The following is a 55,984-nucleotide window of genomic DNA, read 5'->3' as shown; positions in this document are numbered from 1 at the left end:
CGCGGGTGACGCCGGAGACGCGGCCCTGGAAGCTGGCGCCGATGCGGTCGGCGAGGTGATGGGCGATCAGGCGGTCGACGGTCTCGCGCTCCGCCTTCATGGCGCGCCGCTCGGTCAGCGAGATATGCGCGGCGACTTCGCTCAAGCTTTCCGGCGTCTCGCTGTCGGGCAGGGCGCCTTCGCCAAGGCCAAGCGCACGCACCAGCGCGCGGTGCACGACGAGGTCGGCATAGCGGCGGATCGGCGAGGTGAAATGCGCATAGCGGCGCAGGTTCAGGCCGAAGTGACCGTAATTCTCCGAGGAATATTCGGCCTGCGCCTGCGCGCGCAGCACGACCTCGCTCACCAGCGGGTAATAGTCGTGGCCTTCAAGCTGAGCCAGCACACGGTTGAACGTGGTCGGGCGGAGCGCGCCGGACTTGGCGAAGGGAACGTCCAGCGTCTCCAGGAATTCCGCGAGCGCGTGAACCTTCTCCAAGGTCGGCTCGTCGTGCACGCGGTAGATCAGCGGCAGAGATTTCTTCTCCAATGTCTCCGCTGCGGCGACGTTGGCGAGGATCATGAACTCCTCGATCAGCTTGTGCGCATCGAGACGCTCGGGGACCACGACGCGATCCACGGTGCCGTCGCTCTTCAGGAGGATCTTGCGCTCGGGCAGATCGAGATTGAGCGGATCACGCTCGTCACGCGCGCGCTTGGCGCAGGCATAGGCGGCATAGAGCGGCCTCAGGATCGGATCGAGCAGGGGGCCGGTGGTGTCATCAGGCCGGCCGTCGATCGCGGCCTGCGCTTGCGCGTAAGCGAGCTTGGCGGCCGACCGCATCAGGATGCGATGAAAACTGTTCGAGCGCTTGCGGCCGTCGGGGCCGAGCACCATGCGCACCGCCAGCGCGCCGCGCGGCTCGCCGGGCACCAGCGAGCAGAGATTGTTGGAGATGCGCTCGGGCAGCATCGGTACGACGCGGTCCGGGAAATAGACCGAGTTGCCGCGCTCGAGCGCGTCGCGGTCGAGCGCCGTGCCCGGCCGCACGTAGAAGCTGACATCGGCGATGGCGACGTTGACGATGAAGCCGCCCTTGTTGTTGGGATCCGGATCGGGCTCGGCATGCACCGCGTCGTCGTGATCCTTGGCGTCGGGCGGATCGATGGTGACGAGCGGGACGTCGCGCCAGTCCTCGCGGCCTTTCAGATTGGCGGGCTCTGCCGCTTCCGCCTCGCGCTCGGCGGCGGAGGAGAATTGCAAGGGGATGTCGTGGGCGTAGATCGCGATCAGGCTGATCGCCTTTTCCGACTTGACCGAGCCGAGCTTCTCTTTCACCCGGCCGGAGGCGAGGCCAAAGCCGCGGGTGCGGACGATGTCGACGCTGACGAGGTCGCCATCCTCAGCGCCGCCCGTATCGGTCCTCGCGATGTTCAGCTCGCGGTCGGCGAACTTCTTGTCGACGGGGACGAGCCGTCCGCCGCCCTCGGGCAGGCTGCGGAAGACGCCGAGGATGCGGCTCTTGGCCTTGTCGATGACCTTGATGATGCGGCCGCGATAGGCGGGACCTTCATCGTCATCGCTGCGTTCGACGCGCAGCAGCGCGCGGTCGCCGACGCCGGCGGCGGTGCCGGGCCTCGGCCGGCGCGGCATCTCGATGAGGATCGTTGGCGGCTCGCCGTTCTCGACCTCGTCCCATTCGGCGGGGGAGGCGATCAATTCGCCATCGGAGTCGCGGCCGGTGATGTCGGCGAGCAGCGTCGGCGGCAGCGCGTCCGGCTCGGAGACCTTGTGGCGCTTCTTCTTGATGATGCCGTCGTCGGCGAGCTCGCGCAGCATGCGCCTGAGCTCGGCGCGATCGGCGTTCTTCAGGCCGAACTCGCGCGCGATGTCGCGAGTCCCGACCTTTCCTGGATTTGCCTTGATGAAGGCGACGATGGCTTGCCTGTCGGGAAAGCCACGGTCTTTCTTTGGTTTCACTTAACCTCTAATTCTTGATCTCAGGTCTTGCCGGCACTCTTCTTGGCCGGAGTATTTGCCGGATTCTTGGTGGCGGCTGCCTTGGTCGGCGACGTCTTTGCGGTCGACGGCACGGCGGCGCGCGCCTTGCTGGTGGATTCGGATTTGGATTTGGCCGCGGCTTTCTTCGCAGCCGGCTTCTTCGGCTTCGGTGCGGCGTCCTCGCCGTCCGCAGCCTTCTCTGACGCTTTCTTGGCCTTGGCCGGCTTAGCCGCCTTCTTGGCCTTGCCGCCGCCCTTGCCGCCACCCTTGGCGGCGCGCTCGTCGATCAGCGCGATCGCCTGCGGCAGCGTGATGGTGTCCTTCTCGAACTCGGCCGGGATGGTCGCGTTGACGCCGCCCGCGGTGACATAGGCGCCGTAACGGCCGCTCTTCACGGTGACGGTGCCAAGCGTCGGATGATCGCCCAGCGCCTTGCCGGGATCGGCGCCGAAGCGGCGGCTCGGGCCCTTGGCAACCTTCTCCGCGATCAGCGTCACCGCACGATTGAGGCCGATGTCGAACACCTCGTCGCCGGCCTCTAAGCTCGCATAGGTCTTCTCGTGCTTCACGAACGGTCCGAAGCGGCCGAGGCCCGCGGTGATCGGCTGGCCGGTCTCCGGATGCTTGCCGATCTCGCGCGGCAGCGACAGCAGCTTCAGCGCAAGCTCGAGATCGACGTCGCTGGGCGAGGTGCCCTTCGGAATGCCGGCGCGCTTGGGCTTCTCGCCTTCCTCATAATCCTTCTGCTCGCCGAGCTGGATATAGGGGCCGAAGCGGCCGGCCTTGACCCAGACATCGCGACCCGTGTCGGGATCCTGGCCGAGCGAACGGTCAGCAGTCGCCTCGCCATCGGCGGCGAGCTGACGGGTGTAGCGGCATTCCGGATAGTTCGAGCAGCCGACGAAGGCGCCGAACTTGCCGGCCTTGAGGTTCAGCCGGCCGGTGCCGCAGTTCGGGCACTGCCTGATATCGCCGCCATCGGCGCGGGGCGGATAGATGTGCTGGCCCAGCATGTCATCGAGCACGTCGAGCACCTGGGCGACGCGCAGCTCCTTGATGTCGTCGACGGCGCCGATGAAGCCGGTCCAAAAGTCCTTCAGAACCTGCTGCCAGGAGATCTCGTTGTTGGAGATACGGTCGAGCTGTTCTTCGAGGCTCGCCGTAAAGTCGTACTCGACATAGCGGGCAAAAAAGCTTTCGAGGAAGGCGACCACGACGCGGCCCTTGTCCTCGCCGTGCAAACGCTTCTTCTCCAGCTTGACGTAGCCGCGGTCCTTCAGGACCTGGAGGATCGAGGCATAGGTCGAGGGCCGGCCGATGCCGAGCTCTTCCATGCGCTTCACGAGCGATGCTTCCGAGAAGCGCGGCGGCGGCTCGGTGAAATGCTGTGTGACGGACAGGCTCTGTCGCTTCACGGCCTCGCCCTGGCTCATCGCGGGCAGGCGGCGGGAATCCTCGTCCTCCTCGTCGTCGCGGCCTTCCTGGTAGAGCGCGAGGAAGCCGTCGAACTTGACGACCTGGCCGGTGGCGCGCAGCTCCAATGTGCGGGAGCCTGCCTTCGCCGTGATGTCGACGGTGGTCCGCTCGAGCTCGGCGGATTCCATCTGGCTCGCGATGGTGCGCTTCCAGATCAGCTCATACAGCTTGGCCTGATCGGCATCGAGCTTGCGGCTCATGCTGTCGGGGCGGCGCGAGAGGTCGGTCGGGCGGATCGCTTCGTGCGCTTCCTGGGCGTTCTTGGCCTTGGCCTGGTACTGGCGCGGGCTATCCGGCACGTAGGCGTTGCCGTAATCCTCGCCGATCACCTTGCGCGCCTGGGTGATCGCCTCGGGGGCGATCTGTACGCCGTCGGTACGCATATAAGTAATGAGTCCGGTGGTCTCGCCACCGATGTCGATGCCCTCATAAAGACGCTGGGCGATGCGCATCGTATGCGCCGGCGCAAAGCCGTATTTGCGGCTGGCTTCCTGCTGCAGCGTCGAGGTGGTGAAGGGCGCCTGCGGATTGCGACGGGCCGGCTTGGCATCGACCGCGGTGACGGCGTAAGTCGCCAGTTCCAGCGCCTTCTTGAAGTCTTCGGCTTCCGCGCCGGTGCCGATGTCGAGGCGCTGGATCTTCTTGCCGTCGGCGCCGACGAGGCGGGCCTCGAAGGCATCGCCCCGCGGGGTGAGCAGGGTCGCGATCAGCGACCAATATTCGCGGGCTACGAACTTCTCGATCTCGAGCTCGCGGTCGCAGACGAGGCGCAGCGCCACCGACTGCACGCGGCCGGCCGAGCGGGCGCCCGGCAGCTTGCGCCACAGCACGGGGGAGAGGGTGAAGCCGACCAGATAGTCGAGTGCACGGCGCGCCATGTAGGCGTCGACCAGAGCGCCGTCGATCTCGCGCGGATGCTTCATCGCCTCCGAGACGGCCTGCTTGGTGATGGCGTTGAACACCACGCGCTCGATCTTCTGATCCTTCAGCGCGCGCTTCTCCTTCATTACCTCGAGCACGTGCCAGGAGATGGCTTCGCCCTCGCGATCGGGGTCGGTGGCGAGAATCAGGCGGTCGGCGCCCTTCAGCGACTTCGCGATATCGTTGAGCCGGCCGGCCGCCTTGGGATCGACCTCCCAGATCATCTTGAAATTGGCGTCGGGATCGACGGAACCGTTCTTCGCCGGGAGATCGCGGACATGGCCGAACGAGGCCAGAACCTCATAGGACGAGCCCAGATATTTGTTGATCGTCTTGGCTTTCGCCGGCGACTCCACAATGACGATATTCATTTAGTTCCAGTGGCTTACGGGAAAATCTTGGGCCGAAAACGAAAGGACTCGGGTCGGCCGTTTCGACCCGAACATGGGTGGTGAGCGGCCCCCTGTCAAATCGTGGGGTGTTGAAAGGCGCCGCAATGGGAAAAGTTTCATATCGAAAAAGTTGCAGAATACCACCTTGGAGTTGCGGTTGATGTGGGCGTAATGTCCTGTCGGGGCATGGATTCGGGTGGGGTACTGGTGACCAAGCCAGGAAAAAAACGGGCGCGCGCCGGATCCGGCGCGCCGGGGGGCACGCGTCACGAGGAACCGGGGGAGGGCGGTGCCGACGAGGCCGTGGCCTTCATCGCCGAGCAGACCGGGGCCTTACGCAAGCTGGCCGAGCGCCACAAGCTGGACGTGCTGCATTATCTCTTAGGCATGACCAAGCTCGAGGCCGACGAGCACCTGCGGCTACGGACCAAGCGCAAGCTGTCGTGAGGGTGGCTCCCCGGTGATCGTGAAAGACTTGAGCGCCGCTCTCTCCCCGTCATTGCGAGCGAAGCGAAGCAATCCAGAGTCTTGCCGCGGTGGGATTCTGGATTGCTTTGTCGCAAGGGCTCCTCGCAATGACGTCGTGGGGGCGGTGCGCCACAATCACGCCGACCGACGTCGCGACGACGGTCGTGGCTTCAGCGCGGTCTCCGCCGGCGTGAGCAGGCGGCCATCCTCGGCGCGCATTTCCAGCTTCTTCACCGGACGGCCCTTCTCGCGATCGACCAGCATCGTCGCAATCTCCTCGGGACGGTCGTCGAACTCCTCGCTCCACTGCCGCAGCGCGACCAGGATCGGGAAAGTGCCGCGGCCCTTCGGCGTCAGCACATATTCCTGATAGGCACTGCCGTCGGAGGCGGGGGCGGTTTCCAAAATGCCATGGTCGACCAGCGATCGTAGCCGCGCCGCCAGGATGTTCTTGGCCATGCCGAGCTTGTTCTGAAACTCGCCGAAGCGGCGGACGCCGAACAGCGCTTCGCGGATGATCAAGAGCGACCACCAGTCGCCGAGCGCCTCCAGCGACCGCGCGATCGGGCAGGCATCACCCTCGAAGCTCGTCCGTTTCACCATCGTTCGTCCCTTCGCATTCACACGCCGCCAGCGCCGATCACGCGCTTGTGTGGTTGCATCATAAAACCAAATGGCCTAGATGGCAACTTAGTTTCATTATGCAACTACTGGAGGCGAGCGTGAGACTGAAGGACAAGACGGCGCTGATCACCGGCGGCAATAGCGGCATCGGGCTGGCAACGGCAAAACTGTTCGTGGCCGAAGGCGCCAAGGTGGTGATCACCGGGCGCAACAAGGAGACGCTGGCGGCGGCCGCGAAGGAGCTCGGGCCGAACGCGCTCGCGCTGCCAGCCGACGCGACGGACATCGCGGCGACGGAAGCTGCAATCAAGCAGGGCGCGGAGAAATTCGGCAAGTTCGATATCGTGTTCGCCAATGCCGGCATCGCCGGCGGCACACCGCTGGGATCGGCGATACCAGAGGTGTTCGAGAAGGTGATCAGCACGAACCTCACCGGCGTGTTCTTCACCGTTCAATCCGCGCTGCCCCATCTCAACGACAACGCCTCGATCATCCTCAACGGCTCGGTAATCTCGGTGCTCGGCATTCCCGGCTACTCGGCCTATGGCGCGGCGAAGGCCGGCGTGCGGGCGATGGCGCGGATCATGGCTTCAGAACTGTCGCCGCGCGGCATCCGCGTCAACGTGGTCGCGCCGGGTGCGATCCGCACCCCGATCTGGGGGCCTGCGACCGCGACGCCGGAAGCCGAGAAGGCGTTCGAGAAGCGGATCGCACTGTCGACGCCGCTCGGCCGCATCGGTGAAACGGATCACGTGGCGAAGACGGTGCTGTTCCTCGCCTCCGACGATTCCGCGCATGTGCAGGGCCAGGAGATTTTCGTCGATGGCGGCGCGGTGGCCTCGCCGAGCGGCGCGCCGATCTATCGCGGCTGATCAAATCAAGCGAATTTGCTCGGGCGCAACATTCGCGTTGCGCCCGACGCGTTAGCCGCGGCGAGGGTTAGGCCGCGCGCAGGCTTGTTGCCGATTGGAGCGCACCAGCGATCGCCTTCTCGCGGTGCTCCGGCCCGAGTTGGATACCGTCGGCCGGGATGAATTCGAGGTTGGTGATACCCATGAAGCCGAACACCCAGCGCAGGTAGGTTTCGAGATGCTCGCCGGCTGCGTAAGGCGTCCCTGCTCCGTAGTGGCCGCCGCGCGAGATGGCCACGATCACCCGCTTGCCGCCGGCGAGCCCCTCCGGCCCGGCCGCGCCGTACTTGAAAGTCTTCCCCGCCACCAGGATGCGGTCGATCCAGGCCTTGAGCTGGCTCGGAATGGTGAAATTGTACATGGGCGCGCCGATCACGACGATGTCGGCGGCCAGGAACTCCTCCAGCGCCGCCGCGCTTGCGGCAAGGTCGGGCCCGAGTTCCGCCGGCGCGGGGGCGCCTTGCGCGGCGGCGAGGTGCGAGCCGGAGAGATGGGCTAGCGGCGTCTCGGTCAGGTCGCGGTAGACGACTTGAAGCGAGGGCGCCGCCTGCCGGAGCCGGTCGACGATGGCGGCGGAAACCTGCCGGCTGACGGAGTGGGGGCCGAGCACGCTGGAGTCGACATGGAGGAGTTTCATGTGGGGTCACCCTGGTATAAGTTTGTAACCAGCGCTACATGTGTGACTATCGAAATCCCCGCAAGAACGCACTTTTTTGAGCCATGGGCACATCATTGAAACCTGCGCACACCGAATTGCCCGCAATGCTGCGGCCAAATCCGAGACTGGATACCAGGCCCATGCCGGATCCCAACCATGCGGATTGCCGTGGGGTCGCCTCCGTGCTGTCCCGCGTCGGCGACAAATGGAGCGTGTTCGTCATCATGATGCTGAGCGACGGGCCAAAGCGCTTCAACGAGCTCAAGCGCATGATCAACGGCATCTCGCAGCGGATGTTGACCCTGACGCTGCGCGGCCTCGAGCGCGACGGCCTCGTTACGCGCACGATCTTTCCGACCATCCCGCCGCGGGTGGACTATGAGCTGACCGATCTCGGCCGCGGCCTGTCGCGCCCCGTCGAGGCGCTCGGCAAATGGGCGAAGGACCATCTGGATCAGATCGAGGCCGCGCGCACGAAGTTCGACCAGCGCAACGGCGGCTAGCGTTGCGCCTCGATAGTTCATCCCGTCATTCCGGGGCCTGAGCGAAGCGAGGGAGCCCGGAATCCATTTGGCCACAGATCAAGTGGATGAATGGATTCCGGGCTCGCGACTTCGTCGCGCCCCGGAATGACACCTGGGGAGGCTAAACCAGCGACACCAATCCGCCGCCGTGACGTTCGAGCTTGCCGGCGAGCTCGAGCTCCAGCAGCACGGTGCGCACGATCGCGGGCGAGGCGCCGGACATCCGGACGAGGTCGTCGATCGTAACAGGGGCAGGGCCGAGCAGGGCGGTGATCTGGTCGCGATCATGGCTTTGCGGATCGCTCTCGAACGGCTCGCTGTCGGGCTCGCCCGCCGGATGCATCAGCGGCCGCTCCATGATCGGCTGAACCGCGTTGACGATGTCGGCGGCTTCGGTGACGAGCGTTGCGCCCTGCTTGATCAGGTCGTTGGTGCCGGCGGCGCGCGGATCGAGCGGCGAGCCCGGGACGGCGAACACTTCGCGGCCCTGTTCGGCCGCCATGCGTGCCGTGATCAGCGAGCCCGAGCGGTGCGCCGCCTCGACCACGACGACGCCGAGCGAAGCGCCCGAGATCAATCGGTTGCGCCGGGGAAAGTCGCGGGCGCGCGGCTCATGGCCGAGCGGCATTTCGGAGATCGCAGCGCCGGCGTGGTCGAGGATCGCGGCGAGCAGGTCGCCATGCTCGGGCGGATAGATGCAATCGTGGCCGCCGGCGAGCACCGCGATCGTGCCGCTCTCGACGCTGGTGCGATGCGCGGCCTGGTCGACGCCGCGGGCGAGCCCGGAGATGACCACGAAGCCGGCTTCGCCGAGCTCGCGCGCGAGCTGGCCGGCAAATTTGAGGCCGGCGCCGGAGGCGTTGCGTGAGCCGACGATCGCGATCATCGGCCGCATCAGGGATTTGGTGTCGCCGCGCACCGCGAGCAGCGGCGGCGCATCGTCGATCATCGCCAGCCGCGCCGGATAGCCGTCCTCGCCGGGCGCGCGCCAGGCGATGCCGAACTTGCGGCTCGCGGCGAGCTCGGCCTTTGCTTCATCCGCGCTGCAGATGCGCGCCGATCGCGCCGCGCCGCCGCGGCGGGCGAGATCGGGCAGCCGCTCCAGCGCGGCGCGCGGGCTGCCGAAATGATCGACCAGCGAGCGGAAGGTGCGCGGCCCGACATTGTCGGAACGGATCAGCCGCAGGCAGTCGATCCGCTCGGCCTCGGTCAGCTCCACGCTTCTGTTGATGGCGTCCACGGTGTCTCCTTGCAGCGACAGCATGGAACAACCTGAGGGCGTTGCGCAACAGGGACGTGCGCTTGCACGACCTTGCTGCGATGCTAAAAGCGATGCCAATAAGAAGGATGTTGTCATGATCTCACTCGCCGACCTCCAGCGCCGCATTGAAGCGGGGGAGCTTTCGCCCGACGCCGCCATCGCCCAGTCGCATGCGGCGATCGAAGCCAAGGAGAAGGACGTTCAGGCTTTCGTCCGGCACGATAAATCCGCGAGGGCGCAAGCCGCGGGCCCGCTGCGCGGCATTGCCGTCGGCATCAAGGACATCATCGACACCGCTGACATGCCGACCGAGATGGGCTCGGAGATCTACCGCGGTTGGCAGCCGCGCAGCGATGCGCCTGTGGTGATGATGCTGAAGCGGGCCGGGGCCACCATCATCGGCAAGACCACGACCACCGCATTCGCCTCGCGCGATCCGACGCCGACGCGCAATCCGCACAATACGGCGCATTCGCCGGGCGGCTCGTCCTCGGGCTCGGCGGCGGCCGTCGGCGCCGGCATGATCCCGCTGGCGCTGGGTACTCAGACCGGCGGCTCGGTCATCCGGCCGGCGGCCTATTGCGGGACGGCGGCGATCAAGCCGTCGTTCCGGATGCTGCCGACCGTCGGCGTCAAGTGCTATTCGTGGGCGCTCGACACGGTCGGCCTGTTCGGCGCGCGCGCGGAGGATCTTGCGCGCGGTCTCCTGGCGATGACGGGGCGCACGGAATTCTCCGGCATCAGCCCGGCGAAGTCGCCGCGCATCGGCGTGGTCAGGCAGGAGTTCGCAGGCGCCGTGGAGCCGGCGGCTGAAGAGGGACTGCAGGCTGCGATCAAGGCGGCTATGCGCGTCGGTGCCAGCGTGCAGACCATCGATCTGCCCAAGGCGGTGCAGGAGGCCTGGCGCCTCCACCCGATCATCCAGGACTATGAGGCGCATCGCGCGCTCGCCTGGGAATTTTCGGAACGTCACGACGAGATCGCGCCGATGCTGCGCACCAGTCTCGATGCGACGGTCGGGCTGACGCCGAAAGACTATGACGAGGCGCGCCGCATCAGCCGTCGCGGCCGCCGCGAGCTCAGTGAATTGTTCGAAGGCTTCGACGTGCTGCTGACCTATTCCGCGCCCGGCACCGCGCCGGCCAAGGAGCTCGCGACCACCGGCGATCCCCGCTACAACCGGCTGTGGACGCTGATGGGCAATCCTTGCGTCAACGTGCCGGTGCTCAAGGTCGGTGGCCTGCCTGTTGGCGTGCAGGTGATCGCACGCTTCGGCAACGATCCGCTGGCGCTCGCGGCGGCTTGGTTCCTGGAGGACGCGCTGGCGAAATCAGGCTAGCACAGGTTCGGAAGGAGCGAGGGCCTGAGCGGGCGCTGAGGGCGCTGCGCCGGCTCCTGCACCTTGCCCGAGCCATTGCTCGGCGGCTGCGCGGCCGCTCCGGTGCAGCAGGCGAATGAAGCCGCGGCCGAGATCGGTGGATGAGCGCTGCGCCAGGCCGTCAAGGGAGTCTTCCGCCGCGATCCTGGTGAGCCGCAGCGGAGAGGCCATGTGCGACTGCGCCCATTCGATCGCGGAGATCTCGGCATTGAGCGCGGCGTTCGCCGCGATCTGGTCGAGCCGGCGGTCGATCGCGGCGAGCGTGATCGGCACATAGCTGTCGCGCGTCGGCGTGACCTGGACCAGCAGCAGATCCGTTGCCGCCGTGTCCTGCACCAGGCGCAGCAGCGGCGGATTGCCGCCGAAGCCGCCGTCCCAATAGGCCTCGCCATCGATCTCGACCGCACAATGGACCAGCGGAGGGCAGGTCGAGGCCAGCGCGACGTCGGCGGTGATGGCCTCGTTGCCGAAAATCTGCTGCTGCCCGTCGCGGATCCGCGTCGCCGCGATCAGCAGTTTTGGGCACCGCGCATGGCGCAGGACGGAAAAATTGATGTCGCGGGAGACCGCCTGCCGCAGCGGATCGAGATCGAACGGATCGAACTGCCCGGAGCGCAGGGTCGGGCCGAACGCGACCGAGCTTCCCGCCGGCGAAAAGCCGCCGATCAGCATCAGTGAGCGGAACGAGGCCTCGTGCATCAGCCGGACCCAGAACCGGTTCAGCCGGGAGCGTGCGCCTTCACGGCCGCCTTCGGCCAGGCCGCAAGCGAGGAGCAGCGCATTGATGGCGCCGGCGCTGGCGCCGCTGACGGTGTCGATCTCGATGGAGGTCTCTTCGAGCAGGCGCTCCAGCACGCCCCAGGTGAAGGCCGCAAAGGTGCCGCCGCCCTGCAGCGCCAGCGAAAGCTTTCGCGGCGGCCATTGCTCGGAACGCGCCCGCGCGGGCGCGACCGGTGCAGCCTTGGCGACGGCGACATCGAGCGGAGCGTCAGGCTTGACTGCAGGCTCCGGCTGCGGCGCTGGCCGTGCAGCGGGCGCGGGCAGCGGCGCGTCGGACCAGATATTGGTCGCCGAGAGCAGCCGGCTTGCTGCAGTGCCGGAAGCACCGAGCGAGCCGATCCCGTCATTCACGCCGACAATCTTCTCGCTCATTCTGAGCAACCGCCTAACGCCGTTTCCCGTATCAGGATGACAGGCATGGAACCAGTTCGCTACAGCCTGCCGTGACTCGCAGGAGAATTGCGAACAGGATTTGGCATATAATGCGGAAGGGGTGCGGCGGTATCCGTACTTTTTCCGACCTCAAATTCTTGTTTGAGGCGTTGTCGCGACGCGAACCGGAATCCAATTCGCTCGAAAACGCTCTAAGCGCGATGCGATTAGGAATCGTCATCACGCTTTAGGTTATTGTATGAGCATGATCTTTTCGGAAAACCGCTTCGCACTTTTCCGGATCATGCTCTAGGCCTTCTCGCCGATCCGGCTTTCCTTGCCCGCTTGCAGGCGCTTGATGTTCTCGCGATGCGCGTAGAACAACAGCAGGGTCAGCACGGCGGCGAGCGCCGACAATGCGAGATGACCGAACCACCAGAGGAACATCGGTGTGATGAACGCCGCCACCAGCGCCGAGAGCGAGGAATAGCGGGTGGTGAAGGCGGTCGCCAGCCAGAGCAGGCAGAACACGACGGCGCCCGGCCAGAACAGCCCCAGCAGGATGCCGATATACACCGCGACGCCCTTGCCGCCTTTGAACTTCAGCCAGACCGGGAAGAGGTGGCCGAGGAAAGCGCCGAGCCCGGCTACCATTGCGGCGTAGGGGCCTGCGATGTAGCCGGCGATCACCACCGCCACGGTGCCCTTGAGCGCGTCGAACAGCAGGGTTCCCGCGGCGAGGCTCTTGCGTCCGGTGCGCAGCACGTTGGTGGCGCCGATGCTGCCGGAGCCGATCGAGCGGATATCCTGGGTGCCCGCGAGCCTGGTCAGGATCAGCCCGAACGGAATCGAGCCGAGGAGATAGCCGATGACGAAAGCCACCGGCAGAAACGGTTCAAGCGCCATGGCGGCATCTCCAAAGGCCCATTCTCCACGTCGAACGAAGCCGCACGTCAGACATGCTCATATACCGTTCGTCCGCCGACAATGGTGCGCACCACCCGGCCTGTAAAGCGGGCCTCGTCGAACGGGGTGTTCTTGCAGGGCGACTTGAGGTCGGCGGGATCGACCACCCAGGGCACGTCGGGGTCGATCACGATGACATCCGCGGGGCTGCCGGCGCGCAGGGTTCCGCCCGACAGGCCGAGCAGCTCGGCCGGGCGGGTCGACATCGCGCGGATCAGCGTCTTCAGCTCGATCTCGCCGTTGTGGACCAGCCGCAGGCCGGCCGGCAGCATGGTCTCGAGCCCGACGGCGCCGGGCGCGGCTTCCGCGAACGGCAGGCGCTTGCCCTCGACGTCCTGCGGATTGTGGTCGGACATGATGACATCGAGCAGACCGGAGCCGATCGCCGCCACCAGGGCGCGGCGGTCGTCCTCGGTGCGCAGCGGCGGCGACAGCTTCAGGAACGAACGGTAAGGACCGATGTCGTTCTCGTTCAGCGCCAGATGATTGATCGAGACCGAGGCGCTGACGGCGAGCCCGGCATCGCGCGCGCGCTGAAGGATGTCGAGGGAATCGATGCAGGTCAGCGACGCCGCGTGGTAGCGGCCGCCGGTGAGGGCGACGAGGCGCAGATCGCGCTCCAGCATCACGGCTTCGGCGGCATTCGGGATGCCCATCAGGCCGAGCCGCGAGGCGAACTCGCCCTCGTTCATCACGCCTTCGCCGACAAGATCGGGGTCCTCGGTGTAATGCACGATCAGCGCGTCGAAATCGCGCGCATAGGTCAGCGCGCGGCGCATCACCTGCGCATTGGTCACGCTTCTGGCGCCATCGCTGAAGGCGACGGCGCCAGCGGCTTTGAGCAGGCCGAACTCGGTCATCTCCTGGCCGTGCATGCCCTTGGTGAGGGCGGCCATCGGCTGGATGTTGACGATCGCGGTGTCGCGGGCGCGGCGCATCACGAAGTCGACCGTTGCCGAATTGTCGATCACCGGCGAGGTGTCAGGCTGGCAGATGATGGTGGTGATGCCGCCGGTCGCGGCCGCCTGGCTCGCGGTGGCAAAGGTCTCGCGGTGGCTGAAGCCGGGTTCGCCGACGAAGGCGCGCATGTCGATCAGGCCGGGTGCGACGATCTTGCCGGAGCAATTGACGATGTCGGTGCCCTCGGGGACGCCGGCAGCGCCGATGCCGCGGCGGGTCTCGCGAATGCTGCCGTCGGCGATCAGGACGTCGCCTACCCCGTCGAAATCCCTGGAGGGATCGACGACGCGGGCATTGGCCAGCAGGATGGGGCGGCGATCGGTCAGCATCGGCATCACGCGTTCGGCAGGTTACGGGCGAGCGCTTCCAGCACCGCCATGCGCACGGCGACGCCCATCTCCACCTGCTCGCGGATCAGGGATTGCGCACCGTCGGCGACGGCCGTGTCGATTTCGACGCCGCGGTTCATGGGGCCGGGATGCATCACGAGCGCGTCCGGCTTGGCGTAAGCGAGCTTCTTCTGGTCGAGCCCGAAATAGTGGAAGTATTCGCTCGACGAGGGCACGAAGGAGCCGTTCATGCGCTCGCGCTGCAGCCGCAGCATCATGACGATGTCGGCGCCGTTGAGACCCTCGCGCATGTCGCGCGCGACCTCGACGCCCATGCGCTCGATGCCCGGCGGCAGCAGCGTGGAGGGCCCGACGACGCGGACGCGGGCGCCCATGGTGTTAAGCAGGATGATGTTGGAGCGGGCGACGCGCGAATGCATCACGTCGCCGCAGATCGCGACCACGAGCCCCTCGATCCGACCCTTGTTGCGGCGGATGGTGAGCGCGTCGAGCAGCGCCTGGGTCGGATGCTCGTGCGCGCCGTCGCCGGCATTGATCACGGAACCGTCGACCTTACGGGCCAGCAGTTCCACGGCGCCGGAGGCGTGATGGCGCATCACCAGGATGTCCGGGTGCATCGCATTGAGCGTCATCGCGGTGTCGATCAGTGTCTCGCCCTTCTTGATGGACGAGGAGGCGACCGACATGTTCATGACGTCGGCGCCCAGCCGCTTTCCCGCAAGCTCGAACGAGGATTGGGTCCGGGTGGAGGCCTCGAAGAACAGGTTCACCTGCGTCCGTCCGCGCAAGACGGTGCGCTTCTTGTCAACCTGGCGGTTGAGCTCGACATATTCTTCGGACAGGTCGAGGAGGCCGCTGATGTCGGCCGCGGAAAGGCCCTCGATGCCCAGCAAATGCCGGTGGCCGAGGACGAAGGTCGATTTCGATGTCATTAAAAGCAGAGCTATAGGGGCGGACGGCGGGGGGAGCAAGCTTCAAATCCCGCCGCCGGACTTATCCACGGCGCTTTGCGGCGGAGGCGGCGCCGCCAGCCGGTGTTCGGGGCAGCCGCTTTGCGCTAGACTCGCAACATTGGTTGCGTCACGGGCTGGATCATGACGGGCACGCGGTATTTTAATCGACTGGCGCGCAATGTTGCTGCGCTCGCGACCGCGTGCATGGCTGGCCTTGCGACACCGGCTTGGGCCGAAAAACGCGTCGCACTCGTGATCGGCAACGATCTCTATCCGAACCTGCCGGCCGACCGGCAATTGAAGAAGGCCGCCAATGACGCAACGACCGTCGCCGACGCGCTGAGGTCGCTCGGGTTCGACATCGTGCTCGGGACCAATCTTGGCCGCCAGGGCATGATCGACCGGCTTGCGGATTTCACGTCGCGGCTCGTGCCGGGCGATACCGCCGCCGTGTTCTATGCCGGACACGGCGTTGCGATCGCAGGCGTGAACTACCTCGTGCCGAGCGACGTTCCCACCGTGAACGAGGGCGCCGAGGCGCGGGTGCGCGGGGCCTCGATCGCCGAGACCGACGTGATCGCGGAGCTTCAGGCCAAGGCAGTGCGGGTCGCCTTCGTCGTCATCGATGCCTGCCGTGACAATCCGTTTCCACGCGCCGCGGGACGTTCGATCGGGAACACGCGGGGGCTTGCTGACGCCCGGCCCGCGCGCGGGATCTTCACGCTCTATTCCGCAGGCATCGGCCAGACCGCGCTCGACCAGCTCGGCAGCAACGATACGGCGCACAATTCGGTGTTCACGCGGACATTCGTCGAGCAGCTCAAGCGGCCCGAGCTGCATCTCGGCGACCTCGCGGTCGAGGTGCGCGAGCGCGTGGCGGCGCTGGCGCTGACGGCGACGGATGCCGGAGGACAAGCAGCACCGCACGAGCAGACGCCCGCTTATTACGACCAGACGCTCGGCGGGCGCATCTTTCTCTGGAATGCGGAATCGTCGAACGGGGCGCCGAAAGTGGCGGGCATGCTGGCGAAGCCGCCGGCAAGGCCTGCTGTCGCGGAGCGCGCCACCATGCGTCCGCCGCGTCCCTCCGCGGCAGGCGAAAGCTGCGCCCGCAGCGGCTTCGAGACCTATTGCGTCAGCTCGATGCTGAAGCCGCAATTCGGCAATTCGTACGGCGCAGCGAATTTGTTCGACGCCTCGACGGGGACGGCCTGGGTGGAGGGCGCATCCGGCAACGGCATCGGCGAATGGATCACCATCGAGTTCGAAACCGTGCGGCGGGTCAAGTCGATCCACGTGCACAACGGCTACCAGAAAAGCCCCGACATCTTCGCCAAGAACAACAGGGTTCGCCAGATCCGCGTGCTGTTCTCGGGCGGCGAGTCGCAGACCTTCATTCTCGACGACAAGCTGTCGGCGCAATTGCTGACATTGCGGCCGCCGGTGTCGGCCCATTGGATGCAGTTCATCATCGACGATGTCTGGGCCGGCAACAAATATACGGACACGGCGATCACGAAGCTTCTGGTCAACTCGGATCCGATGCAATGACCGCAAGGACCGGAACCGCGGCGCGCGTCGCGCTTGTCGTGCTGCTCGCACTATCGTTTCTCGTTCCCGTGCGGGCGCAGAGCTTGCCCGGTGACTTCGTCTATCTGCGCGATATCGATCCCAGCATCATCCAGGATGTCCGTTACGCCACGTCGAACAATTTCGTCGGCCGTCCGCTCGCCGGCTACCAAGCAGGCGAATGCGTGGTGAAGCGCGAGGTGGGGCTGCGGCTGAAAGCGGTGCAGCAGGAGCTGGCGGCGCAAAATCTCTCGCTCAAGATGTTCGACTGCTACCGGCCGGCGCGGGCCTCGCTCGACATGGTCAAGTGGTCGCAGAACGGCCGCGAGACGGCGTCGGAGCGGCGCTACAATCCGAAGATCCCCAAGACCGAGCTGTTCCGCCTCGGCTACATTGCGAGCCGCTCGCAGCATTCGACCGGTGCGGCACTCGATCTCACGCTGGTCGATCTCAGGGCGGACAATTCTGCCAAATATGATCCAGCCAAGACCTATGCGGATTGCACGGCGCCGGTCGAGGCGCGGGCGCCCGAGGGCAGCGTCGACATGGGCACAGGCTACGACTGTACCGACCCGAAGGGGCACACTGCGGCACCATCGATCACTCCGGAGCAGCGCGCCTGGCGCAAGCGGCTGGTGGCTGTGATGGCCAGGCAAGGCTTTGTGAACTATTCGAAGGAGTGGTGGCATTTTTCGCTGCCGGGGGCAGGCGGGGCGGCCTATGATTTCCCGATCCAGCCGCGACGGAACTGATTCCGCGCCGAGGACGCAAAATGACCCAGCCCACATTTGCGACCCACGAGGTCTTCAACCAGTCGCCGCCGTTCGAGGACGTCGATCTTTTCGCCGTGGACCGACCGCTGGTCGGGGCGGTCAGGGCCAATGGCGGCGCGGCGGCGGAGCGTGAGCTCTCCGAGTTCGGTCGGCATTGGGGCTCGGCGGCGATGGCCGATCGCGGGCGCCTCGCGAACGAGAACACGCCGAAGCTGCGCAGCTTTGATGCCAAGGGCAATCGCCGCGACCAGGTCGAGTTTCATCCCGCCTATCACGAGCTGATGGCGCACAGTGCGCATGCCGGCGTGCACAATTCGACGTGGATGGCGGACGGAAAACCTGCGGGCGATGCCACTGAGGTCATTCGTGCCGCAAAGTTCTACATGGCTGCGCAAGTCGAGACCGGCCACCTTTGCCCGATCACGATGACGCGCGCCTCCGTCGGTGCGCTGGCGATGCAGCCTGAGTTGCTCGCGCGCGTGATGCCGGTGTTGTCGACCAAGAGCTACGATCCGAGCTTTGCGCCGTGGTGGCAGAAACGCGGCATGACGCTCGGCATGGGCATGACCGAGAAGCAGGGCGGCACCGACGTGCGCGCTAACATGACGCGTGCGGTGCGCGACGGGGACGGCTATCGCATCACCGGCCACAAATGGTTCATGTCGGCGCCGATGTGCGATGCGTTCCTGGTGCTGGCGCAGGCCGAAGGCGGGCTGACCTGCTTCTTCATGCCGCGCTTCGCGCCGGACGGATCGGTCAACGCCATTCAGTTCCAGCGGCTGAAGGACAAGCTCGGCAACCGCTCCAATGCCTCATCCGAGGTCGAATTCACGGGCGCCTATGCCGAAAGGGTCGGCGAGGAGGGCAAGGGCATCCGTACCATCATCCAGATGGTGCAGCTGACGCGCCAGGATTGCGCGATCGCCTCCGTCGGCCTGATGCGCTCGGGGCTTGCGCATGCGCTGCACCACGCCCGGCATCGCAGCGTGTTCCAGAAGCATCTGGCCGATCAGCCCCTGATGCAGGCCGTGCTGTCGGACATGGCGCTGCATGTGGAGGCGAGCACGGCGCTGGTGATGCGGCTCTGCCGCGCCTTCGACCGCACGCCGCACGATGCGGCGGAGGCGGCCTATATGCGGCTGCTCACGCCCGCGATCAAATACTGGACCTGCAAGAGCGCGCCGCCGTTCCTGTTTGAGGCGATGGAGTGCCTCGGCGGCAACGGTTATGTCGAGGACGGCATTCTGGCGCGCCACTATCGGGAGTCGCCGGTCAACGCGATCTGGGAGGGCTCGGGCAACGTGATGTGCCTCGACGTGCTCCGCGCGCTCTCGCGCGAGGGCGAGGCGGCGACGGCGGTGCTGCAAGCGCTGGCGGCCGAGACCAAGGGGCTGCCGGGGGCGGGCGAGGCGGCCAGCTTCATCGGCAAGACGTTTCGGCGCGCCGACGGCGAGCGCGTCGCGCGGCTTGCGGTCGAGAAGCTGGCATTGCTGGCCGCGACGGCCGCGCTCAATGGCGTGTCGCCGCGCCAGGCCGAATTGTTTGCCGCGACCCGCCTCGCGACGAACCATGCCGGTATGTACGGCGCGGTCGAGCTCGACAGCGCCGCCGTGCGCGCGCTGCTGGAGCGGGCGCTGCCGTGAATCTCCAAAACGAAAGCCAGCTGATGGACTCCCTCAATCCCGATCATCCGACGCTGACCGCGACGCCGGCGGCGCCGCGTGTCTGGAAGTTCTGGGGCACGGCGGTGTGGGGCCTCTTCATCTTCGTTGCGATGTTCGTCGGGCAGATCGGCGCCGTCCTTCTGCTGGCGGCGCAGCGTGGTCTACCCATGGACCTCGCTTCGCTGCAGGTCGTCGGCCGCGAGCCCCAGACGCTTGCGCTCTCGGTCATCATGGGCTTGCCGGCGACACTGGCCGCGGTCTGGCTCGCCATTCGCATCAAGAAAGCTTCGTTCATCGATTATCTCGCGCTGCATTGGCCGTCCTGGAAGCAGCTGCTGTTCGGCGCCGTCGGCCTCATCCTGATCGTGCTGCTCTGGGAGACGATGTCGCGCGCCCTCGGCCGCGAGGCGACGCCGGGCTTCATGACCGATCTGTTGAAAACGGGCCGCGACAAGGGCGCCGCGCTGCTGCTGCTGGCCGCATTCGCGGTGGCGGCGCCGATGTCGGAAGAGGTTCTGGCGCGAGGCTTCCTCTATCGTGGCTGGTCGGCGAGCTTCCTGCGCGCACCCGGCGCGATCCTGATGTCGTCGCTGGTGTGGACAATCGTCCATCTGCAGTACGACATGTACTTCCTCGCCGAAGTCTTTGCCATCGGCCTGTGGTTCGGCTACATGCGCTACCGCTCCGGCTCGCTGTGGCTCACCATCGTGCTGCACGCGCTGAACAATCTCACCGCGGTGGTGCTGACGATGTGGCTGGGGAGCTAGGCCGCAACTTCGTCATTGCGAGCGCAGCGAAGCAATCCAGAATCTCTCCGCCGCGGCAGTCTGGATTGCTTCGTCGCAAGAGCTCCTCGCAATGACGAGGTCAGAGAGGTGCGCTCGAATTGACGAGTGCTAGGCCGCCAGCCCGATCGCGATCGGCATTGTAATGGCTGCAAAGATCGTCTGCAGCGTGATGATCTGCGCCAGCAGCGGGGCGTCGCCGCCCATCTGGCGGGCGAGGACATAGGCGCTGGACGATGTCGGCACAGCCGAACAGATCGCCACGATCGCCAGGCTGTTGCCGGAAAGCCCGAACCAGAGACCGAGCCCCATCGCGAGCGCGGGCATCAGCAAGAGCTTGAACACGACGCCGACAGCTGCGCCGAGGCTTGGACGGAAGAGCCCTTCGAGATGCAATCCCGCGCCTGTGACGAGCAGGCCGATGGCGAGGGAGGAACTGCCGAGCGCGTCTGCAACCTCATGCCAGAGCCTTGGCAACGGCACGTGGGTGACATTGACAGTAAGGCCGATGACGCAGGCCCAGATCAAGGGATTGCGCACCAACGTCATGAAGATGGCGCGGCCGGATTGCTTTTCCGGCGATGCGTAACGAGCGAGCACCGACACGCTGAACACGTTGACGAGCGGGATGATCGCCACCATCGCAACGGAGGCGAGCGCCAGCCCGACATCGCCGAACAGATTGGCGGCGATCGACAGCGCAACGAAGGTCTGCCAGCGCGTCGCCCCCTGGAAGATCGAGGTGAAGGCGGGGCCGTCGATGCCGAGCCGCGACAGGGCGGGGCGCAGCGCGAGGCACAACAGCGACATCGCCAGTGCCGACAGCAGCAGCGCGCCGCCGACGCCGGCGACCGGCACCTTGGAGAGGTCGGCTTTTACCAGGGTCTGGATCAGCAGCATCGGAAACAACACGAAATAGGTCAGCTGCTCCAACCCGTGCCATTGCGTGTCGAGTCGCATCAGGCTGCGCTTCAGCACGATGCCGAGCACGATCAGGATGAAGACCGGCAGCAGCGCCGCGATGACGACGGCCATGGATCAGTCCGGTCCCGGGCTCGTGCGAAGATTGGCAAGGCGATCGAGTGCGCCTTGCAGGATGAAGATCGCGGCGTGCTCGTCGATCACCTCGGCCCGCTTGGCGCGGCTGACGTCCATGCCAATCAGCTCGCGCTCGACCGCCGCGGTCGAAAGACGTTCGTCCCAGAGACCGATGGGCAGCGCGGTCAATCCGGCCAGATTGCGCGCGAAGGCGCGGGTCGATTGCGCGCGCGGCCCTTCGCTGCCGTCCATGTTGATGGGCAGGCCCAGCACGAAGCCGACCACCTTGCGCTCGGTGGCGATGGCCAGCAGCCTGGCGGCATCCTGCTTGAACTGCTTGCGCTGGATCGTCTCGACTCCGGTCGCCAGCCGCCGGTCCGGGTCGGATACGGCAACACCGATGGTCTTGGTGCCCAAATCGAGTCCGACCAGCGCGCCGCGCGCGGGCCAGTGGGTTGCAGCATCGATGAGAGGCAGGATAGGAGCCGGCATGGCTTTAGCGCATATCATGCGTCGCGCTGCGGGGTGAACTGATAACCATGGATGCACTGACACTATTCGGCCTGTTTGCCGTGACGGCGATGCTGGTCTGCTATGCCCTGGAGGATCGCAGCCACTGGTTCGTGCTGCTGTTCGCGGCGTCCTGCGCGCTGGGGTCGGCCTATGGCTTCCTGCAAGGCGCCTGGCCGCTCGGCCTGGTCGAGGCGATCTGGGCCATCGTGGCATTGCGGCGGTGGCAGGTGAGGCCGCGGTGACGGAGGGGTGGGCGAGGGGCCTGCCGCGCGGCAAGCGGCTCCTCGCCCGGTTTTCAGCTCAGCGGATCGCGATCGGGTTGATCATGGCCTGCACGGCGCCGGTCCAGCGCGGCTGGCCCAGCACGAACAGGAATTCGTAGCCCTTGTCCCGGGCGAGCGCGGCGGTGTCCATGTTCTCGAGGATATAGGTCCCGTTCATCGCGAGCAGAATCTGGTGGACCTCGAACACGGTCTTGCCTTCGAACGGCAACACCTCGAGCCCCCAGGTGTCGGCGCCGACCGCGACGACGCCCTTGCCGGCGAGGTACTTCGCGCCTTCGACGCCGAGGCCGGGCTCGCCGGCCGAGTAGCGCTTGTCGTCCTTGCCGATCAGGCTGAGCCAGCCGGTGTGGAAGATGACGACATCGCCCTGGCGGATCTCGACGTTCTGCTGCTTGGCGGCTTCCTCGATCTCCTTGACGTTGAAGGCGGTGCCTTCCTTCACCACGTCGGTCTTGAAATAGGCGGCCATGTCGAGCAGCACGCCGCGGGCGACCATCGGCGGCACCTTCTCGATGCCGAGCTTCTTCAAGCCATTGGGATCGGCGAAATCGGCCAGCTTGTTGCCGTTGTAGTAGACGTGCTCGACGCCGAGATGGCCGAGCCCGTCGAGCTGGCTGCCGATGCCGACCCAGCTGTCGAGGATGTCGTCGTTGTAAGTGGCCTTGTTCGGACCGAGACCCGGGGTGCCGGCCTGTCCGGGCTGCACAATGGTGAGCTTGAAGGTGCGCGGCGGGTAGGCGGGCGTCTGCGGCGTGACGGGGATGCCGAGGGCGTAGGTCTTGCCGGTCTTCACCAGCGATGCCGCCTTCACCACGAGCTCGGGCGTCATGTAGTTGGCGGCGCCGATCTCGTCGTTCGGCCCCCATTTCGATTTGGTCCAGTCCTGTGCGCTTGAAGTTCCTGAAATCGCCGACAACGCGGCGACGCAGCACAACACGAGCGTATTGCGCATCAATAGTCCTCCCGATGTTTTCTGCCGATGTTTTGGCTTCGTTTATGGTTTCGCGCTGGCCAGTCACTTATCCTAACGTAGAAGAAGCGCGGGCTTCAAAGCTTTTCGAAGTGCTGCGCTGCGATGGCAGCACGCAGCGCGGATCGATTCAAACGCGATGGATTTGTGACGAATTTCGTGGCGTGGAACGTTGGCGCTCCGTCATGCCGCGATGACGTCCTCGTCCTTCTTCAGGCAATCGGCAAAACCGCTCAGCGCGCTGTATTGATGTCCGGCGCGGCGCTGGATGAAGAGTGTTTCGACACGTGCATGTGACGGGCTCAGCGTGTGGACGGCGACGGCGCCGTTCATCGCGCTGCGTTCCACGACGGCGCGCGGCAGCAGGGTCACGCCCATGTCGGCGGCGACGCAGCCGATCATGCCGTCGAGCGTGCCGAGCTCGAAGCGCGCCGCCGATGGCCAGCCGAATTCGACGAAGATCTGTTCGAGCCGCTGGCGATAGGTGCAGCCGGTGCGGAACACCAGCGCGGTCGGACCCGACTCCGGCGTGCCGGCGCGCAGCTCGGCGAGCGAGGCCCAGCGGCGCGCGCTGACCAGCACCAGCTCTTCGCGGAACGCGCTCGTCGCGGTGAGGTCGTCATGCGTGATGGGTCCAGCGACGAAGGCGCCGTCAAGCGTGCCGTCGAGCACGAGGGCGACGAGGTCGGCGGTCGGCGCGGTGCGCAAGGAAAGACGCACGGCCGGGAAGCGGCGGTGGAAATCGGCGAGCAGCGGCGGCAATCGCACGGCTGCCGTGGTCTCCATCGAGCCGATCGCGAGCGGTCCTTTCGGCTCGCCATCGTCGCGCGCGGCGAGCAAGGCTTCGCGCGACAGCGCCGCCATCTTTTGCGCATAGGGGAGGAGGCGCTTGCCGGCACCGGTCAGCGTCATGCCGCGCGAGTGCCGCTCGAACAGCGGCGTGCCGATCTCCGCCTCCAGCGCCTTCACGCGCTGGGTGACGTTCGACTGCACGGTGTTGAGCTCCTCGGCGGCGCGGGTGATGCCGCCGGTGCGGGCGACCGCGGCGAAGGTCTTGATATCGCTGAGTTCCATGGTGTCGTTTTGCTTTTGAGATGGCAGCGTTCGCAACAATTCAATTTTCGAGAATGCTAGTCGCGCCTAGTCTCGCTGTCCAGATCGGGGAGGAGCCGTATGCCGATGACGACGTCGCTGACCACGCTGCTGGGGATCGAGCATCCGATCCTGCTGGCGCCGATGGATGTCATTGCCGGCAGCCGCCTGGTCGCGGCGGTGAGCCGCGCCGGCGGGTTCGGCATTCTTGGCGGCGGCTATGGCGAACGGATCTGGCTGGAGCAGGAGACGGCGAAGCTCGCCGACCTCAGTGCACCGTTCGGGATCGGCTTCATCACCTGGAGCCTCGCCAAGCGGCCCGAGCTTCTCGATGTCGCGCTCGCTGCAAAACCAGTTGCGATCATGTTGTCGTTCGGCGATCCCGCGCCGTTCGCGCCCAAGATCAAGTCCGCCGGCGCGCGCCTGATTTGCCAGGTGCAGGACGAAGCGATGGCGCGGCAGGCGCTCGATGCCGGTGCTGACATCCTGATTGCGCAAGGCACGGAGGCGGGCGGTCATGGCGCTTCGCGCACCACTGTCGATCTCGTGCCCGCCATCGTCGATCTCGTCGCGGGGCGCGTTCCAGTGGTAGCGGCTGGCGGCATCGCGGATGGGCGCGGCCTCGCGGCCATGATGATGCTGGGCGCGAGCGGCGTGCTGCTCGGCACGCGCTTCTATGCCAGCCAGGAGGCCGACGGTGCGGAGGAGGCCAAGCGCCGCATCTGCGCGGCGAACTCCGGTTCGACCGTGCGCGGCATCCTCTTCGATCTCTCCCGCAACAATGTCTGGCCGGCGCCGTTTACCGGGCGGTGCCTGGTCAACGATCATGCCAAGCGCTGGATCGGCCGCGAGGTCGAGCTGATGCAGAATGTTGCCGCAGTCGCTTCCGAGTATGCGGCAGCAAGGGCGGCGGGCAATTTCGATGTCGCGGCCGTGATCGCCGGCGAGGCGGTTGGGTTGATTCATGATATCCCACCGGCGGCGGAGATCGTCGAGCGGATTGCGGCGGAGGCGGAGCAGTTGCTGGCAGGACGCCGGAATTCAGCGAGAGGTGTTCTTCCTTCTCCCCTTGTGGGAGAAGGTGGCGCGCAGCGCCGGATGAGGGGTTCTTTCCGCGGAGAGTGAAGTCAAATCTGAGAGGTCTGCTTCCGCGGATGCAAACCCCTCACCCGTCTCGCCGCTATCGCGGCGATCCACCCTCTCCCACAAGGGGAGAGGGAAGAGCGAATGCGAGGCAAGCATCATGTGGCCTGACCGTCGACTGATCGATCTTTTCAAGACCGAATTTCCGATCGTGCTGGCGCCGATGGCTGGCGTGATGGATGCGGACCTGGTGATTGCGGCTGCGCAGGGCGGGGCGCTGGGGTCGCTGCCGTGTGCGATGATCTCGCCGGAGAAGGCGCGCGAGCAGGTTGGTCTCATCCGCCAGCGCGTCAAGGCGCCGGTCAACATGAACTTCTTCTGCCACACGCCGGTCGAGTTGACGCGCGAAGCCGAGGCGCGGTGGAAGCAGCGGCTCGCGGGGTACTATTCCGAGCACAGTCTCGATCCCTCCGCGCCGATCGCGGCTGCGAACCGCGCGCCGTTCGATGCAGCGTTCTGCGAAGTGGTCGAGGAGCTGAAGCCGGAGGTCGTCAGCTTCCATTTCGGCCTGCCGGAGCAAGCGCTGCTGCGGCGCGTCAAGGCGGCGGGTTGCCTCGTCATCTCGTCCGCGACGACGGTGAAGGAGGCGGTCTGGCTGGAAGAACACGGCGTCGATGCCGTGATTGCGCAAGGTGCCGAGGCGGGCGGCCATCGCGGCATGTTCCTGACCGACAAGATCGCCGAGCAGCCCGGCACCTTCGCGCTGGTGCCGCAGGTCGTCGATGCCGTGAAGGTGCCGGTGATCGCGGCGGGCGGCATCGCCGACGGACGCGGCATTGCCGCGGCCTTCGCGCTCGGTGCCGCCGGCGTGCAGATCGGCAGCGCCTATCTGCGCTGCCCGGAATCCAAGCTCAGCGCGGGCGGCCGCAAGGCGCTGGCCGAGGCGCGGGACGATTCCACCGTCATCACCAATGTCATGACCGGCCGGCCTGCGCGCGGGGTGCAGAACCGGCTGATGCGCGAGGCCGGTCCGATCTCGCCGGATGCGCCGCCGTTTCCCCACGCCGCGACGGCGCTGGGGCCGCTGAAAGCGGCTGCCGAAAAGCAGGGCAGGGTGGATTTCACCAATCTCTGGGCAGGGCAGGCCGTTGCGCTGGGCCGCGAGCTTCCCGCCGCCGAATTGACCCGGGATCTCGCCAAATCGGCGCTGGGGCGCATGAAGACCCTCGCCGGATAGGGGGAAGCGCCGGTTGCGGCGCAAAACCGGCCTCTGCTATACGGCACATAGGTTTTGCCGTAAGAGGCCTTATATAATGTCCGTCGACGCCGCTACCGTCCGCCGCATCGCGCATCTGGCGCGCATTGCGGTTTCCGAGGGCGAGGTTCCGCATCTGCAGGGCGAGCTCAACGCCATGCTCGCTTTCGTCGAGCAGCTCTCGGAGGTCAATGTCGAGGGCGTGGAGCCGATGACCTCGGTCACCCCGATGCAGATGAAGAAGCGGCAGGACGTGGTCGACGACGGCGGGATCGCCGACGATATCGTTGCCAACGCGCCCGCGACCGAAGGTCACTTCTTCCTGGTGCCGAAGGTCGTTGAATAAACAGGTTAGGTCCGATGTGCCTGCTTTGCGACGATGAGAAGGCCTATCAGGCCTACATGAACTACCTCGACAAGATGGAGCGGCAGGGCAAGGCTGCCGACCCCAATGTCGCCGTCAATGCCGTGCTCGACGAGCTCGAGGCGGCCGCGAAAGCCGCCGCCAAAAAGGACGACCCGGCCGACGACAAGACCCTGTCTCCGTTCTTCTGCAGCCCGATCAATAAATGACCGATTTGATATCGCTGACGCTCGCCGAGGCCCGCAAGGGTCTCGCGGCAAAAACTTTCACGTCGCTCGAGCTGACCGATGCGCATCTTTCCGCGATCGAGAAAGCGCGCGTGCTCAACGCCTTCGTGATGGAGACGCCGGATCAGGCGCGCGCCATGGCGCGCGAGGCGGACAGCAAGATCGCCAAGGGCGATGCGGGCCCGCTCGCCGGCATCCCGCTCGGCATCAAGGACCTGTTCGCGACCAAGGGCGTGCGCACCACGGCGTGCTCGAAGATCCTCGGCAATTTCGTGCCGACCTACGAGTCCACCGTCACCTCGCAGCTCTGGCGCGACGGCGCGGTGATGCTCGGCAAGCTCAACAATGACGAGTTCGCGATGGGCTCGGCGAACGAGACCTCGTGCTTCGGCCCCGTCGGCAATCCCTGGCGGCGCGAGGGCAGCAACACCACGCTGGTGCCGGGCGGCTCGTCCGGCGGCTCGGCCTCGGCCGTGGCGGCGCTGCTCTGCATGGGCGCTACCGCGACTGATACCGGCGGCTCGATCCGCCAGCCGGCCGCGTTCACCGCGACCGTCGGCATCAAGCCGACCTATGGCCGCTGCTCGCGTTGGGGCATCGTCGCCTTTGCCTCCTCGCTCGACCAGGCGGGCCCTATCGCGCGCAGCGTACGCGATGCCGCGATGCTGCTGCGCTCGATGGCCGGCCACGATCCCAAGGACACGACGTCGGTCGATATCCCCGTGCCGGACTACGAGGCGGCGATCGGCAAGTCCGTGAAGGGCATGAAGATCGGCATCCCCCGGGAGTATCGCCTCGACGGCATGCCGGCCGAGATCGAGAAACTGTGGAGTGAGGGCGCGGCGTGGCTGAAGGCGGCCGGTGCCGAGCTGGTCGAGGTGTCGCTGCCGCACACCAAATACGCGCTGCCGGCCTATTACATCGTGGCGCCGGCAGAGGCCTCGTCCAACCTGGCGCGCTATGACGGCGTGCGCTACGGCCTGCGCGAGCAGGGTAAGAACATCATCGAGCTCTACGAGAACACCCGTGCGGAGGGATTTGGCGCCGAGGTGCGCCGCCGCGTCATGATCGGCACTTACGTGCTCTCGGCCGGCTATTACGATGCCTATTACCTGCGCGCGCAGAAGGTGCGCACGCTGATCAAGAAGGATTTTGAGGACTGCTTCGCCAAAGGCGTCGACGCCATCCTCACCCCGGCGACGCCGTCGGCGGCCTTCGGCATCGGCGAGAAGGGCGGCGCCGACCCGGTCGAGATGTATCTCAACGACATCTTCACGGTGACCGTGAACATGGCGGGCCTGCCCGGCATCGCGGTGCCCGCCGGCAAGGACGTGCAGGGCCTGCCGCTCGGGCTGCAACTGATCGGCCGTCCGTTTGACGAGGAGACGCTGTTCTCGCTCGGCGAGGTGATCGAGCAGGCCGCCGGCCGCTTCACGCCCGCGAGGTGGTGGTGAATGTCGCCGATTTCATCGCGAGCATCGGTGGCGCGGCGCCCGCGCCGGACCTGAACGCGCCGCTCGCCGGCCTGTGGTGGGCGGCGAAGGGCGACTGGGACCGCGCGCACAAGATCGTCCAGGACGAGAGCAGCCGCGAGGCCGCCTGGGTGCATGCCTATTTGCACCGCGTCGAAGGCGATCTCGGCAATGCCGGCTATTGGTACCGCCAGGCCGGCCAGCCGGCGGCAAAGGATTCATTGGAAGCGGAGTGGGAGCGGATCGCTGCCACGCTGCTCGGGAGCAGGACATGAGCACGGCCACGCACAAGCTTCTCAAGGGCTCAACTGGTGACTGGGAGATGGTCATCGGCATGGAGATCCATGCCCAGGTGACCTCGAACGCCAAACTGTTCTCGGGCGCATCTACCGCTTTCGGCGGCGAGCCGAACAGCCACGTCTCGCTGGTCGACGTCGCGATGCCGGGCATGCTGCCGGTCATCAACGAGGAATGCGTCAGGCAGGCTGTCCGGACCGGGCTCGGCCTCAACGCGCAGATCAACCTGCGCTCGGTGTTCGACCGCAAGAACTATTTCTATCCGGACCTGCCGCAGGGCTACCAGATCAGCCAATACAAATCGCCCATCGTGGGCGAGGGTGAGGTAATCATCGATCTCGACGGCGGCAAGACGGCCACCATCGGTATCGAGCGGCTGCATCTGGAGCAGGATCCCGGCAAAATGCTGCACGACCGGTCGCCGTCGCTGTCCTACATCGATTTCAACCGATCTGGCGTGGCGCTGATGGAGATCGTCTCGAAGCCTGATATCCGCGATGCCGAGCAGGCCAAGGCCTATGTGACCAAGTTGCGCTCGATCATGCGCTACCTCGGCACCTGCGACGGTGACATGGAGAAGGGATCCTTGCGCGCCGACGTCAACGTCTCCGTGCGCAGGCCCGGCGCGCCGCTCGGCACCCGCTGCGAGATCAAGAACATGAACTCGATCGCCTTCATCGGCCAGGCGATCGAGTATGAAGCGCGACGCCAGATTGAGATCCTGGAGGACGGGGGCGAGATCGAGCAGGAGACGCGCCGGTTCGATCCCAACAAGGGTGAGACGCGCTCGATGCGGTCGAAGGAGGAGGCGCACGACTATCGCTACTTCCCCGACCCCGACCTGTTGCCGCTGGAGTTCAGCCAGGACTTCGTCGACGCGCTGAAGGCGAAGCTGCCGGAGCTGCCGGACCAGAAGAAGGCGCGCTTCGTCGCCGATTTCGGCCTCTCGGCCTATGATGCGAGCGTGCTGGTCGCCGAGCGCGAGAGCGCGCTGTTCTACGAGACGGTGCTCGACAAGCTCGCCAACCGCGCGCGCGACGGCAAGATGGCGGCGAACTGGGTGATCAACGAGCTGTTCGGCCGTCTCAACAAAGAAGGCCGGGATATTACGGCCTCGCCCGTCAATGCCGGGCAACTGGCTGCGATCATCGACCTGATCGGCGAGGGTACTATCTCGGGCAAGATCGCCAAGGATCTGTTCGAAATCGTCTGGCAGGAGGGTGGCGATCCCCGCGCGCTGGTCGAAAGCCGTGGCATGAAGCAGGTCACGGATCTCTCAGCGATCGAAAAGGTGGTCGACGACATCATCGCGGCCAATCCCGACAAGGCGGCGCAGGTGAAGGACAAGCCGCAATCGCTCGGCTGGTTCGTCGGCCAGGTCATGAAGGCATCCGGCGGCAAGGCCAACCCGCAGAGCGTCAACGACCTGCTCAAGTCCAAGCTCGGCGTCTAAGCCTGACCCATTCGAACGAGGTGACGGACGCGTTTCGTCACCTCGCTTTTGGTTCTCGCTGCGACGCTCGCGCGCATCCTCGACGGCAAACTTCATCCTGATCGACGGCGATGCGGCGGGGCGAATCGCCGCCGCGCGATTCGCCCGAAACGGCGGCTTGAACGCGCTCCGGCGAGCGCCCGCGCCGTTAAGCATGAAAATATTTTCGTTGCCAAAAATCGCGACTCAGAGTCCGCGAAACGCCTTTGCGAGGCGACCGCACGATTGTCGATGCGCATCGCTGCGTTGGTCGCGCGCGATACGCGCGTGCGAAAAAATACTTGCTGCATAGTGTTTTCGTGCAATCGCATCGTTCGCGAACGTCGGCGATGCGAGCGCTCTGCATGATCGCAAGTGCACGTCGTACGAAGCGCCTGCGTCGCGCCCGCCAAGCGCAGGCGCCTTGCTGCGTCAACACTTCTTTAAGCGAGAAGCTGTTTTTTTCTTCGTGTTGGTGTATTCGGGATGAGTGCATTCGATCCCCGAGTGCACGCAGCGATTAAAGCCATCTCACACATCGGAGGGCAACATGGCCAAGAAAGCGAAGAAGGCGAAGAAGGCGAAGAGCGCAGTGAAGAAGACTGCGAAGAAGACCCGCAAGGTCGCGAAGAAGAAGAAGTAACTTCGCTTCTGAAGTTGCCGGCTCCAGATAGCCGGCACGTCATCAGCGCCTCCTAGAGGTTCTGGTCGACGATAGAGGGTGTCGGCGAGACATCAGGTCAACGGTCGGACCGTTCTCTTTCGCGGTCCGGCAGAAGAAACGAGTTTTCTTCGTTCGGTGCGGTTCTCCTCAAACGGGCTCCGCAATTTCACGACAGGCCTTCGGGCCAAAGTGGAATCTGGTCCTGACGTGTTCGCCGACGCCCTCGTTCCCTTGAAGCCGGGGCATTGCCGGCATTCCTCCCCCTCACATCGTTGATTTGATCGCGTCGCGTCCGAGCGCGCTTCTGTCGTGCCGGCTTGATCGCTTGGCTTGGAGAGGCAAGGCGGCCCGTGGCGTGATCGCGCGCCGTTTCGCCCAGCGGTGTCGCCGCCCGGCTCCGACGGGCCGATCCAGCACGCGCGGCTTGTCGTGGAACGATTGCGGCCGCTGGAATACTCGGTCACCCGCCTGCCACCTTCGCCGCTTCGGCGGCCCGAGACCGCATACCGTGGAAGCCTTGGCGTAGCGAGGGCGCGGGTGACGCCAGTTGAAGAAAAGCAACCACATGACCTGCGCCACCGCGCGCGATGGTTATCGATGTCCTGAAATCCCAAGGTAAACCGAATCTGACGAATGACAGAAGTCCCTGCGAATCATGGACTTCTTGAATTCTCGGCGCAGGAGGCGCGCGCCCGCGTTTACGTCTGCTTCATCGCGATGCTTAAACTGCCATTCAAATTTGCCCGCCATCATCGCCTCCAACAAGCCGGCAAACGGCGATGGGGAAGAGTTGAACAGTGCACCGTCCCGGGACGGGTCATGCACATCAGAGGTTGGACGGGAGCCGCGCTCGGGGGACGAGGCGGCATAAGAACAAAGGGGATGCGTGATGTTTCAGGGTACTTTCGATCTGGAGACGGCGACGCCGGTCGATGCGAGCGCGCTGTCGGACGTGCTGTTCGAGCGCGGGATCTATTGGGCGAGCGGCCGCTCCGGCATCGTCGATCTCGTCGCCGCGCACAAATGGTTCAATCTCGCCGCGCTGAAGGGCCGCAAGGACGCTGTGGCGCTGCGCCAGGAAATCGCCGGGCAGATGTCGGAGACCGAGATCTCCATCGCGCAGCGTGAGGCGAGAGCCTGGGTCTGCGCGCACTGAGCGTCACTTCGGTTGGGAACCGGACCTTGACCGGGCGGCGCCATCGCGCCGCGGCGGCTTCAGGTCGAGGTTTGCACGGCAAACGAGGCCGGCGCTTCGCCGGCGCAATGCCTGCGCCAGATTTCGTCGAATGCCTTTTCGATATCCCGCGTCATGCGGACAGTATCGAAAAGCGGCCAAGTGGTCCGGCGCGCCGCCAGCTTGCTCCTGAGCGCGACGCGAAGTTCGGAATCGTGCGCGATTCGAAGTGCCAAAGCCTCATATTCCTCCAGCGATCGCGTCACCAGCTCGGGAAGGCCTACGGCGTTCAGGAGACTGGCTGCAACGCGTCCGGCAAAAGTGGTCCCAAGGCACGTCAGGACCGGCAAGCCGGCCCACAGGGCGTCGCTGGCCCCGGTGTGGGCGTTGTAAGGCAATGTGTCCAGGAACAGATCGGCAACCTGGTGGCGCGCCAAATGCTCCTCAGCAGGGACGCGCGGAGCGAACACGATTCTCTCGGCGACAATCCCCCGCGCAACGGCTTCGCGCTTGAGATTCTCCATGGCGACCGGGTCACCATCTAGCAGCCAAAGGACGCTTCCGGGGGTCTTGTCGAGCAGCCGCATCCAGACGCCGAACAACGGGGGCGTGATCTTGGGGCTTCTGTTGAACGCGCAGTAGACGAACGCATCGTCCGCCAGTCCGAGCTGGCTCCGGCTCGGTGGATTTGACGGGAGCGGTCGCTTCGCGTCGGTCGCCTGGTAGCTATTGGGAAGATAGATCACCTTCTCGGCGTAATAAGGCTGCTCTGCTTCGGGGATGACGATCCGGTCGGCCATGAGATAGTCGACATAGGGGGCGCCCATCGTGCCGGGAAAGCCGAGATAGCTGACCTGGATAGGAGCCGGCCGGCGCGCAATGATTTTCGGCCGCGCACCGGCGGTGAAGCCGCCGAGATCGACGAGAACCTCGATCCCGAGCTGGCCGATCAGCTTGACGACGTCCTCGTCGGCGAGATCGCTGACATCTTCAAAACGTTCGAATGCGGCCCTCAGGCGGTTGCGCATCTGGCTGTCGTCGTCGGGCCCGTGGGAGATAGCGGTGACGTCGAAGCGCTCGCGGTCGTGCGCCTCGAAGATTCCGGCCATCAAATACGCGGTGGCATGACTGCGAAAATCGGCCGACATGTACGCGATCCGGAGCCGGGACGCCGGTCTCGGCGTTCCGGGCCTGGCGGCACCCCCGTCGGGGGTCACCTTGGCGACATAGGCCTTCGCGCAGGTCAATTGGCGTGCAGGCGATGAGGAGACATGAAAGAAGGTGAAGGGGTCGACCGGCACGCCTGCCTCGGCAGCGTCTTCCATAGTGGCCTGTTCACGTTCGAAGCTGCTCCAGTCGGCGCGCTTCCGCTTGCAAGCAACGAGGTTGCTCAGCGCAAACGGGAACGTCTTATCAAGTGCGACCGTTCGTTCCAGAGCCACGATCGCTTCGTCGTCTCGCCCCAGCTGGCCAAGAACCTCAGACAACGCGAAATGGTTCTGTGGGTCGGCCGGTGCAAGCTCGATGGCGCGGGCGTAGCTGTCACGCGCTTCCTCGAGTCGACCAAGCTGCTGCAACGCGCTGCCTCGGTTGGCGAACGCGGCGCTCGACGGTGCGATCGCAATGGCGCGATCAAACTCGGCTATGGCGTCGCGAAGCTGCTGCCGTGCAATGAGGATCGCTCCGCGATTGAGATGCGCGTCCGCGAAGTTCGGAGCCAGGGCGATTACTTTCGCAAGCCAGACGAGCGCATCGTCCGGCTTGTCCAGCGCGCGCAGCACGTTGGCATAGTTGAAAAGAACGTCGGGATTGCCGGGGTCGACGCGTGCAGCCTTCTTCAGCAAAGGCTCGGCATCCGCAAAATGGCCGCGCTGGGCGTGCAACAGCCCCAGCATATGGAGCGCGACGGCATGCGTTCTGCTTCCCTTCAGAATGGTCGTGTAGGCCCGTTCCGCTTCCGACAGATTGCCCGAACGGTGCGCCGCAATTGCCTGGTCCAGAATAGCTGACGGATGGAGTGAGGAGGGGGCCGAGGCTCCCTTGTTGCGGCCTTGTTGCGACATGCAATGGGTTCTCGACCCGACGTAGGGGGGTCTGTGCTCGGGCGAAATGGTGCAAAAACTCTAGTCACCTTTGCCGGCGAGAACAACGGCCGCGCCGCCTGCGCTCATTCGCACGGGCGGACGCGCTTGCGCTGGAGCAAGTTTCCTCTTCATGGCGTCGCCTAGAATCCGACGGCATGAGCAACCAGGCTACGAATGGACGATGGCTGCCGATTCAGATCGCTCCCGACGAGTGCGACCTGGAACTCGGGCGTCTGCACAAAACAGGTATTGTGCCATGGTCCTTTCCATGCCGGCGTAAGGGCGGCATCTGGTTCAATGTTTGGGCCGATGAGGCCGTGCTGATAGCGCCCTCGCATTGGCGGGTCTGGCGATCCGGCATTTAGGTGGGGGCTCACATATATAAGGAGCGCGCGAATCGCGCGGGCTCGCCGCCCTCATCCTTGTGCGGAACTTTCGTACCGGCGTCGCCCATCGCCTTCCGCTGGACGCGCGCAGCGACCTTGATTCTGCTTCCGGGATTCTGGGGTAGCGGAGAGGGAGGGATTCGAACCCTCGATACAGCTTGAGACCGTATGACGCTTTAGCAAAGCGTTGCCTTCAGCCACTCGGCCACCTCTCCGGTGCGAGCCTTATGCATCTATTTGCTCGGGCTGGTCAATTTGGAAGCGCGTGTTTTCGCTCGAATATTCCCAGTGATTTGCGAAACCAGACGGGTTTGCGCTCGGATCAGGGCGTGGCGCTGAATTTTCGAGGAAATTCAAAGGTGCAAAGAAGGACTAGCACCTCTGCGTCCTCGCTCGCCGAGCTGTCCGGCCCGATTATCCCGCCAGCCGTGACTTCCATATAGAGAGTGATGGCGAGCCCCGGCCGGCGGAGGTATTTGCAGGCTGCCTGGGTCAGTTTGCGCGGCGGGGAGGCGGGTCGATGCCTGCCCACTGAGTCTCCTTCTGATTCCACGATTCGAGCGCCTCAAAGCTGGCTCAAGCCGAGCTCTCGCGCGCGGCGCCTCATGTGCGGAACTTTGAGGGCATTTGGAACCGCTCCGAAAACTTCAATGTAAACAATGCGTTACGAGAGCGGTTTGATCACATCTGCGTGTTATTTGTGCAACACCCGTTGGAAAACACGCTGCACCGGCCCGTTTCGGAGCGTTCTCTTGTTGTGTGTGCAAGGACGTTCGGTAATTGTGACTGAGCGACGGAGGGGGGCATCCCGAGGTCGTCCCGTTTAGGTCATTCGCTTAAGTCCCTCGCGTTCATGCGGGTGTGTCCGAAGACGCGAAGGGGCCGAAAGCGGTGATTTAGAGGGGGTTGGGGAATTGGCCGTCCGGTCAGTGACCTTCCCTGAAGAGCAACTTGGAGGTTTAACATGAAGTTGGTTAAGAGCCTTTTGCTCGGCTCAGCGGCGGGTCTGATCGCCGTGGGCGGAGCTCAGGCAGCCGATCTCCCCGTGAAGGCCAAGGCGGTCGAGTACGTGAAGATCTGCTCCCTGTACGGTGCTGGATTCTACTACATCCCGGGCACCGACACCTGCATCAAGTTCGGCGGTTATCTGCGTGCCGACATGCTGTTTAACACGAACAGCGACTACGGCATTGGCCAGGGTGCTCCCGGCGGCGCCAACAACCGTCTGGACAACTACTACCAGACCCGCGCTCGTTTGGACTTCACCATCGATACCCGTACGGCAACCGAGTACGGCGTGGTCCGCACCTATGCCGATACGGTCTTCAGCTGGGATTCGACTTCCACGACCTTCAGCAGTCCCTCGACCATCTCGACCGGTTCGGCTTCGCTCGGCCTCTACCATGCGTTCATCCAGTTCGCTGGTTTCACCTTCGGCCGCACCGTCTCGATCTTCGACGCACCGTGGCAGAGCTATCCGGCTGGCGGTCCCGACTTCCTTCCGGGCGGCAGCAACAACGTCACCGGTGTGAACCAGGTCGCCTACACGGCTGATTTCGGCCAGGGCATCACGGGTTCGGTCGCGTTGCAGGATATGACGACCGCCGCTGGCGGCCAGTCCAACCTCTGGAACGCGAGCGTGACGGGCGTTGCCGGTGCAGTGGGTGGCTTCGCCACGACTGCAGCTGCGGGCGCTGCCTTCATCCAGGGCATCTACGGTGTCAACGATTGGGGTGGCACGCGCATGCCCGACATCGTCGGTCAGGTTCGTGTCGATCAGGCTTGGGGTCTGTTCCAGATCTCGGCGGCGGCGCACGAACTCCACTCGGCTTATTACGGTACGACGGAGCTCACGGGTCATCCGTCTGACAAGTGGGGCTGGGCGGTGCAGGGTGCCTTGTCGATCAAGAACATCCCGACCGGCGCGGGTGACTCGATCAACTTGCAGGCGGTCTACACCGACGGTGCTTCGCGGTACAACTTCCAGAGCCTGTTCCCGCAGACCATCTTCATCTACGGCGGCAGCGGCATCGCTTATCAGAGCATCGGCTTTGCCGGTATCGCTGATGGCGTGTTCGGTTCCGGTCTCGGTATCGAGACCGTCAAGACTTGGGGCTTCCGCGGTGGTTATACCCACAACTGGTCCCCGAACTGGGCGTCGGGCATCTATGGTGCTTATGCTTCGCTCCGCTACGGCGATCAAAGCAAGGCTCTGATCTGCGCCAACTTCGCTGCTGCTCTGGCCCCCGCCGCTGGCTCGACCTGTAACCCCGACTTCAACCTTGCGGTTATCGGCGGCAACTTGGTCTGGACTCCGGTCAAGGGTCTCGCCTTCACGGCTGACGTGAGCTACGTCTGGCTCGACCAGAAGCACTCTGGCGTTGTCACGGGCGCCAACACGGCCAACCTGGCTGTTGCCAAGCCCGCAGCCACCTACGAGCTGAAGGATCAGGGCAACCTGCAGATGCTCCTGCGCGCTCAGCGCAACTTCTAAGATCGACCCTAGGTTGATCCATGAACCCCGGCAGGAAACTGCCGGGGTTTTTCTTTGGAGCGTAGCGCTTCGCCTAACGTGCGGACCTTGTTGGCTCGCAAGCTGGAATGTCGGCAAAGTGCTATCAAACTACCATCTCATGCCCTTCCACTCCTTGAAGGCATAGGTCGGGTTGAGACCGCAGGCATCGATTGTGCCCGACGCGGTCGCCATGCACTGGCTGTAATTGGACAACTGGCAGTTGCCAGGATTCTCCCAACGCCGTTCTTGCAGGCAATAGCGATCCTGGATGCCGGTTACCTGTGGCTGGGCAGGATGGCGGTTCTTGCCGAAGGGGGGAGCCGCCGGTCGCGAGGCCCGACGAGATCACGGCTGCGAACAGGAACGCACCGACCACGCGCAGCGTGACACGTTCCCAGCCTTGTGAGGCATAAGCTAACCGGCGCGTGGAAACGCTTGGCGCAATTCTATCGTCAGGTCGCTGGTGCCGTCGACGAATCCTGCCGAGCCCTGCCCAGCAACCAGGCTCTGATTCTAACGGACCATCGACGCCCGTTACTGCACGCTGACCGCGCCGCGGCGCAGATCGGCTTCGATCTGCAAGCGGGTGCCGCCGCCGAAACGGGCGCGGTAGACTTGAAGGTTTTCCATGATCCGCTGCACATAGTTGCGCGTCTCGGAGAACGGAATCAGCTCGACCCAGTCGACCGCGTCGACCTTGGGGTCGCGCGGATCGCCGTAACGCTCGACCCACTTCTTCACGCTGCCGCGGCCGGCATTGTAGGCGGCGAAGGTCATGATGTAGGAGCCGCGATAATCCTCGAGTAGTCCACCGAGCTCGGCCGAGCCGAGCGTGGCGTTGTAGACGGAGTCGTTCTTCAGCCGCCCCAGGTCGTAGGTTGCGCCGTGGCGCCTGCAGACGTAGCGGGCGGCATCCGGCGTCACCTGCATCAGCCCGTAGGCCTGCGCCGGCGAGACCACCGACGGGTTGAACGCGCTCTCCTGCCGCGCAATCGCATAGATGATGCTGCGTTCGACCTCGGGGCCGATCGGCGTGAACTGAGGGATGCCGTTGACGGGGTAGGCGTAGAAGTCGAACGGGAGGCCGCGGTTGAGCGCGGCCTTGCCGAGCAGCAGCATGCCGCGCGCGTCGCTGTAGCGCTGGGTGAGCTCGCCGAGGCCCGCGAGCGCCTCGGGATCGCCGTTCTCGCCCATGTCGGCGAGCAGCGGTATCGCGAACTCGCGCTCGTCCAGCTCGTAGAGCAGTTGCGCGGCGCGCACGATCTCGAGCCGCTCGGCGCCGCGACCGCGCGGCTGGCTGTTGAGCTCGATCTGCGGCAGGCCGAGCTTTGCGCGCGCGAGCTGGCCGTAATAGCTGGTCGATTGCTCGGCCGCCCGCGCATAGGCGTTGCGTGCCTCCTGCTGGCGGCCCATCGCCTCGGCAGCGCGGCCCTGCCAATAGCCGGCACGCGCCAGAGCGGTGGGATTGACGCTGCCGACGCCGATGCGAGCAAAATGCTGGGCGGCGGTCGCGGGATCGTTGAGGAAGCGCAGCGCGATCCAGCCGGCGGTGAACTCCTGCTCGGTCTTGTAGATGTCGCGCGAGGGCAGGGCGGCGTCGCGCGCGATCAGATAGGCGCTGCGGAATTCCTCGGTGTCGATCATCTTGCGCGCCAGGAGGCGCCGCTCGATCCACCATTCGTCGAGATTGTGGAGGCGACCCGGATCCTTCGGCGCCGACAGCATCAGCTGGGCGGCTTCAGTGAACTTCTCCTCGCGGCGCAGCAGCTGGATCTTGCTGAAGATGAAGCCGGGATCGCCGTGCAGCTCGCGCGGCACGGCATCGAGCAGCGCCCGCGCGTTCGGCGCTTTCTTGACCGCGGCGATGCGGGCCTTGGCGAGCGCGACATAGCCGGCGCCGAGACGCTTGGCGGCGCGTAGCGCCGCCTCGTTCTCGCTGCCGTAGAGCAGGTTGTCCATCCGCGCTTTCTGGTCGCCCGGCGTGAGCAGGGCGCCGAACTGGTCGAGTGCGTTGTTCTCGGTGTCTTCCGACATCGGATCGGCGCGCCAGGCGTCCCGCACCAGCCGCTCGGCATTGGCGCGGTCGCCGCGCGCCAGCATCGCCCTGGCGAGCGTGAAGCGGCCCTTGGCGGAGATCGGCGACTCGTTCTCGAACCACGACCACGCGACCGACTCGTCGCGCCTGTCGTCCCACATCGCGGCCTCGAGCCGCCGGCGCAGGAAGGTCTGCGACGGCCAGCTCGGATTGGCTGAGAGGAAGGCGCGATAGCGTTCCACGGTCGCGCCGTTGTCCTCGCTGCGCAGGATGATCCATTCGGCGAGCTTTCGCGCGACCGGATCGGAGATGCCGGCCGCGGCATTGGTGGCGTCGCCGGCCTTGCGCTTACGCACGAGCTCGATGACGCTCTCCAGGGTGTCCTTGTCAGCCTGCGACGTCGACGATGTCGCAGCGACGGCGGCCGGGATGACCGGCTTGCGCGGCGCTGCATGCTGGCGCGTTGCAGGCGCCAGTATGGGAGCTGCGGCCGGTCTGGCTGGGGCCGGCGCAGTCGGTTTGACGGTGGCAGTCACGGCCGGGGCGGGGGCTGCCTTGGGCGGCGCGCCGCTCGCAGTCGGCGCTGCCTTTGGCGCGGAAGCAGGTGCCGTGGCAACGGGAGCGGTGGCCGCAGGCTTGGGTTTGTCTTTGGGCTTGTCCTTCGCCGGTTCCTTGCTGGCGTTCTTGCCGGCGTCCGGCTTCTTCGCGGCGTCCTTGGCGGGGGTGCCAGGCGTACCCTTGCTTGCGGCCTTCGCGGCGTCCTTGCCGGTTCCCTTGGCCGTATCCTTCGCCGTTTCCTTGGTTGATCCCTTGGCCGAGCCATTCGCGGCGTCCTTGGCTGCTGGCTTGGCGGGATCCTTGGTCTCCGCGGCCGTCTCGTTGGACTTGGCGAATGCGGCACAGTCCATCGACAGCCCGGCCATCAGGCACAATGCCATACCCAGGGATCGCCACGCGGCAGATGCAAAGGAGGTCACGGCGTTTCGTCGCCCCGAATCAGTGAAGTGGCTCAAGACCTAGCTGAATTTGCTTGAATATGCGGAGAAAATACCAACAGCCGCTTACCTCGGGCCGATTTGCACCAGCACCGCGGCAAAATCGCGGCCTAAACCCAGCCTGGCACCGACCCCGGGTCTTTTACCGGCCGGATAGACCCGATATGAAGGGGCTTGCTCAAGAGATCGCCGCGTACGGAGGAAGTCCATGGCAGCCAAGACGAAATTCCGAGGGTCGTTCACCGCCTTGGTCACCCCGTTCAAGAACGGCTCGCTCGACGAGGCGGCGTTTCGCTCCCTGGTCAACTGGCAGATTTCCGAGGGCACCAACGGCCTCGTTCCGGTCGGCACTACGGGCGAGAGCCCGACGCTCAGCCATGACGAGCACAAGAAGGTCGTGGAATGGTGCATCGCTGAAGCCAAGGGCCGCGTGCCCGTCATCGCCGGCGCCGGCTCCAACTCGACCAAGGAGGCGATCGAGCTCTCCCAGCACGCCGAAAAGGCGGGCGCGGACGCCGTGTTGATCGTCACGCCCTATTACAACAAGCCGACGCAAGAAGGCATGTACCAGCACTTCAAGGCGATCAACGATGCGATCGGCATTCCGATCATCATCTACAACATCCCACCGCGCTCGGTGATCGACATGTCGGTCGACACCATGAAGCGGCTGTGGGAGCTGAAGAACATCGCCGGGGTCAAGGACGCCACCGCCAGCATGGTCCGCGTGTCGCAGCAGCGCGCGGCGATGGGCGAGGACTTCAACCAGCTCTCGGGCGAGGACGCCACCATCATCGGCTACATGGCCCATGGCGGCCATGGCTGCATCTCGGTGACCTCGAACGTCGCGCCGCGCCTGTGCTCGGAGTTCCACGCCGCCTGGCAGAAGGGCGACACCAAGGCGGCGCTCGCGATCCACGACAAGCTGATGCCGCTGCACAACAACCTCTTCATCGAGAGCAATCCGGCGCCGATCAAGTACGCGATGTCGCTGCTCGGCAAGCTGGACGAGACGCTGCGGCTGCCGATGGTTCCGGTGTCCGAGCCGACGCGGGTTGCCGTGCGCAGCGCGATGGTTCACGCAGGTCTGGTCAACTGACGCATTAGCCGTTCGGGGGAGCCTTTCATGAGCGTGGAGGAAAAGGGCGCGCGGATGCTCAAGGAGTTCCGCGAGTTCGCCATGAAGGGCAACGTCGTCGATCTCGCGGTCGGCGTCATCATCGGCGCGGCCTTCGGCGGCATCGTCACCTCGCTGGTCGGTGACGTCATCATGCCGATCATCGGCGCGGTCACCGGTGGCCTCGACTTCTCGAACTACTTCATCCCCTTGTCGAAGGCGGTCACCGCAACCAACTTGGCGGATGCCAAAAAGCAAGGCGCCGTCCTTGCTTACGGCAGCTTCCTGACGCTGACGATCAACTTCATCATCGTCGCCTTCGTGCTGTTCCTGGTAATCCGCGCCATGAATACGCTGAAGCGCAAGGAGGAGGCGGCACCCGCTGCTCCGCCAAAGCCGTCGGCCGAGGTCGAGCTGCTGACGGAGATCCGCGATCTCCTCAAGAAGTGACGCGTCCACTTCATCTGAACTGTTAGAATCCGAGCGCATCTCGATCAGGTTTGCCCGTCATGGCCGATAAGAACGAACGTCCGATCAAGGTGATGGCGGAAAATCGCAAGGCGCGTTTCAACTACGCCATCGAGGACACGATCGAGGCGGGCATTGCGCTGACCGGCACTGAGGTCAAGTCGATCCGCAACGGCAAGAGCACGATCGCGGAATCCTATGCCGATTCCAAGAACGGCGAGATCTGGCTGATCAACGCCACCATTCCCGAATACCTGCAGGGCAACCGCTTCAACCACGAGCCCAAGCGGCCGCGAAAGCTGCTGCTCCACCGCCGGCAGATCAACAAGCTGATCGGCGCGGTCGACCGCGAGGGCATGACGCTGATCCCGCTCAAGCTTTACTTCAACGAGCGCGGCCGGGCCAAGCTGCAGCTGGCGGTTGCGAAGGGCAAGAAGCTGCACGACAAGCGCGAGTCCGAGAAGAAGCGCGACTGGAGCCGGGAGAAGGGCAGGCTGCTGCGGGCGAGGGGATGACGAGATGAATCAACGGAACCTGCTCGAGGTCGACTGGAGCCAGATTCCCGCGCCTTCCGACGATGGCGCCGCCGCGCATCTCGAAGGCATGACGTTGCCGCCGATTGGCCTGCTCGCGACCGACGACACATCGGTCACCCTGTCGGCTTTGCGCGGCCGCACCGTGGTGTTCGCCTATCCCCGCACCGGCGAGCCCGGCAAGATCGCGCTGGTCGACGATTGGGACATGATCCCCGGAGCGCGCGGCTGCACGCCCCAGACCTGCGCCTTTCGCGATCTCTACGCCGAGCTGAAGGCCGCCGGCGCCGCGCACGTGTTCGGCCTCTCGACCCAGAGCAACGACTATCAGATCGAGATGGCGTCGCGCCTGCATCTGCCGTTCCCGGTGCTTTCGGACGAGAAGCTGGCGCTGACGCGCGCCTTGAACTTGCCGACCATGGAGGTCGCGGGCCTGACGCTGATCAAGCGCCTCGCGCTTGTTATCGACGACGCCAGGATCACGCACGTGTTCTATCCGGTGTTTCCGCCCGACCGGAACGCCGGCGACGTGCTGGCCTGGCTCAAGGCAAATCCCGTCAATAAGGCGCGATGCGATTAGGATGAATCGTCATCGCGCTTTAGCTTATTGTTTGAGCATGATCTTTTCGGAAAACCGCTACGCACTTTTCCGGATCATGCTCTAGCTAATCGAGATCCGCCTTCACCTTCGCGAACACGGATCTGAACATGTCTGGCGTCAGCACGCCGGTGTTCGTGTTGTAGCGGGAGCAGTGATAGCTGTCGTAGAGCCTGAACGCGCCGGCCTGATGCACCGCGCCGTGGCCGAAGGGGGCTTGCGAGGCCTTCAAATTCAGCGGCTTGAGCACGCTGTCGTGCGCAATTCGCCCGAGCGCGACGATCGCGCGCAGCTTCGGCATCGTCGCCAGATTGGCCACGAGAAACTGGCGGCAGGTGTTGATCTCGATCGGCAGCGGCTTGTTCTGCGGCGGCACGCAATGCACGGCATTGGCGATCCGGCAGTCGACGAGTTTCAGGCCGTCGTCGGGACGCGCCTGATAGGTGCCCCTCGCAAAGCCGTATTCGATCAGCGTGGCATAGAGCAGGTCGCCGGCATAATCGCCCGTGAACGGCCGCCCCGTGCGGTTGGCGCCCTGCATTCCCGGGGCGAGGCCCACGATCAGGAGGCGGGCCTTGATGTCGCCGAAGGGCGCAACCGGCGCATTGTGCCACGAGGGCTCGCGCGCGCGGTTCGCCTCGCGGAAGGCGACCAGGCGCGGGCAGAGCGGGCAGTCACGGTCGGGAACGATTGTGAGAGGCTGGCGGCTTGACCGGGCCGCCTCACTCCTCGAAGTCGTCATCGCCCCTCGGCGCCGTCGTGGTCGCGCGCTGGAGGAATTGCGGGGCGTGGTGGCGTTCACCACGCTCGCCGCGGTCACGCGGGGCGGGGCGCTCGGACGGATCGCGGCCGAGCTTGGATTGCAGCTCGACGAGGTCGGTGAAGACGTCGGCCTGGCGGCGCAGCTCGTCGGCGATCATCGGCGGCTGGCTGGCGATGGTGGAGACCACCGTGACCCGCACGCCGCGGCGCTGGACGGCCTCGACCAGGGAGCGGAAGTCGCCGTCACCCGAGAACAGCACCATCTGGTCGATGTGCTCGGCGAGCTCCATGGCGTCGACGGCGAGCTCGATGTCCATGTTGCCCTTCACCTTGCGGCGGCCGGAGGCGTCGATGAATTCCTTGGTCGCCTTGGTGACGACCGTGTAGCCGTTGTAGTCCAGCCAGTCGATCAGCGGGCGGATCGAGGAGTATTCCTGGTCCTCGATGATGGCGGTGTAATAGAACGCCCGCAATAACGTCCCGCGGCTCTGAAACTCCTTCAGCAGGCGCTTGTAGTCGATGTCGAAGCCGAGGGTTTTCGCCGTCGCGTAGAGATTGGCCCCGTCGATGAAGAGCGCGATCTTGTTGGTAGGAGAAGGTGACATTCAGTTTGCTCGCGTAGCGTTCGTGATTGATCGTTTTTTGTTGGCGCGGCGACAACAGGCCGCGCAGTTCTAGAGTGCCGCAGAAACCCGTCGAAACCGCAAATCCGGAGAAGTCGGGGCAATCAAGGTATAGTTATGGCGGACTTGCATACACCCCGGGGCCGCCCCCAACGGCAGCCCGGAAAACCACCCGTCCCAGCCCCAATGTGGGGGTAGCAGAGCGGTTTGGCGAGGCCAAATCACAAAATGGTCTTGCGAAACCGTCCCGGCCCCTATAACTAGCCCCAATCATCCACATATTTCGTCCCACCCACAACGGAGCGACAGTCCATGGCTCGCGTCACCGTAGAAGATTGTATCGACAAGGTCGACAACCGGTTTGACTTGGTCCTGCTGGCCGCCCACCGTGCCCGCATGATTTCATCCGGTTCACAACTAACGGTTGACCGCGATAACGACAAGAACCCTGTTGTGTCTTTGCGTGAAATTGCCGAGACGACGATCTCGCCGGAGGACCTCCGCGAGGAGCTGGTCCACTCGTTGCAGAAGTTCGTCGAGGTGGACGAGCCCGAGCCGGATACAGTGCCGCTGATCGGTTCCGCGGGGGCAAGCGTCGATGCCGACGACACCGAGGTCGCCGTGGAGCGCATGACCGAGGAGGAGCTGCTGAAGGGCCTGGAAGGCCTCGCGCCTCCCGAGGAGCAGCCCGAGGAAGACGAGTAATTCCTCCATCGCGATCATCTTCTTCTTGTGATCATATCAAAGGCCCGAACGATCGTTCGGGCCTTTGCTTTTGTTGGCCTTTTCGTGGTTACCATAGCGCTGCGGTCGGTGCTTGGCCCTGTCACTGAATTGATCGGACACGAGCGCGATCGGAGTTAGGATGTATGCAGCGGGCCGGTTCAAGCCCGTTTGAAGGCAGGACGGCATGGTATATCGGCGCCGCAGATCCACGCAGATGCAGGCCGCAACCGAATCGGTTGCCGTGGCCCCGACTGCGCCGGTCGCGCGCCCCGCCAGGCCTCGCGCCCGGATGATGCGTCAATATGACCTCGTCGAGCGCGTCAGGTCCTACAATCCCAACACCAATGAAGACCTGCTGAACCGTGCCTACGTCTACGCCATGAAGGCCCACGGCTCGCAGACCCGCGCCTCGGGCGATCCGTATTTCTCGCATCCGCTCGAGGTGGCTGCGATTCTCACCGACCTCAAGCTCGACGACGCCACCATCGTGGCCGCGCTGCTGCACGACACGATCGAGGACACCGAGGCAACGCGGGCCGAGATCGATCAGATCTTCGGCTCGGAGATCGGCGCGCTGGTCGATGGCCTGACCAAGCTGAAGCGGCTGGAGCTGGTGTCGCGGGAGGCTAAGCAGGCCGAGAATCTGCGCAAATTGTTGCTGGCCATTGCCGACGATGTCCGCGTGCTTTTGGTCAAGCTCGCCGACCGTCTGCACAACATGCGCACGCTGGACTTCGTGCCGACGGAATCGCGCCGGCGCATCGCCGAGGAGACGCTCGACATCTATGCGCCGCTGGCGGGGCGCATGGGCATGCAGGAAATGCGCGAGGAGCTGGAGGATCTGTCCTTCCGCACCCTCGATCCCGAAGCCTATTCGGTGGTGATGCAGCGGCTCGACGCGCTGGCTGAGCGCAACCGCAACCTGATCGGCGAGATCGAGGACCAGCTCTCCAACAATCTGCGCCACCGGGGCTTAGGGGCGCGGGTCTATGGTCGGCGCAAGAAGCCGTTCTCGATCTGGACCAAGATGGAGCGCAAGTCGGTCGGCTTCGAGCAATTGTCCGACATCTTCGGCTTCCGCCTCGTCGTCAGCGACGTCGAGGCCTGCTATCGCGCGCTCGGGATCGTCCACACCACCTGGCCGGTCGTGCCCGGACGTTTCAAGGACTATATCTCGACGCCGAAGCAGAACGACTACCGCTCGATCCACACCACGGTGATCGGCCCCGGCAACCAGCGCGTCGAGCTGCAGATCCGCACCGAGGCGATGGACCAGATCGCCGAGCGCGGCATCGCCGCGCACGTTTTCTACAAGGAGGGCGTGGGTTCGCCGACCGAATTCCTCAAGCGCGAGTCCAACGCGTTCGCCTGGCTGCGCCACACCATCGGCATCCTCTCGGAAAGCGCGAACCCGGAGGAATTCCTCGAGCACACCAAGCTCGAGCTGTTCCACGACCAGGTGTTCTGCTTCACCCCGAAGGGCAAGCTGATCGCGCTGCCGCGCCATGCCAACGTGATCGACTTCGCCTATGCGGTGCATACCGACGTCGGCAACAGCGCGGTGGGCTGCAAGATCAACGGCAAATTCGCGCCGCTGTCCTCGGAGCTTCAGAACGGCGACGAGGTCGAGGTGCTGACCTCGGAGGCGCAGTCCGCGCCGCCCTCGGCCTGGGAAACGCTCGCCGTCACCGGCAAGGCGCGTGCCGCGATCCGCCGCGCCACGCGCACCGCGGTGCGCGACCAATATGTCGGGCTCGGCCGGCGCATCGTCGAGCGCCTGTTCGAGCGCGCCAAGATCGAATACGCCGATGACAAGCTCAAGGGCGCGCTGCCGCGGCTCGCGCGCACCTCGATCGAGGACGTCATGGCGGCGGTCGGGCGCGGCGAGATCAAGGCCTCCCATGTCGCGCGTGCGATGTACCCGGATTACAAGGAGGAGCGCATCGCGCGCTACGGCGTCAAGAAGGGTCTTGCCGCCAAGCTCAAGGAGAAGGGGGTCTCCGAACAGTCGCGCAGCCCGGTCGCGATCCCGATCCGCGGCATCAATTCCGACCTTCCGGTGAAGTTCGCGCCGAACGGCGGCGCCGTCCCCGGCGATCGCATTGTCGGCATCGTCACGCCGGGCGAGGGCATCACGATCTATCCGATCCAGGCGCCGGCCCTGAAGGATTTCGAGGAGGAGCCGGAGCGCTGGCTCGACGTCCGCTGGGACATCGAGGATTCCGCGCCGCAACGCTTCCCGGCCCGCATCAAGGTCGAGAACGTCAATGAGCCCGGCGCGCTGGCGCAGATCGCGACCGTGATCGCCGAGCACGACGGCAACATCGACAACATCAGCATGCAGCGCCGCTCGCCCGATTTCACGGAGACGACGATCGATCTCGAAGTCTACGACTTGAAGCACCTCAGCGCGATCCTGGCCCAGCTGCGCGCGAAGGCGGTCGTCGCCAAAGTCGAACGTGTTAATGGATAGGCGCATCTCGCATGCGCCGTTCCCTCTGATTTCGCGAGTTCTGAAATGCCCGCACCTCCGCTCCGCCTCGGCGTCAATATCGATCACGTCGCAACCGTGCGTAACGCGCGCGGCGGCCGCCATCCCGATCCGGTGCGCGCCGCGCTGCTCGCGATCGAGGCCGGCGCCGACGGCATCACCGCACATTTGCGCGAGGACCGCCGGCACATCCGCGACGAGGACATGGCGCGCCTGAAGGCGGAGATCTCCAAGCCGCTCAATTTCGAGATGGCCGCGACGGACGACATGATGCGGATCTCGCTCGCCACCAAGCCGCACGCGGTGTGCCTGGTGCCGGAGCGGCGCCAGGAGGTAACGACCGAAGGCGGGTTGGACGTGGTCGGCCAGCGCAGCGCGCTCGCGCCCTATATCGCGCGGCTGAGCGAGGCCGGCATCCGCGTCTCGCTGTTCATCGCGGCCGATGCCGCCCAGATCGAGATGGCGGCACGGCTGCGCGCCCCTGTGATCGAGATCCACACCGGTGCCTGGTGCGATGCCGTCGTCGATGGCCACACCGACAAGGCCGAGGCTGAATGGCAGCGGATCGTGGCCGGGGTGAAGCTGGCGAAGGACGCGGGACTCGAGGTTCACGCCGGCCACGGGCTGGACTATGCGACGGCGGAGAAGATCGCGAGCTTGCCCGAAATCATGGAGCTGAACATCGGCTATTACATGATCGGCGAGGCGCTGTTCGTGGGGCTGGCCGAGACCGTGCGCAGCATGCGCGCGGCGATGGATCGTGGCCGGAGCCGGGCATGATCATCGGCATCGGCTCCGACCTGATCGACATCACCCGCGTCGCCAAGGTGATCGAGCGCCACGGCGAGCGTTTTCTCGACCGCATCTTCACCGCGGCCGAGCGGGCCAAGGCGGAACGGCGCGCCAAGAACGAGAAGATGGTGGTGGCGACCTACGCCAAGCGCTTCGCCGCCAAGGAGGCCTGCTCCAAGGCACTCGGCACCGGCATCAGGCGCGGCGTCTGGTGGCGCGACATGGGGGTGGTCAACCTGCCGGGCGGGCGGCCGACTATGCAGCTGACCGGCGGCGCGCTGGCCCGGCTCCAGGCCCTGACACCGGAGGGGTTCGAGGCGCGGATCGACCTTTCGATCACCGACGACTGGCCGCTGGCGCAGGCTTTTGTCGTCATTTCCGCCGTCCCGCTGCCGAAACCTTGATCGCGGCTCGGGCGTTTTGTGATTTTCTTTATAAATCAATATCTTAATCAGTTTTGATGCGATCCTTGATTGCGTGGCCTCCGACAACCGTCTAAAAGTCCGCGAACGCAAATCAGCCTGGGCGAATTCGGCTTTACGCCGGAATTGGCCCTCACTATCAGAATCAGGACAATCTCCTTGCGCCGCGAACCGGTGGGCCGTTCGCGGGAGGAGGGCGCTCTATGATCGCCGGCCGGAATTGAGAGAGCAATGAGCGTGACTTCGGGAACGAAAACTGAGAGCGGCGTCGGCGAAACGATCCGAGTCGTCATTCATGCTCTCCTGATCGCGCTCGTGATCCGCACCTTCCTGTTTCAGCCTTTCAACATCCCGTCCGGCTCGATGAAGGCGACGCTGCTGGTCGGCGACTATCTGTTCGTCTCGAAATATTCCTATGGCTACAGCCATTACTCGATTCCATTCTCGCCGCCACTGTTCTCGGGACGGATCTGGGGCTCGGACCCCGCTCGTGGCGACATCGTCGTGTTTCGCCTGCCGAAGGACGATTCCACCGACTACATCAAGCGCGTGATCGGCCTTCCCGGCGACCGTGTCCAGATGCGGGACGGGCTGCTCTACATCAACGATACGCCCGTCGAGCGGCAGCGCATGAGCGAATATGTCGGCGAGGACCCTTGCGGCTCGGAAGGCGGCGGCATCTCCCGGGTGAAGCGCTGGAAGGAGACGCTGCCGAACGGCGTGTCCTATGAGACGCTGGACTGCGCCGACAACGGCTACATGGACAACACCAACGTCTACACCGTCCCGGCCGGCCACTTCTTCATGATGGGTGACAACCGCGACAACTCCACCGATAGCCGCTTTCTCGGCCAGGTCGGCTACGTCCCGCAGGAGCACTTGATCGGCCGCGCCCAGATGATCTTCTTCTCCATCGCTGAAGGCGAGCACGCCTGGATGCTCTGGCGCTGGCCGTGGGCGGTGCGCTGGAATCGGTTCTTCAAAATCGTCCGATGAAAGACGAAGCCAAGGACATCGCGATCCAACCGACCGAGGTGCAAGCCGCTCCCGAGGGCGAAGCTGCGGCGAAGGCGCCTGCCAAGAAGAAACGGCCGCGGAGCAGCAAGGCCAAGGGCACGAATGCCAACGCGGCGCTCGAGGCGCGGATCGGCCACAGCTTCGCCGATCCAAATATGCTGATGCAGGCGATCACGCATGTCTCGGCCCTGAAGTCCGGGCGCAAGCGAGGCGACAGCTATCAGCGGCTGGAATTCCTCGGCGACCACGTGCTCGGGCTCGTCGTCTCCGACATGCTCTATCACGCCTTCCCGAACGCCGATGAGGGCGAGCTGTCCAAGCGGCTTGCCGAGCTCGTGCGCAAGGAGAGCTGCGCGGACGTCGCCAAGTCGCTCGGTCTCGTCGACGACATCAAGCTGGGCTCGGTCGGCTCCAGTGCCGATGCCCGCCTGCGCAAATCCATCCTCGGCGACATCTGCGAGGCCGTGATCGGCGCCATCTACCTCGACGGCGGCCATGCGGCGGCAGCCGAATTCGTCAAGCGCAACTGGACCGAGCGGATGCACAAGCCGCGCCGGCCCTTGCGCGATCCCAAGACCGTGCTGCAGGAATGGGCGCAAGGCAAGGGACTGCCGACGCCTGTCTATCGCGAGGTCGAGCGCACCGGCCCGCATCACGATCCGCAGTTCCGTGTCGCCGTCGATCTGCCGGGCCTGGCCCCCGCCGAGGGTATCGGCGGCAGCAAGCGCGCGGCAGAGAAAGTGGCAGCCTCAGTGATGATCGAACGCGAAGGCGTCGGCGGCAGCAATGACGGTTGAAGCAAGCGGCGGGGCACCCGGCGCGACGCGCTGCGGCTTCGTCGCGCTGATCGGCGCGCCGAATGTCGGCAAGTCGACGCTGGTCAACGCGCTGGTCGGCGCCAAGGTCACGATCGTCTCGCGCAAGGTGCAAACCACGCGCGCGCTGATCCGCGGTATCGTCATCGAGAACAACGCGCAAATTATCCTTGTCGACACGCCCGGCATCTTCTCGCCCAAGCGCCGGCTCGACCGCGCCATGGTCTCGACCGCCTGGAGCGGGGCGCATGATGCCGATCTGGTCTGCGTGCTGCTCGATGCCAAAACGGGCATCGACGAGGAGGCGGAGGCGATCCTCGCCAAGGCCGCCAGCGTCAATCACGACAAGATCCTCGTCATCAACAAGGTCGACCTGGTCCAACGCGAGAAGCTGCTGGCGCTGGCGCAGGCGGCCAACGAGCGCATGACTTTCGTGCGGACGTTCATGATTTCGGCGATCTCGGGCGATGGCGTCGACGACATCCGCAAGACGCTCGCGGACATGGTGCCGCCGGGTCCGTTCCTCTACCCCGAGGACCAGATGTCGGACGCGCCGATGCGGCAGCTGGCGGCCGAGATCACCCGCGAGAAGATCTATCAGAAGCTGCACCAGGAATTGCCCTACCAGTCCACGGTCGAGACCGACAAGTGGGAGGACCGCAAGGACAAGTCTGTGCGGATCGAGCAGACGATCTACGTCGAGCGCGAAAGCCAGCGCAAGATCGTGCTCGGCAAGGGCGGCGCCACCATCAAGTCGATCGGCGCCGACTCGCGGAAAGAGCTGATGCAGATTCTGGACGTGCCGGTGCACCTGTTCCTGTTCGTCAAGGTGCGCGAGAACTGGGGCGACGATCCCGATCGCTATCGCGAGATGGGCCTGGACTTCCCAAAAGAATAACCAAGAAAAGATCGGCATCCGATGAGCCTACCCACCAACGTCCAGCGCTTCGAAGCGCTGCTCTATGCATCGTTGATGCTGGACGCCGTCTCGGTCGCCGTGCAGGACCGCACCCCCAATGCCGCGGTGACCGAGCAGATGATCATGACCGGGACGCTGCTCGCCGGCGGCATGATCCTCCTGCTGCTCTATTTCGTCCGGCTGGCCGCGCATCATCGCAAGAACTGGCCACGCTGGGTGCTGGCGGCGGCCCTCGTGTTGTCGGTGATCTCGCTCGGCCAGATCATCGGCGAGAAGGGCCTGGAGCTCGACAGCGCCATCGAGATCGTCTCCTGCGCGCTGACGACGATGGGCCTGTATTTCTCCTTCAGCGGCGACGCGCGGGACTGGTTCAACGCGTGAGGCGCCGTAGGGTGGATTAGCGAAGCGTAATCCACCTTTGACGTGCACGGGCGATTGGCGGATTACGCCTTCGGCTAATCCGCCCTACGATTGAACGCCGGAATCCGCTACACTTCCCCTATGGAATGGACCGATGAAGGCATCGTGCTGGGGGTGCGGCGGCATGGCGAATCCAGCGCCATCGTCGAGCTGTTGACGCGCGCGCATGGCCGGCATCTCGGCCTCGTCCGCGGTGGCGCCGGCTCGCGGATGCGGCCGCTGCTGCAGCCGGGGAACAGCGTCAGTGTGGTGTGGCGGGCGCGGCTCGACGAGCACCTGGGCACCTATGCGATCGAGGGATTGAAGCTGCGCGCGGCAACGCTGCTGGCATCGTCCCACGGCGTCTACGGAGTCACCCATCTCGCCTCCGTCGCGCGGCTGTTGCCGGAGCGCGATCCGCATGAGGACATCTTTGCGCTGCTCGAGCATTCGCTCGACGATTTCGACGACATCGGCAGCGCGGCCGTGCACCTGATCCATTTCGAGCTGGCGATGCTCGCCGAGCTGGGCTTTGGGCTGGCGCTGGACAATTGTGCAGTGACCGGCGAGACTACGGACCTGATCTATGTCTCGCCGAAATCAGGCGGCGCGGTATCGCGTAGCGCGGGCGAGCCGTGGCGCGACCGGCTGTTGCGCCTGCCGCCGTTCCTGCGCCAGGGCGAAACCGCGGGCGATCTCACCGAACAGGATCTCCAGGACGGCTTCCGGCTCACCGGCCTGTTCCTGCTCCGCCACGTGCTGGAGCCGCGCGGCCAGGGCCATTCCGATGCGCGGGCCGGCTTCATCAACGCCCTGATGCGGCAGCAGGCGAGGGCGGCGATCCCGGCGCCATGACGTAATGGCTACCCAGCCTTGCCCAGCAGCATTCAGTTCCCTGGAACGAAATCGGCCCACGCGGACTTGGGGCTTGAGGTTCCACATCGGGGGGACAGCCCAAATGTTGATCAAGGGATTCGCTTTGTCCGCGACGCTGCTTGCGCTCGCGCCCGACGCCATGGCTGGCGAGCCGCAGCCCGGGGCGTTTCGCCGGGCCTCGTGCACGGTGGTGCGGTACTATGTGGCGAAATATTCCGCTGCCGCTGCAGAGACATGGGCGCGGTCGCGGGGCGCGACCGACGCCGAGATCGAGGCCGCCCGCCGTTGCCTGACCAATGCGCCGGCGCCTGCGCAAACACCTGGTCCAGCCCCAACCCAGACCGTCACAGCCGGCTGGGCAGGCTAGTACGTCGCCCACAGGGAACCATTCGATCCTTGCCCGATTCGCTTCCACGGTTTAACCGGGCGGCATGGGAAAACGAATCGTTCCGCCTGAAGAACCGGCTGAAATCCACGAGGTGCCGCTGCGTGAGGCGCTGGAAGAGCGCTATCTCGCTTATGCCCTCTCCACCATCATGCACCGTGCGCTGCCGGACGCGCGCGACGGCCTGAAGCCGGTGCACCGGCGCATCCTCTACGGCATGCGCCTGCTCAGGCTCGACCCCGGCACGGCCTTCAAGAAGTCGGCCAAGATCGTCGGCGACGTGATGGGCTCGTTCCATCCGCACGGCGACCAGGCGATCTACGACGCCATGGTCCGCCTCGCGCAGGATTTCTCCTCGCGATATCCGCTGGTCGACGGTCAGGGCAATTTCGGCAATATCGACGGCGATAACCCCGCCGCCTACCGCTACACCGAAGCGCGCATGACCGACGTCGCGCGGCTTCTGCTCGAGGGCATCGACGAGGACGGGGTCGAATTCCGCGCCAACTACGACGGCCAGTCGAAAGAGCCCATCGTGCTGCCGGGCGGCTTCCCGAACCTGCTCGCCAACGGCGCGCAGGGCATCGCGGTCGGCATGGCGACCTCGATCCCGCCGCACAACGCCGCCGAGCTGTGCGATGCCGCGCTGCACCTGATCGAGAAGCCCGACGCAAAGTCGAAGGCACTGCTCAAGTGGGTCAAGGGCCCGGATTTCCCGACCGGCGGCATCATCGTCGATTCCAAGCAGGCGATTGCGGAAGCCTACACCACCGGCCGCGGCTCGTTCCGCGTCCGAGCGCGGTGGACGCAGGAGGAGGGCGCACGCGGCACCTGGGCCGTCGTCGTCACAGAGATTCCGTTCCTGGTGCAGAAGTCGCGTCTGATCGAGAAGGTCGCCGAGCTGCTGGACCAGAAGAAGCTGCCGCTGGTCGGCGACATCAGGGACGAATCGGCCGAAGACGTCCGCATCGTGATCGAGCCGAAGTCGAAGAACGTCGATCCGGCGCTGATGATGGAATCGCTGTTCCGCCTCACCGAGCTCGAAAACAAGATTCCGCTGAACCTCAACGTCCTGATCAAGGGGCGCATCCCCAAGGTCGTGGGGCTCGCGGAGTGCTTGCGCGAATGGCTCGACCATCTGCGCGACGTGCTGATCCGCCGCAGCAACTACCGCAAGGCGCAGATCGAGCACCGGCTGGAAGTGCTCGGCGGCTTCCTGATCGCATACCTGAACATCGACAAGGTGATCAGGATGATCCGCACCGAGGACGAGCCGAAGCCTGAGCTGATGAAGGCGTTCAAGCTCACCGAGGTGCAGGCGGAAGCCATCCTCAACATGCGCCTGCGCTCCTTGCGCAAGCTCGAGGAGATGGAGATCCGCACCGAGGACAAGAACCTCCGCGCCGAGCTCAAGGGCATCAACGCGGTGCTCGCCTCGGAAGCCGAGCAGTGGAAGAAGGTCGGCGAGCAGGTTGGCAAGGTCCGCGACATGTTCGGACCGAAGACACCGCTCGGCAAGCGTCGCACCACCTTCGCGGATGCGCCCGAGCACGACCTCGCCGCGATCGAGGAGGCCTTCGTCGAGCGCGAGCCGGTGACGGTTGTCGTCTCCGACAAGGGCTGGATCCGCACCATGAAGGGGCATGTCGAGGATCTCTCCGGCCTCGCCTTCAAGCAGGACGACAAGCTCGGCTTCGCCTTCTTCGCCGAGACGACCTCGAAGCTGCTGCTGTTCGCCACCAACGGCAAGTTCTACTCGCTCGACGTCGCCAAGCTGCCGGGCGGCCGCGGCCATGGCGAGCCGATCCGATTGTTCATCGACCTCGAGCAGGAGGCCGCGCCCGTCGCGCTGTTCGTCAACAAGGGCGGCCGCAAATTCCTGGTCGCCAGCCACGAGGGCCAGGGTTTTGTGGTCAACGAGGACGATTGCGTTGGCACCACCAAGAAGGGCAAGCAGGTCCTCAACGTGGACATGCCGAACGAGGCCCGCGCGATCACCGAGGTGACGGGCGACACCGTCGCCGTCATCGGCGAGAACCGCAAGATGCTGGTCTTCCCGCTCGACCAGGTGCCGGAAATGGCCCGCGGCCGCGGCGTGCGCCTGCAGAAATACAAGGACGGCGGCCTGTCCGACGTTGCGGTATTCGACGCCAAGGCGGGCCTGACCTGGAAGGATTCCGCAGGACGCGAATTCTCCGCGACCATGAAGGAGCTGGCGGAATGGCAGGGCACCCGCGCCGACGCCGGCCGCCTGCCGCCGAAGGGTTCCCCGAAGTCGAACAAGTTCGGTCGGGTGATCGGGTAGGGCACTGGCCCCAACTGTCGCCGCAACGACGCTGTCATCCCCCGCCTAGTGCGCAATTGCGCACGGGGGCGGGGCATCCAGTACGCCGCGGCTTCTCCGTATCCATCAGCTGTCTCTGGAATACGGGGTCGCCCGGTCAAGCCGGGCGGCGACAGCGCGTGTTGTGCTCTCTGCTTCTCCACCGTCATTGCGAGCGCAGCGAAGCAATCCAGAATCCCACCGCGGAAAGACTCTGGATTGCTTCGCTGCGCTCGCAATGACGAGCTGCGACAGCCTCGCTCTCCAACTGTAAGTATGTGCATCCTGCAAACGCGTGGCAGCTAGCTATGAGCGCATACGTGTGGGCACGAACATTGCTTTTTCCTGCTGAACGCAAACGGCTGGTCAAAAGGCAAAAACACCCCAATGCTCAAACTGAAGGCTTTCATTCCCGCGCTGGTCGGCCTTGCGCTGGCGGCGGCGCCCGCGCATGCGGCGGGCAATCTCGTCGCGGTGCTCGAGGCGGAGATTGTCACGCTCGATCCGCATTTCTCCACGGCCTATATTTCGCGCACGTTCGGCTACATGGTGTTCGACACGCTGTTTGCGAAGGATGCCAAGGGCGACATCAAGCCGCAAATGGTGCAGGACTGGAAAGTCTCGCCCGATGGCTTGACCTATACGTTCACGCTGCGCGACGGCCTGAAATGGCACGACGGCCAGCCCGTCACGGCAGCCGATTGCGTGGCCTCGCTGCGTCGCTGGGGCACCCGCAGCGCACTCGGCCGCCGCATTTTCGCGATCACGGCTTCGCTCGAGCCGGTCGATGCGAAAACCTTCGTGCTGACGCTGAAGGAGCCGTCCGGCCTCGTCATCGACGCGCTCGGCAATCCCGTCAGCCCGGTCGCTTTCATGATGCCCGAGCGCATCGCGAAGACGCCCGGCGACCAGCGCATCACCGAGATCGTCGGCTCCGGCCCGTTCGTCTACAGCAAGGCCGACCACCGCACCGGCGACCGCATGATCCTGAAGAAGTTCGGCGACTATGTGCCGCGTCCCGAGCCCGCGGACT

52 protein-coding genes and 1 tRNA gene (2 of these 53 cut by a window edge) are annotated in these 55,984 nt (G+C 65.1%); 34 read left to right on the top strand and 19 right to left on the bottom strand.

Annotation, left to right across the window (positions count from 1 at the left end; translation table 11 throughout):
• Window positions 1-1,960 carry the 5' portion of a ribonuclease R gene (gene rnr, locus I6F12_RS18695; RefSeq protein WP_225156978.1) on the bottom strand. The gene continues 389 nt to the left of window position 1, outside the view, so only the first 1,960 of its 2,349 coding nucleotides appear in the window; the start codon lies at window positions 1,958-1,960; the stop codon falls past the left edge of the window.
• Between the two features lie 20 nt (window positions 1,961-1,980).
• Window positions 1,981-4,749 (bottom strand): type I DNA topoisomerase, encoded by a 2,769-nt coding sequence (topA, locus tag I6F12_RS18690; protein ID WP_225125082.1) that lies wholly within the window; start codon window positions 4,747-4,749, stop codon window positions 1,981-1,983.
• A 228-nt stretch (window positions 4,750-4,977) separates the two neighbouring features.
• Here topA and I6F12_RS18685 point away from each other — a divergent pair, with 228 nt between their 5' ends.
• Window positions 4,978-5,217 (top strand): hypothetical protein, encoded by a 240-nt coding sequence (locus tag I6F12_RS18685; protein WP_036025554.1) that lies wholly within the window; start codon window positions 4,978-4,980, stop codon window positions 5,215-5,217.
• Window positions 5,218-5,373: 156 nt separating this feature from the next.
• Here I6F12_RS18685 and I6F12_RS18680 read toward each other — a convergent pair whose 3' ends face one another.
• Window positions 5,374-5,841, bottom strand: coding sequence for a helix-turn-helix domain-containing protein (locus tag I6F12_RS18680; RefSeq protein WP_225156977.1), 468 nt, complete (start codon window positions 5,839-5,841; stop codon window positions 5,374-5,376).
• Between the two features lie 119 nt (window positions 5,842-5,960).
• Here I6F12_RS18680 and I6F12_RS18675 point away from each other — a divergent pair, with 119 nt between their 5' ends.
• Window positions 5,961-6,734, top strand: a complete 774-nt coding sequence (locus tag I6F12_RS18675) for an SDR family oxidoreductase (protein ID WP_225148409.1) — start codon at window positions 5,961-5,963, stop codon at window positions 6,732-6,734.
• A 67-nt stretch (window positions 6,735-6,801) separates the two neighbouring features.
• On the opposite strand, the gene I6F12_RS18670 is transcribed toward I6F12_RS18675, so the two are convergent.
• Window positions 6,802-7,410 carry an NAD(P)H-dependent oxidoreductase gene (locus tag I6F12_RS18670; RefSeq protein ID WP_225156976.1) on the bottom strand — a complete coding sequence of 203 codons (609 nt, stop codon included), beginning with the start codon at window positions 7,408-7,410 and terminating at the stop codon, window positions 6,802-6,804.
• An 83-nt stretch (window positions 7,411-7,493) separates the two neighbouring features.
• Between I6F12_RS18670 and I6F12_RS18665 the strand changes: the two genes are divergently transcribed.
• The gene (locus tag I6F12_RS18665) at window positions 7,494-7,934 is read left to right on the top strand and encodes a helix-turn-helix domain-containing protein (RefSeq protein WP_225156975.1); all 441 of its coding nucleotides are present in this window, start codon (window positions 7,494-7,496) and stop codon (window positions 7,932-7,934) included.
• 142 nt (window positions 7,935-8,076) lie between these two features.
• On the opposite strand, the gene dprA is transcribed toward I6F12_RS18665, so the two are convergent.
• Window positions 8,077-9,219 carry a DNA-processing protein DprA gene (dprA, locus tag I6F12_RS18660; RefSeq protein WP_225156974.1) on the bottom strand — a complete coding sequence of 381 codons (1,143 nt, stop codon included), beginning with the start codon at window positions 9,217-9,219 and terminating at the stop codon, window positions 8,077-8,079.
• A 91-nt stretch (window positions 9,220-9,310) separates the two neighbouring features.
• On the opposite strand from dprA, the gene I6F12_RS18655 reads away from it, so the two are divergent.
• A complete protein-coding gene (locus I6F12_RS18655) occupies window positions 9,311-10,555 on the top strand; it encodes an amidase (RefSeq protein WP_225156973.1) in 1,245 nt (414 codons plus the stop codon).
• Here the strand turns inward: I6F12_RS18655 and I6F12_RS18650 are convergent.
• The 4 genes from I6F12_RS18650 to I6F12_RS18635 form a co-directional block, all read right to left on the bottom strand.
• Window positions 10,547-11,746, bottom strand: a complete 1,200-nt coding sequence (locus tag I6F12_RS18650; protein WP_036015096.1) for a patatin-like phospholipase family protein — start codon at window positions 11,744-11,746, stop codon at window positions 10,547-10,549. The genes I6F12_RS18655 and I6F12_RS18650 overlap by 9 nt on opposite strands.
• A gap of 309 nt (window positions 11,747-12,055) precedes the next feature.
• On the bottom strand, window positions 12,056-12,652 hold the full coding sequence (gene plsY, locus I6F12_RS18645; protein WP_036015094.1) for a glycerol-3-phosphate 1-O-acyltransferase PlsY: 597 nt from the start codon (window positions 12,650-12,652) through the stop codon (window positions 12,056-12,058).
• A 47-nt stretch (window positions 12,653-12,699) separates the two neighbouring features.
• Window positions 12,700-14,001, bottom strand: coding sequence for a dihydroorotase (locus tag I6F12_RS18640; protein ID WP_036015131.1), 1,302 nt, complete (start codon window positions 13,999-14,001; stop codon window positions 12,700-12,702).
• 5 nt (window positions 14,002-14,006) lie between these two features.
• Complete coding sequence (locus I6F12_RS18635; protein WP_036015092.1) at window positions 14,007-14,954, bottom strand: aspartate carbamoyltransferase catalytic subunit; 948 nt, start codon at window positions 14,952-14,954, stop codon at window positions 14,007-14,009.
• Window positions 14,955-15,179: 225 nt separating this feature from the next.
• Between I6F12_RS18635 and I6F12_RS18630 the strand changes: the two genes are divergently transcribed.
• Genes I6F12_RS18630 through I6F12_RS18615 form a run of 4 tightly spaced genes read left to right on the top strand, consistent with a single transcriptional unit; the run spans window position 15,180 to window position 19,748 of the window.
• The gene (locus I6F12_RS18630; RefSeq protein WP_225156972.1) at window positions 15,180-16,526 is read left to right on the top strand and encodes a caspase family protein; all 1,347 of its coding nucleotides are present in this window, start codon (window positions 15,180-15,182) and stop codon (window positions 16,524-16,526) included.
• Window positions 16,523-17,296: a M15 family metallopeptidase gene (locus I6F12_RS18625; protein ID WP_225125094.1), complete on the top strand. Its 774-nt coding sequence runs from the start codon at window positions 16,523-16,525 to the stop codon at window positions 17,294-17,296. Before I6F12_RS18630 ends, I6F12_RS18625 begins: the two co-directional genes overlap by 4 nt.
• Window positions 17,297-17,316: 20 nt before the next feature.
• The gene (locus I6F12_RS18620) at window positions 17,317-18,960 is read left to right on the top strand and encodes an acyl-CoA dehydrogenase family protein (RefSeq protein ID WP_225125095.1); all 1,644 of its coding nucleotides are present in this window, start codon (window positions 17,317-17,319) and stop codon (window positions 18,958-18,960) included.
• 23 nt (window positions 18,961-18,983) lie between these two features.
• Window positions 18,984-19,748 (top strand): type II CAAX endopeptidase family protein, encoded by a 765-nt coding sequence (locus I6F12_RS18615; RefSeq protein ID WP_109143514.1) that lies wholly within the window; start codon window positions 18,984-18,986, stop codon window positions 19,746-19,748.
• Window positions 19,749-19,877: 129 nt separating this feature from the next.
• On the opposite strand, the gene I6F12_RS18610 is transcribed toward I6F12_RS18615, so the two are convergent.
• Window positions 19,878-20,801: an AEC family transporter gene (locus tag I6F12_RS18610; RefSeq protein ID WP_225125096.1), complete on the bottom strand. Its 924-nt coding sequence runs from the start codon at window positions 20,799-20,801 to the stop codon at window positions 19,878-19,880.
• 3 nt (window positions 20,802-20,804) lie between these two features.
• Entirely contained in the window at window positions 20,805-21,296 is a 492-nt protein-coding gene (ruvX, locus tag I6F12_RS18605; protein WP_036025537.1) for a Holliday junction resolvase RuvX, read from the bottom strand.
• A gap of 47 nt (window positions 21,297-21,343) precedes the next feature.
• Between ruvX and I6F12_RS18600 the strand changes: the two genes are divergently transcribed.
• A complete protein-coding gene (locus I6F12_RS18600) occupies window positions 21,344-21,559 on the top strand; it encodes a hypothetical protein (RefSeq protein ID WP_225125097.1) in 216 nt (71 codons plus the stop codon).
• A 58-nt stretch (window positions 21,560-21,617) separates the two neighbouring features.
• Here I6F12_RS18600 and I6F12_RS18595 read toward each other — a convergent pair whose 3' ends face one another.
• Together I6F12_RS18595 and I6F12_RS18590 are read right to left on the bottom strand one after the other, a co-directional pair.
• Window positions 21,618-22,553 carry a cyclase family protein gene (locus I6F12_RS18595; protein ID WP_036015077.1) on the bottom strand — a complete coding sequence of 312 codons (936 nt, stop codon included), beginning with the start codon at window positions 22,551-22,553 and terminating at the stop codon, window positions 21,618-21,620.
• A 201-nt stretch (window positions 22,554-22,754) separates the two neighbouring features.
• A complete protein-coding gene (locus tag I6F12_RS18590; protein ID WP_036025534.1) occupies window positions 22,755-23,645 on the bottom strand; it encodes a LysR family transcriptional regulator in 891 nt (296 codons plus the stop codon).
• Window positions 23,646-23,744: 99 nt separating this feature from the next.
• Between I6F12_RS18590 and I6F12_RS18585 the strand changes: the two genes are divergently transcribed.
• The 8 genes from I6F12_RS18585 (at window position 23,745) to I6F12_RS18550 (ending at window position 31,652) form a co-directional block, all read left to right on the top strand.
• Window positions 23,745-24,788 carry a nitronate monooxygenase gene (locus I6F12_RS18585; protein ID WP_225125098.1) on the top strand — a complete coding sequence of 348 codons (1,044 nt, stop codon included), beginning with the start codon at window positions 23,745-23,747 and terminating at the stop codon, window positions 24,786-24,788.
• Window positions 24,789-24,906: 118 nt separating this feature from the next.
• Window positions 24,907-25,983: a nitronate monooxygenase family protein gene (locus I6F12_RS18580; protein ID WP_225125099.1), complete on the top strand. Its 1,077-nt coding sequence runs from the start codon at window positions 24,907-24,909 to the stop codon at window positions 25,981-25,983.
• 76 nt (window positions 25,984-26,059) lie between these two features.
• Complete coding sequence (gene gatC / locus I6F12_RS18575) at window positions 26,060-26,347, top strand: Asp-tRNA(Asn)/Glu-tRNA(Gln) amidotransferase subunit GatC (RefSeq protein ID WP_036025530.1); 288 nt, start codon at window positions 26,060-26,062, stop codon at window positions 26,345-26,347.
• A gap of 14 nt (window positions 26,348-26,361) precedes the next feature.
• On the top strand, window positions 26,362-26,574 hold the full coding sequence (locus I6F12_RS18570; RefSeq protein WP_109143519.1) for a hypothetical protein: 213 nt from the start codon (window positions 26,362-26,364) through the stop codon (window positions 26,572-26,574).
• A complete protein-coding gene (gatA, locus tag I6F12_RS18565; protein ID WP_109143520.1) occupies window positions 26,571-28,046 on the top strand; it encodes an Asp-tRNA(Asn)/Glu-tRNA(Gln) amidotransferase subunit GatA in 1,476 nt (491 codons plus the stop codon). Before I6F12_RS18570 ends, gatA begins: the two co-directional genes overlap by 4 nt.
• Complete coding sequence (locus tag I6F12_RS18560; RefSeq protein WP_225156971.1) at window positions 28,037-28,339, top strand: hypothetical protein; 303 nt, start codon at window positions 28,037-28,039, stop codon at window positions 28,337-28,339. Before gatA ends, I6F12_RS18560 begins: the two co-directional genes overlap by 10 nt.
• Window positions 28,336-29,814: an Asp-tRNA(Asn)/Glu-tRNA(Gln) amidotransferase subunit GatB gene (gatB, locus tag I6F12_RS18555; RefSeq protein WP_128265294.1), complete on the top strand. Its 1,479-nt coding sequence runs from the start codon at window positions 28,336-28,338 to the stop codon at window positions 29,812-29,814. The genes I6F12_RS18560 and gatB overlap by 4 nt, the downstream gene beginning before the upstream one ends.
• A gap of 1,571 nt (window positions 29,815-31,385) precedes the next feature.
• Window positions 31,386-31,652, top strand: coding sequence for a hypothetical protein (locus I6F12_RS18550; protein ID WP_225156970.1), 267 nt, complete (start codon window positions 31,386-31,388; stop codon window positions 31,650-31,652).
• Between the two features lie 59 nt (window positions 31,653-31,711).
• On the opposite strand, the gene I6F12_RS18545 is transcribed toward I6F12_RS18550, so the two are convergent.
• Together I6F12_RS18545 and I6F12_RS18540 are read right to left on the bottom strand one after the other, a co-directional pair.
• Complete coding sequence (locus I6F12_RS18545; protein WP_225156969.1) at window positions 31,712-33,733, bottom strand: tetratricopeptide repeat protein; 2,022 nt, start codon at window positions 33,731-33,733, stop codon at window positions 31,712-31,714.
• 532 nt (window positions 33,734-34,265) lie between these two features.
• Window positions 34,266-34,355, bottom strand: a tRNA-Ser gene (locus tag I6F12_RS18540).
• Between the two features lie 749 nt (window positions 34,356-35,104).
• Between I6F12_RS18540 and I6F12_RS18535 the strand changes: the two genes are divergently transcribed.
• The gene (locus tag I6F12_RS18535) at window positions 35,105-36,634 is read left to right on the top strand and encodes a porin (RefSeq protein WP_225144645.1); all 1,530 of its coding nucleotides are present in this window, start codon (window positions 35,105-35,107) and stop codon (window positions 36,632-36,634) included.
• 129 nt (window positions 36,635-36,763) lie between these two features.
• Here I6F12_RS18535 and I6F12_RS18530 read toward each other — a convergent pair whose 3' ends face one another.
• Both I6F12_RS18530 and I6F12_RS18525 read right to left on the bottom strand, forming a co-directional pair.
• Window positions 36,764-36,925 (bottom strand): DUF3551 domain-containing protein, encoded by a 162-nt coding sequence (locus tag I6F12_RS18530; protein WP_345944193.1) that lies wholly within the window; start codon window positions 36,923-36,925, stop codon window positions 36,764-36,766.
• A gap of 264 nt (window positions 36,926-37,189) precedes the next feature.
• Entirely contained in the window at window positions 37,190-39,613 is a 2,424-nt protein-coding gene (locus tag I6F12_RS18525; RefSeq protein ID WP_225157014.1) for a lytic transglycosylase domain-containing protein, read from the bottom strand.
• A 280-nt stretch (window positions 39,614-39,893) separates the two neighbouring features.
• Here I6F12_RS18525 and dapA point away from each other — a divergent pair, with 280 nt between their 5' ends.
• Genes dapA through I6F12_RS18505 form a run of 4 tightly spaced genes read left to right on the top strand, consistent with a single transcriptional unit; the run spans window position 39,894 to window position 42,383 of the window.
• Entirely contained in the window at window positions 39,894-40,784 is an 891-nt protein-coding gene (dapA, locus tag I6F12_RS18520; protein WP_036015047.1) for a 4-hydroxy-tetrahydrodipicolinate synthase, read from the top strand.
• A gap of 54 nt (window positions 40,785-40,838) precedes the next feature.
• Window positions 40,839-41,252, top strand: coding sequence for a large conductance mechanosensitive channel protein MscL (mscL, locus tag I6F12_RS18515; RefSeq protein ID WP_036039223.1), 414 nt, complete (start codon window positions 40,839-40,841; stop codon window positions 41,250-41,252).
• Window positions 41,253-41,311: 59 nt separating this feature from the next.
• Window positions 41,312-41,785, top strand: coding sequence for an SsrA-binding protein SmpB (gene smpB, locus I6F12_RS18510; protein ID WP_025036727.1), 474 nt, complete (start codon window positions 41,312-41,314; stop codon window positions 41,783-41,785).
• A gap of 4 nt (window positions 41,786-41,789) precedes the next feature.
• Window positions 41,790-42,383, top strand: coding sequence for a peroxiredoxin (locus tag I6F12_RS18505; protein WP_036025520.1), 594 nt, complete (start codon window positions 41,790-41,792; stop codon window positions 42,381-42,383).
• Between the two features lie 85 nt (window positions 42,384-42,468).
• Here I6F12_RS18505 and I6F12_RS18500 read toward each other — a convergent pair whose 3' ends face one another.
• Both I6F12_RS18500 and I6F12_RS18495 read right to left on the bottom strand, forming a co-directional pair.
• Entirely contained in the window at window positions 42,469-43,143 is a 675-nt protein-coding gene (locus I6F12_RS18500) for a uracil-DNA glycosylase (RefSeq protein WP_036025518.1), read from the bottom strand.
• The gene (locus I6F12_RS18495) at window positions 43,124-43,768 is read right to left on the bottom strand and encodes an NYN domain-containing protein (RefSeq protein WP_036015038.1); all 645 of its coding nucleotides are present in this window, start codon (window positions 43,766-43,768) and stop codon (window positions 43,124-43,126) included. Before I6F12_RS18495 ends, I6F12_RS18500 begins: the two co-directional genes overlap by 20 nt.
• A gap of 330 nt (window positions 43,769-44,098) precedes the next feature.
• Here I6F12_RS18495 and rpoZ point away from each other — a divergent pair, with 330 nt between their 5' ends.
• The 12 genes from rpoZ to I6F12_RS18435 all read left to right on the top strand — a co-directional run.
• Window positions 44,099-44,491, top strand: a complete 393-nt coding sequence (gene rpoZ / locus I6F12_RS18490; protein ID WP_007603391.1) for a DNA-directed RNA polymerase subunit omega — start codon at window positions 44,099-44,101, stop codon at window positions 44,489-44,491.
• Between the two features lie 205 nt (window positions 44,492-44,696).
• Window positions 44,697-46,985 carry a bifunctional (p)ppGpp synthetase/guanosine-3',5'-bis(diphosphate) 3'-pyrophosphohydrolase gene (locus tag I6F12_RS18485; RefSeq protein WP_036015037.1) on the top strand — a complete coding sequence of 763 codons (2,289 nt, stop codon included), beginning with the start codon at window positions 44,697-44,699 and terminating at the stop codon, window positions 46,983-46,985.
• 45 nt (window positions 46,986-47,030) lie between these two features.
• Window positions 47,031-47,783, top strand: coding sequence for a pyridoxine 5'-phosphate synthase (locus tag I6F12_RS18480; protein ID WP_225156968.1), 753 nt, complete (start codon window positions 47,031-47,033; stop codon window positions 47,781-47,783).
• Complete coding sequence (acpS, locus tag I6F12_RS18475) at window positions 47,780-48,199, top strand: holo-ACP synthase (protein ID WP_025036721.1); 420 nt, start codon at window positions 47,780-47,782, stop codon at window positions 48,197-48,199. Before I6F12_RS18480 ends, acpS begins: the two co-directional genes overlap by 4 nt.
• Before the next feature lie 249 nt (window positions 48,200-48,448).
• Window positions 48,449-49,213 carry a signal peptidase I gene (gene lepB / locus I6F12_RS18470; protein ID WP_036015031.1) on the top strand — a complete coding sequence of 255 codons (765 nt, stop codon included), beginning with the start codon at window positions 48,449-48,451 and terminating at the stop codon, window positions 49,211-49,213.
• Complete coding sequence (gene rnc, locus I6F12_RS18465; RefSeq protein WP_036015029.1) at window positions 49,210-50,031, top strand: ribonuclease III; 822 nt, start codon at window positions 49,210-49,212, stop codon at window positions 50,029-50,031. The genes lepB and rnc overlap by 4 nt, the downstream gene beginning before the upstream one ends.
• Window positions 50,021-50,947: a GTPase Era gene (era, locus tag I6F12_RS18460; RefSeq protein WP_225156967.1), complete on the top strand. Its 927-nt coding sequence runs from the start codon at window positions 50,021-50,023 to the stop codon at window positions 50,945-50,947. The genes rnc and era overlap by 11 nt, the downstream gene beginning before the upstream one ends.
• 21 nt (window positions 50,948-50,968) lie before the next feature.
• Entirely contained in the window at window positions 50,969-51,349 is a 381-nt protein-coding gene (locus tag I6F12_RS18455) for a hypothetical protein (protein WP_036039208.1), read from the top strand.
• 120 nt (window positions 51,350-51,469) lie between these two features.
• On the top strand, window positions 51,470-52,222 hold the full coding sequence (recO, locus tag I6F12_RS18450) for a DNA repair protein RecO (RefSeq protein WP_225156966.1): 753 nt from the start codon (window positions 51,470-51,472) through the stop codon (window positions 52,220-52,222).
• A gap of 103 nt (window positions 52,223-52,325) precedes the next feature.
• Window positions 52,326-52,610, top strand: a complete 285-nt coding sequence (locus tag I6F12_RS18445; RefSeq protein ID WP_225144649.1) for a hypothetical protein — start codon at window positions 52,326-52,328, stop codon at window positions 52,608-52,610.
• A gap of 64 nt (window positions 52,611-52,674) precedes the next feature.
• Window positions 52,675-54,933 carry a DNA topoisomerase IV subunit A gene (gene parC / locus I6F12_RS18440; RefSeq protein WP_225156965.1) on the top strand — a complete coding sequence of 753 codons (2,259 nt, stop codon included), beginning with the start codon at window positions 52,675-52,677 and terminating at the stop codon, window positions 54,931-54,933.
• 405 nt (window positions 54,934-55,338) lie between these two features.
• On the top strand, window positions 55,339-55,984 hold the beginning of the coding sequence (locus I6F12_RS18435; protein WP_225156964.1) for an ABC transporter substrate-binding protein. Its footprint extends 905 nt past the window's final position; the window shows 646 of its 1,551 coding nt (coding positions 1-646); its start codon is at window positions 55,339-55,341; its stop codon lies off the right edge, out of view.

This window comes from Bradyrhizobium sp. IC4059 (assembly GCF_020193615.1).
GTDB lineage: Bacteria > Pseudomonadota > Alphaproteobacteria > Rhizobiales > Xanthobacteraceae > Bradyrhizobium > Bradyrhizobium yuanmingense.
This window is presented reverse-complemented; position numbering and strand designations above follow the sequence as displayed.

Coding starts and splice junctions, on each gene's coding strand:
- topA (WP_225125082.1), bottom strand. CDS start 4,749: ATGAATATCGTCATTGTGGAGTCGCCGGCGAAAGCCAAGACGATCAAC.
- I6F12_RS18680 (WP_225156977.1), bottom strand. CDS start 5,841: ATGGTGAAACGGACGAGCTTCGAGGGTGATGCCTGCCCGATCGCGCGG.
- I6F12_RS18670 (WP_225156976.1), bottom strand. CDS start 7,410: ATGAAACTCCTCCATGTCGACTCCAGCGTGCTCGGCCCCCACTCCGTC.
- I6F12_RS18665 (WP_225156975.1), top strand. CDS start 7,494: ATGGGCACATCATTGAAACCTGCGCACACCGAATTGCCCGCAATGCTG.
- dprA (WP_225156974.1), bottom strand. CDS start 9,219: ATGCTGTCGCTGCAAGGAGACACCGTGGACGCCATCAACAGAAGCGTG.
- I6F12_RS18655 (WP_225156973.1), top strand. CDS start 9,311: ATGATCTCACTCGCCGACCTCCAGCGCCGCATTGAAGCGGGGGAGCTT.
- I6F12_RS18650 (WP_036015096.1), bottom strand. CDS start 11,746: ATGAGCGAGAAGATTGTCGGCGTGAATGACGGGATCGGCTCGCTCGGT.
- plsY (WP_036015094.1), bottom strand. CDS start 12,652: ATGGCGCTTGAACCGTTTCTGCCGGTGGCTTTCGTCATCGGCTATCTC.
- I6F12_RS18640 (WP_036015131.1), bottom strand. CDS start 14,001: ATGCTGACCGATCGCCGCCCCATCCTGCTGGCCAATGCCCGCGTCGTC.
- I6F12_RS18635 (WP_036015092.1), bottom strand. CDS start 14,954: ATGACATCGAAATCGACCTTCGTCCTCGGCCACCGGCATTTGCTGGGC.
- I6F12_RS18630 (WP_225156972.1), top strand. CDS start 15,180: ATGGCTGGCCTTGCGACACCGGCTTGGGCCGAAAAACGCGTCGCACTC.
- I6F12_RS18625 (WP_225125094.1), top strand. CDS start 16,523: ATGACCGCAAGGACCGGAACCGCGGCGCGCGTCGCGCTTGTCGTGCTG.
- I6F12_RS18620 (WP_225125095.1), top strand. CDS start 17,317: ATGACCCAGCCCACATTTGCGACCCACGAGGTCTTCAACCAGTCGCCG.
- I6F12_RS18615 (WP_109143514.1), top strand. CDS start 18,984: ATGGACTCCCTCAATCCCGATCATCCGACGCTGACCGCGACGCCGGCG.
- I6F12_RS18610 (WP_225125096.1), bottom strand. CDS start 20,801: ATGGCCGTCGTCATCGCGGCGCTGCTGCCGGTCTTCATCCTGATCGTG.
- ruvX (WP_036025537.1), bottom strand. CDS start 21,296: ATGCCGGCTCCTATCCTGCCTCTCATCGATGCTGCAACCCACTGGCCC.
- I6F12_RS18600 (WP_225125097.1), top strand. CDS start 21,344: ATGGATGCACTGACACTATTCGGCCTGTTTGCCGTGACGGCGATGCTG.
- I6F12_RS18595 (WP_036015077.1), bottom strand. CDS start 22,553: ATGCGCAATACGCTCGTGTTGTGCTGCGTCGCCGCGTTGTCGGCGATT.
- I6F12_RS18590 (WP_036025534.1), bottom strand. CDS start 23,645: ATGGAACTCAGCGATATCAAGACCTTCGCCGCGGTCGCCCGCACCGGC.
- I6F12_RS18585 (WP_225125098.1), top strand. CDS start 23,745: ATGCCGATGACGACGTCGCTGACCACGCTGCTGGGGATCGAGCATCCG.
- I6F12_RS18580 (WP_225125099.1), top strand. CDS start 24,907: ATGTGGCCTGACCGTCGACTGATCGATCTTTTCAAGACCGAATTTCCG.
- gatC (WP_036025530.1), top strand. CDS start 26,060: ATGTCCGTCGACGCCGCTACCGTCCGCCGCATCGCGCATCTGGCGCGC.
- I6F12_RS18570 (WP_109143519.1), top strand. CDS start 26,362: ATGTGCCTGCTTTGCGACGATGAGAAGGCCTATCAGGCCTACATGAAC.
- gatA (WP_109143520.1), top strand. CDS start 26,571: ATGACCGATTTGATATCGCTGACGCTCGCCGAGGCCCGCAAGGGTCTC.
- gatB (WP_128265294.1), top strand. CDS start 28,336: ATGAGCACGGCCACGCACAAGCTTCTCAAGGGCTCAACTGGTGACTGG.
- I6F12_RS18550 (WP_225156970.1), top strand. CDS start 31,386: ATGTTTCAGGGTACTTTCGATCTGGAGACGGCGACGCCGGTCGATGCG.
- I6F12_RS18545 (WP_225156969.1), bottom strand. CDS start 33,733: ATGTCGCAACAAGGCCGCAACAAGGGAGCCTCGGCCCCCTCCTCACTC.
- I6F12_RS18535 (WP_225144645.1), top strand. CDS start 35,105: ATGAAGTTGGTTAAGAGCCTTTTGCTCGGCTCAGCGGCGGGTCTGATC.
- I6F12_RS18525 (WP_225157014.1), bottom strand. CDS start 39,613: ATGGCCGGGCTGTCGATGGACTGTGCCGCATTCGCCAAGTCCAACGAG.
- dapA (WP_036015047.1), top strand. CDS start 39,894: ATGGCAGCCAAGACGAAATTCCGAGGGTCGTTCACCGCCTTGGTCACC.
- mscL (WP_036039223.1), top strand. CDS start 40,839: ATGCTCAAGGAGTTCCGCGAGTTCGCCATGAAGGGCAACGTCGTCGAT.
- smpB (WP_025036727.1), top strand. CDS start 41,312: ATGGCCGATAAGAACGAACGTCCGATCAAGGTGATGGCGGAAAATCGC.
- I6F12_RS18505 (WP_036025520.1), top strand. CDS start 41,790: ATGAATCAACGGAACCTGCTCGAGGTCGACTGGAGCCAGATTCCCGCG.
- I6F12_RS18500 (WP_036025518.1), bottom strand. CDS start 43,143: ATGACGACTTCGAGGAGTGAGGCGGCCCGGTCAAGCCGCCAGCCTCTC.
- I6F12_RS18495 (WP_036015038.1), bottom strand. CDS start 43,768: ATGTCACCTTCTCCTACCAACAAGATCGCGCTCTTCATCGACGGGGCC.
- rpoZ (WP_007603391.1), top strand. CDS start 44,099: ATGGCTCGCGTCACCGTAGAAGATTGTATCGACAAGGTCGACAACCGG.
- I6F12_RS18485 (WP_036015037.1), top strand. CDS start 44,697: ATGGTATATCGGCGCCGCAGATCCACGCAGATGCAGGCCGCAACCGAA.
- I6F12_RS18480 (WP_225156968.1), top strand. CDS start 47,031: ATGCCCGCACCTCCGCTCCGCCTCGGCGTCAATATCGATCACGTCGCA.
- acpS (WP_025036721.1), top strand. CDS start 47,780: ATGATCATCGGCATCGGCTCCGACCTGATCGACATCACCCGCGTCGCC.
- lepB (WP_036015031.1), top strand. CDS start 48,449: ATGAGCGTGACTTCGGGAACGAAAACTGAGAGCGGCGTCGGCGAAACG.
- rnc (WP_036015029.1), top strand. CDS start 49,210: ATGAAAGACGAAGCCAAGGACATCGCGATCCAACCGACCGAGGTGCAA.
- era (WP_225156967.1), top strand. CDS start 50,021: ATGACGGTTGAAGCAAGCGGCGGGGCACCCGGCGCGACGCGCTGCGGC.
- I6F12_RS18455 (WP_036039208.1), top strand. CDS start 50,969: ATGAGCCTACCCACCAACGTCCAGCGCTTCGAAGCGCTGCTCTATGCA.
- recO (WP_225156966.1), top strand. CDS start 51,470: ATGGAATGGACCGATGAAGGCATCGTGCTGGGGGTGCGGCGGCATGGC.
- I6F12_RS18445 (WP_225144649.1), top strand. CDS start 52,326: ATGTTGATCAAGGGATTCGCTTTGTCCGCGACGCTGCTTGCGCTCGCG.
- parC (WP_225156965.1), top strand. CDS start 52,675: ATGGGAAAACGAATCGTTCCGCCTGAAGAACCGGCTGAAATCCACGAG.